This is a genomic window from Kribbella sp. NPDC004536, from assembly GCF_042873835.1.
GTDB lineage: Bacteria > Actinomycetota > Actinomycetes > Propionibacteriales > Kribbellaceae > Kribbella.
The window spans coordinates 899,802-955,725 of record NZ_JBIALY010000001.1 but is presented as its reverse complement, the minus strand read 5'-3'; the positions used below and the strand labels follow the sequence as shown (position 1 = coordinate 955,725).

The following is a 55,924-nucleotide window of genomic DNA, read 5'->3' as shown; positions in this document are numbered from 1 at the left end:
GTCTGCAGATCGGTGCCGCGGACCTCGACGGCGAGTGCGCCGGCGAGGACGTTCTCCAGTGCCTGGACGTGTTCCTGTACCGCAGCGGTACGTTGCGCCGCCTCGGCCGTGCGCCCGGGCGGTCGGTCGCTGCGGGCGTGACCTTCGAAAGATCGGCCCATCGCCTCACACCTCTCCGATCCAATGTAACGGTCCAACCACGCTCCGCGACCGAAGATGACGGAGAGTTGGTAAGGACATTGCTTGCCGGACACCCCCTGTTTCCTGCCGCACGTGCACTTGCAGGGGCATCTGACAAAGGTGACGATGACAACCATGAGCCTGCCGTCGTACGCGTCCGGGGTGTCCGAGGTGCCCTTGCTGGGCGAGACGATCGGCGCGAACCTCAGACGGACGATCGCGGCGTACGGCGACAACGAAGCGCTGGTGGAGGTCCAGACCGGAAGGCGCTGGACGTACGACGAGTTCGGCGCGGAGGTCGAACTCGTTGCCCGCGGCCTGATCGCGCGCGGGATCGCGAAGGGCGACCGGGTCGGGATCTGGGCGCCGAACCAGGCCGAGTGGACGATCACGCAGTACGCCACCGCGCTGATGGGCGCGATCCTGGTGAACATCAACCCCGCGTACCGCACCCACGAACTCGCCTACGCGCTGAACCAGTCCGGCGTCCGGCTGCTCGTCTCCGCGACCGAGTTCAAGACCAGCAACTACCGTGCGATGGTCGACGAGGTCCGCCCGCAGTGCGCTGCGCTCGAGGAGACGATCTACCTCGGCACCGGCGACTGGGACGCGCTCCGCGACGACGCCGCCCGGGTCAGCCTCGACGAACTGACCGCCCGCGAGGCGGAACTGTCCTTCGACGACCCGATCAACATCCAGTACACGAGCGGTACGACGGGATTCCCGAAGGGCGCGACGCTCAGCCACCACAACATCCTGAACAACGGCTTCTTCGTCACCGAGACGATCGCGTTCACCGCCGACGACCGGCTCTGCATCCCGGTGCCCTTCTACCACTGCTTCGGCATGGTGATGGGCAATCTCGGCTGCACGACGCACGGCGCGTGCATGGTGATTCCCGGGCCGGCGTTCGATCCCGCGGCGACGTTGCAGGCCGTGCAGGACGAGCGGTGCACCGGGCTGTACGGCGTACCGACCATGTTCATCGCCGAACTCGGACTGCCGGGCTTCGGCGAGTACGACCTCACGAGTTTGCGGACGGGCGTGATGGCCGGTTCGCCATGCCCGGTCGAGGTGATGAAGCGGTGCGTCGCGGACATGCACATGGCCGAGGTGGCGATCTGCTACGGCATGACCGAGACGTCGCCGGTGTCCACGCAGACCCGCCGCGACGACGACCTGGACCGCCGTACGTCCACCGTCGGCCGGGTGATGCCGCACGTCGAGGTGAAGCTGGTCGATCCGGCGACCGGCCTGGTCGTCGAAAGAGGTGAGCCGGGGGAGCTGTGCACCCGCGGGTACTCCGTGATGCTCGGCTACTGGGACGAACCGGAGAAGACCGCCGAGGCGATCGACCAGGCGCGCTGGATGCACACCGGCGACCTGGCGACGATGCGCGACGACGGGTACGTGAACATCGTCGGCCGGATCAAGGACATGGTGATCCGCGGCGGCGAGAACGTCTACCCGCGGGAGATCGAGGAGTTCCTGTACACGCATCCGTCGATCGCCGACGTCCAGGTCATTGGTGTACCCGACGAGAAGTACGGCGAGGAACTGTGCGCCTGGATCAAGCTGAAGCCGGGCGCGGAACCCCTGGACGCCGACGCCGTCCGCGCATTCGCGAACGGAAAGCTCGCGCACTTCAAGATCCCGCGGTACGTCGTCCTCGTCGACGACTTCCCGATGACCGTCACAGGCAAGATCCGCAAGGTCGAAATGCGCGAAAAGTCCGTCGAGCTGCTCGGACTGAGCTGACCACGGCGGCGATCCCGAACGCGGCGCCGAGGACGCAGACGCCGTTCCAGCCTGCCCGTTCGTACAGCGCCGTCGAGGCGATCGCGCCGGTCGCGCTGCCGAGCGAGTAGAACACCATGTACCCGCCGATCAACCGGGCGCCGGCGTCCGGCCGGTAGATCATGCTCTGGTTGGTCACGTGAATCGCCTGCACGGCGAGGTCGAGCAGGACCGCCCCGATCGCAAGCCCCACCAGGGGATGCGCCGTCACCAGCCAACTAGTTGCCAACAGCACCGAACCCGCGACGGTCACAACCGTCCCGCGCCCGCGATCGGCCAACCGCCCCGCCGGACCCGCGGCCAACGCTCCCGCGGCCCCGATCAACCCGAACGCCCCGATCTCGCTGTGCGACAGCCCACGTTCCGTCAACGGCAACGCAATCGAGGTCCACAACGTGCTGAACGAGGCGAAGATGAAGAACGCTCGCCCGGCACTCTCCCGAAACCCCTGCTCACCCCAAAGCCCAACAGTAGAACGCAAAAGCCCCACATAACCCGACGTCAGGCCGGCACCCGCCGAGCTGCGCTCGGCCCGGGTAGGACCTCCGCCGTCCCCCGCCTGCGGTGGTTTGCGCCGGAACTGTGTGGTGATTGCCAGACAGACAGTGCAGGAGATCAAGTAGACGGCTCGCCAGCCGAGTAGGTCGGTCAGGATGCCGGAGGTGGTTCGGGACAGCAGGATCCCCAGCACGACCCCCGTGGTGATGGTGCCGACCGTACGCCCGCGTACGGCCGGATCGCTCAGCGCGGCGCCGTACGCGACCAGGGACTGGGTGACGACAGCGAGCGCGCCGACCGCGGCCAGGCCGACGAAGAGCATGACGGCGTTCCGGGCGAGACCGGTGACCAGTAACGCAACGGCCAGCAGCGTGAACTGAAGCCGGATCAAGCGCCTCCGGTCGAGCAGATCGCCCAACGGCACGAGCAGGAACAGCCCCAGCCCGTAGCCGAGCTGCGTAACGGTCACGAGCGCGCCGATCGTATCCGGCCGAACTCCGAGGTCGGCGCCGATCGTGACCAGTAGCGGCTGCGCGGCGTACACGGTCGAGACCGCAACGCCGGCCGCGGCCGCGAGGAACACCGGCCCGCGGGCAGCCAACAATTTCGGTTGCATGTTGCTACCGTAAGAGAAGTTGGTAGCATTTTGCAACCAGGAGGTGTGGAATGGTCAAACGGACCAGGTTCGACGACGAGAGCTGCCCGGTCGCGCGTTCGGTGGACGTGGTCGGCGACTGGTGGTCGTTGCTGATCGTGCGGGACGCGTTCGACGGCAGCCACCGCTTCGGCGACTTCCAGCGCAGCCTCGGTGTCGCCAAGAACATCCTCAGCACCCGCCTGCGTGCCCTGGAGGACAACGGCATCCTCGAACACCACGGCCGCGACTACACCCTCACCGCCAAAGGTGAGGCGCTCTTCCCGGTCATCGTCGCCCTCCGCCAGTGGGGCGAGGCGTTCGCGTTCGAGCCCGGCGAGCCGCATTCGCAGTTGCTGGATCGCCGGCACCACCAGCCGCTCAAGCCCCTCGAAATCCACGCCGCCGACGGCCGCCGCGTCACTTCCGGCGACACCGAGGTACGCAAAGTCCCTTGATGCGTGGTTACCCACGCGAAACACCGGCCGCCGGTTTGGAAACCTGAGTTTGTTCCGGGGGCAACAGCGGGGCAACTGGGCGGTCCTTCACTGGAACACATCCAGGACCGACCGAGACCCCGGGAGCCGGCATGCAACTCACCGACGGTGCACACCATCCCGTCGTCGTGATCGGCGGCGGCCAGGCGGGTCTCGCGACCAGCTGGCAACTGCGGCAGCACGGCGTGGATCACGTTGTACTGGAGGCGGATCGGGTCGGCAGCGAGTGGCGCAACCGCCGCTGGGACTCGTTCTGCCTGGTAACACCGAACTGGCAGTGCAGGCTGCCCGGGTTCCCGTACGACGGCGCCGAGCCGGACGGTTTCATGGTCCGCGACGAGATCGTCGGCTACCTGGAGGACTACCGCCGGACGTTCGACGTACCGATCGTCGAGGGCGTCCGGGCGACCCGGCTCGATCCCGGCTTCCGCGTTACCACGACTGCCGGGACGATCACGGCCGGACAGGTAGTGGTCGCGACCGGTCCGTACCAGTCACCCCGGATCCCCCGGCTGGCCGAACGGCTCCAGCTGACACAGCTGCATTCCTCGCAGTACAAGAACTCCGGCCAGTTGCCGCCCGGCGAGGTCGTCGTGGTCGGCACCGGGCAGTCCGGCTGCCAGATCGCCGAGGACCTGCATCTGGCCGGCCGTACGGTCCATCTCGCGACCGGCAGTGCGCCACGCGTCGCGCGGTTCTACCGCGGTCTCGACGTGGTCACCTGGCTGGACCGGATGGGCTACTACCGCAAGGGAATCGACGAGTTCGACGACGCGGACGCCGTACGGCTGCGGGCCAACCACTACGTCACCGGTCGCGACGGCGGCCGCGACATCGACCTCAGGAAGTTCGCGCTGGAAGGGATGCGGCTGTACGGCCGGCTCGTCGACGCGGATCAGCAGGTACTGCGCTTCGCGGGCGACCTCGCCCAGAACCTCGACCACGCCGACGCCGTGTCCGACGGCATCAAGGACTCGATCGACGCCTATATTGTTGCTGAGGGCATCGACGCGCCCGCGGAGGCGCGGTACGAACCGGTCTGGCGACCGGATGGGGTACCGGAAACGCTTGCTCTGCAAGGGATCGCGGCGATCGTCTGGAGCACCGGCTTCCGGCGCGACGACGGCTGGATCCGGGTGCCGGTGTTCGACGGCCAGGGCTATCCGACCCACCGCCGAGGCGTCACGAACGTACCGGGCCTGTACTTCATCGGCCTGCCCTGGCAGCACACGTGGGGCTCGGGCCGGTTCGGTGGTGTCGCGGACGACGCACAGTACCTGGCCGAACGGATCGTCGAGCAGCGGGCCGGTGTGCACTGGATTGCCGGCGTGCATCGGACGGTGGCCTGAGATGCCTGTCTGCGACGCGCACCGCCATCTCGGCGTACTCCCGGCCTATCCCTTCTACGGTGGGCCTCCGGTGAACCCCGACATCACCGCGCGGGCGACGATCGACGAGCTGCTCGCCGACCTGGACGCCGAGCGGACCGACCGGGCGCTGGTGATCCCGAACTACGGCGTTCCCGACGTCGAGGTCTCGTTCGGCTTCAACGAGCTGGTCGTCGAGGCGGCGGCCCGGGACGACCGGATCCGCGCCGGCCTGTGGGTCTCGCCCCGGCCGCAGGACGCGGAGCTCACCACGAAGGCGCTGACGTTGGCGGCGGAGCCCGGCGTACGGGCGCTCAAGCTGAGTTTCCTGCTCGGCGGGCATCCGACCGACGACGCCGTACGCCCGCAACTGGACGAGATCTTCGCGACCGCGCAGACCCACGGGCTCGTCGTCCACGTCCACACCTCACCCGGCGCCGCATCCGACATCGACCACATCGGTCACCTCGTCGAGACGTACGCCGACCAGGTGCCGCTGCACCTGGTCCACTTCGGCGGCGGGATGAGTGGTCACATCAAGCTGGTCGGCTCCCGGTTCTTCGACTGGATCGAGGCCGGCAAGCAGGTCTACACCGATCTGTCCTGGGCGATCGGCTTCGCCCCGGGCTGGCTGGCCGCCGAGATCGAGCGCCGCGGTACCGGTCACGACCGGGTGCTCTTCGCCAGCGACCAGCCGTGGGGCGACCACGCCGGCGAACTCGCCCGGCTGCGCGCCGCGATGGGCGACGGCGAACTCGCCGGCCACGTGTTCCACCGCACCTTCTCCCACCTGTACGACTGATCCAAGGAGCGAAACGACATGCCCGAAACCGCCGAACTGACCGACCTCGAGACCAAGAGCCTGGAGGAGATCCCGCACCCGTCGCTGCCCCAGGGCTCCAGCATCTACGGCGGCACCAAGGTGTTCCCGGACTACCAGGCCGAGGACGGCGAGACCTACTTCACCCTGGTGCACGGCATCGCGCACGAGTCGTCGGTGAGCTTCGTCGCGATCCTGCAGGCCACCCGCGCGCAGCGGAAGGGGTTCGAGTCCGCGATCTACTTCTACGGACCCGGTTCGCTGAACTGCCTGGCCACCCGGGGTTTCCCGACCACCGGCAACTCGGCCTTCCCCGGTGAGCACAACATCAACGAGTCGCTGAAGACGTTCATCGCCGAGGGCGGCAAGGTGTACTGCTGCCGGTTCGGCCTGTCCCTGCACGGCGCCCGCGAGGAGGACCTGATCGAGGGCGTCATCCCGACCCACCCGCTGGACGTGCAGGACGCGCTGATCCACTACGCCCGCAAGGGCGCCATCATCAACTCGACCTACATGTTCTGAGGCGGTCCATCATGAGCGTAGGCGCCGAAGAGGCTCTGGCGGTCCGGTCCGAGATGGCCGTGTACGGCGTTCAGGTGGACGCACCCGTACGGCGCAGCAAGGGCGCGGGGCCGAGCGACGACGGGCACCTGGTCATCGACGGCGCCAACGCGACCCTTCCGATCGTTGCCGAGAGCCCCTACCAGGTGAAGGACGGTACGGTCTACCGGAACGGGCTCGGGCTCGGCCTGTCGGTCGAGCCGGTACACCGGCCGCGGTTCTACGACCTGACCACGGCCGACGGGATCCCGTACCGCCAGATCGCCTTGCTGCACGGCAAGGACGTGCTCGCGACGACGGTGGTCCAGACCTGCATCCGGTACGACGAATCGACCCGCTGCCGGTTCTGCTCGATCGAGGAGTCGCTGCGCGCCGGGGCGACGATCGCGGCGAAGACGCCCGCCCAGCTGGCCGAAGTCGCCGAGGCCGCGGTCCGGCTCGACGGGGTCACGCAGATGGTGATGACGACCGGTACGACGACCGGCCGGGACCGTGGCGCGAAGAACCTCGTCCGGTCGGTGAAGGCGGTGCTGGCCGCCGTACCGGGACTGCCGATCCAGGTGCAGATCGAGCCGCCGGGGGACCTGTCCGTACTGACCGAGCTACGCCACGCCGGGGCGACCTCGATCGGCATCCACATCGAGTCGCTCGACGACACCGTGCGGCGGAGGTGGATGCCCGGGAAGTCGACCGTGCCGCTGCGCGAGTACGAGGCGGCGTGGGACGAGGCCGTGCGGGTGTTCGGGCGGAACCGGGTGTCGACGTACCTGCTGATCGGCATGGGCGAGGACCCGGACGAGCTGGTCGCCGGGGCCGGGCGGTTGATCGAGCGCGGCGTGTACCCGTTCGTCGTACCGCTGCGGCCGATGCTCGGGACGTTGGCGCGCGCGGACGGGGTGACGGCGCCCGATCCGGCCGTGGTCCGGGACGTGACGTCCCGGGTCGCCGCGCTCCTCGCGGCGGCCGACATGCGCGGCGCAGACCAAGGCGCCGGCTGCGCGGCCTGCGGCGCCTGCAGCCTTCTGTCGGCGGCCGGCTCATGAGTACGACCGTGGTGCAGACGGCGGGTGTGATGCACGCGGGGGATGTCTGCGCGCTCCTCGGAGATCCGCCGCCGCCTTTCCTGATCGAGGAGGCGGATGCCGCGGGTCGCCGCGTCTACTACCACCTGCGGCACGAGGCTTTCGTGGAGCGCCAGGGACTGTTCGAGCGTACGGACCTGGACGACCGTGACGAGGACCCACGGACCGTCGTGCTGGTCGCGCGTGACCGTACCGGGACGGTGACAGGCGGCGTCCGGCTCGGCCCGGCGACTGCCGGCGCCGACATCGGCTGGTGGCAAGGCGGCCGTCTGGTCACCTCGGGAAGCAGGGTGGCTGGAGTGGGTGCCGCTCTGGTCCGGGCGGCTTGTGCCCGGGCTGAGGCTGCCGGGGCGCTGCGGTTCGACGCGACCGTGCAGCTCGGGACGCAGCGCTTCTTCCAGCGACTCGGCTGGGACACCGTCAGGCCGACGACCGTGGCGAACGCACCGCATGTGTTGATGCGATGGCCGATCGACCGGATCGCCCGGCTGGCGGCGGCGACCAAGAGTGAGCTGGGCCCTTTGCTGCAAGGGATCGGGCCGGCCGGATACGTCGGCGACGACGGTGCACCCGTACCGGGCAGCGATCTGGTGGCGGCCTGCGACGCGATCCTGCCCGCGATGGTGGAGCGGGACCCGGAATGGGCCGGCTGGTGCTCGGTCCTGGTGAACGTCAACGATCTCGCCGCGATGGGCGCCGTACCGGTCGGTCTGCTGGATGCGCTCGGCGCGCGCGATGCCATGAGCGCGGAACGTGTGCTCCGCGGGCTGAAGAAGGCGTCGGCGGCGTACGGCGTACCGATCCTCGGCGGCCACACCCAGCTCGGCGTACCGGCGGCGTTGAGCGTCACCGCACTCGGCCGGACCGCGCGTCCGGTGGCCGGTGGTGGTGGACGACCGGGCGAGCAGCTCCGTTTGACTGCCGACCTCGGCGGCGGCTGGCGACCCGGGTATGCAGGTCGCCAATGGGACTCGACGAGTCACCGCCGTCCGGCGGAGCTCCGCCGGATGACCGCCGCGGTCGGCCGCGCGCAACCGTCGGCGGCGAAGGACGTATCGATGGCTGGAGTCGTCGGCACCCTCGGGATGCTCGCTGAGGCCTCGGGTTGTGCGGCCGTGCTGGATGTGGCCGCCGTACCGAAGCCGGAGACGGCGTCGATGGGGGACTGGCTGACCTGTTTCCCCGGGTTCGGGATGCTGACGACCGGACCTCGGGAACTCGGCGCCGGACCAGCGGTCGGCGCCCTGTGCGGCGAGCTGACCACCGGGCACGGAGTCGTACTGCGCTGGCCCGACGGCGACGTCACCACCGCATTGACCGCCGGCGTGACCGGGATGGGAGCAGCATGACGCTCAGAATGGCGGCCGTGGCCGCGAACTTCGACCGCGACCTGGAGGCGGACTTCGCCCAGGTGGAGCGGCTGATCGGGCAGGCCCGCGAGGCCGGCGTACGGCTGCTCGCGCTGCCCGAAGGCACGCTCGGCGGCTACCTGCTCAGTCTCGACGGTACGGCCGAACCGCCGCCTGCCTTCACCCCGGACAGCCCCGAGATCCGGCGGCTCGCACAACTGGCCGGCGACCTCGTCGTAACCGCCGGGTACGCCGAAGCGGCCGGCGGACTGATCTACAACAGCGCGGTCTGTGTCAGCGGGGACGGCATCCTCGGACATCACCGGAAGGTGCACCAGCCGCTGCGGGAGGACGAGCACTACGCGGCCGGCGACCGGTTCGAGGCGTTCGACACACCGGTCGGCCGGCTCGGACTGATGATCTGTTACGACAAGGCGTTCCCGGAGGCGGCCCGCGCGCTCGCCCTGGACGGCGCGCAGATCATCGTCTGCATGTCCGCCTGGCCCGGCGCGCGGACCAACCCGGACCCGGATCTGGCCAACGACCGGTGGAAGCGGCGGTTCGATCTGTTCGACCGGGCCCGGGCGCTGGAGAACCAGGTGGTCTGGCTGTCCGCGAACCAGTCCGGCACGTTCGGTTCGCTGCGGTTCGTGGCGAGCGCCAAGATCGTCGACCCGGGTGGCGAGATCCTCGCGGACACCGGCGTCACCGAGGGGATGGCGATCGCCGAACTGGACGTCGAGCAGTCCCTGGAACTGGCCCGGCGCTCGATGGGGCATCTGCGCGACCGGCGGCCGGAGGCGTACGAACCGGCATGGGCCTGAAGATCGGTGCGGTGGCCGCGGGCTTCACCCGGGACCTCGAGTTCGACCTGTCCCGGGTCGAGGCGCTGATCCGGCACGGCCGCCGCGAGGAGGTCCAGCTGCTCGTACTGCCCGACGCCGCGCTCGGCGGGTACCTCGACGACCTGAGCAACCCGTCGCCCGGCAACCTGCCACCGGCGCTCACGCTCGACGATCCACTGATCGCGAAGGTGATCGCGATGGCGGGCGAGATGGTGGTCTGCTTCGGGTTCTGCGAGACCGACGGGACGGATCGGTACAACACGGCGCTGTGCGTCACCGGTGACGGCGTACTCGGCCGGCACCGGAAGGTGCACCAGCCGCCAGGCGAGCGCGCGATCTATGCCGCAGGCAACGAGTTCGCGGGCTTCGACACCCCGGTCGGCCGGATCGGCATGATGATCGACTACGACAAGACGTTCCCGGAAGCGGCCCGGGCATTGGCGGTCGACGGCGCCGAGCTGATTGCCTGCCTGTGCGCGTGGCCGACCAGCATCACCAACCGGGCGGCGCGGATGAACGAGGACCGCCAGTCCCGGCTCTTCGACCTGTACGACCGGTCCCGGGCCGCCGAGAACCAGGTCGTCCTGGTGTCGTCCAACCTGACCGGCTCGATCGGCGGCCTCCGCTTCCTCGGCCAGTCGAAGGTCGTCGGTCCCGGCGGCGACATCGTCGCCCGCACCTGGTCGAAGGCCGGGATCGCGATCGCGGAGGTCGACGTCCGCGCTGAGATCGAGACCGCGCGGCGGGTGCTGCACCACCTCGCCGAGCGCCGCCCGGAGGTCTACTGATGCGGATCGCGCTGCTCAGCTACTCGACCAAACCGCGGGGCGGCGTCGTGCACACGCTCTACCTGGCCGAGGCGCTCGCGGCTGCGGGTGCGGAGGTGATCGTTTGGTCGCTTGCGCGTGGTGGTGACGAGGGGTTCTTCCGAGCGGTCGACCCGCGGGTACGGGTGTCGCTGGTGCCGTTCCCGGACCAGCCTGGTGAAGGCGTCGGCGCGCGCATCCTGCGGTCCATCGCCGTACTGCGGGACGCGTTCGACGGATCGCGGTACGACATCGTGCACGCGCAGGACTGCATCAGCGCGAACGCGGCCGGCCGCTGCATCCGTACTGTGCATCACCTGGACCACTTCACCACGCCCGAGCTGGCCGCTTGCCACGAGCGCGCGATCGTCGAACCGTACGCGCAGGTCTGCGTGTCCACCGCGGTCGCCGGCGAACTGCTCGCCGGTTGGGGGCTCAAGGCAACAGTCATCCCGAACGGCGTCGACGCCGCCCGCTTCACCGCCGCCGCGTCCGGCGACCCGGCGGCGACTGCCCGCCGCGATCGGTGGCGCCGGCAACTGGGCCGCTACCTCCTCACCGTCGGTGGAATCGAACCCCGCAAAGGCTCCCTGGACCTCCTGGATGCCTACGCCCACCTCCGCTCGCGTGACGGGGCGCTCGCGTTGGTCGTCGCAGGTGGGGAAACGTTGTTCGACTACCGGGACTACCGAGCGGCGTGGGACGAGCGTGCGGGGCAGCTTGGTGTTGAGCCGGTTGTGCTCGGGACGGTTGCCGACGCGGAGTTGCCGAGTCTGGTTGCGGGGGCCGAGGTGTTTGCTTTCCCTTCCGCCAAAGAAGGTTTCGGTCTCGCACCCTTGGAAGCGCTGGCAGCCGGCGTCCCGCTGGTGGTTTCGGATCTCCCGGTGTTCCACGAGATCTTCGGCGACGCTGCGACGTACGCGACCGGCCCCGCCGCCCTGGCCGAAGCCCTGCGCACACCGGACCGCACCCGCATCGAGCTCGGCCGCAAGGTAGCCGACAGCTACACCTGGTCCGCCGCAGCCGCGGCGCACCTCGAGCTCTACTCGCGTCTCGGTTGACCGGACCGACGGACAGGTAGTGCACCGCCGAGACACCGTACGCGTCGAGCCGGCGACGCTCAGGTGCACTACCGTTTCGCCGGACACCTCCTGTCGTTAGGTCCGCAGCTGGTCGGCGAAGGTCTGGATGGCGGGGGTTTGCTCGTCGCGGCGCCAGATCAAGGCCAGGGCCGAGTCGGGGAGGCCGGTTACCGGGATCGTGGTGATGTCTTCGCGGTGGTTGGTGGCGGCGGTGGAGCGGCAGATGAGCATGGCGCCGCGGTCGGCGGCGATCAGCGACAGGCCTTCCTGGAGCGTGGCGACCTCGGGGCCGCGGTGGATGAGGGCGCCGTCCGGGGTTTGCGTGGGTGCTTGGGCCTGGCGCCAGTACCCGGGTGCCGGGCCGGAGTACGCGATCAGCGTCTCGCCGGACAGTTGCTCCGCGTCGATCGAGGTCCGCTCCGCCAGGCGGTGGCGCTTCGACACGGCGAGCGTCTGCGGGTGGCGGGAGAAAACCGGTCCGACGACCAGGTCGTCCTCGGCGACCGGCAGCAGTACGACGGCCGCGTCGATCATCCGCCGCCGGAGGCCTCCGAACGGATCGTTCAGCGGGAGTTCGCAGACGCTGATCAGGCAGTTCGGGTTCCGCGACTGGAACGCTGACACCGCGCGGAGGATCTCGTCGCTCGCCGCGCCCTGGAAGCCGATCCGGAGCGTGCCCTTGGCCGCGGCGGCGTACTCGCGGGCGTTCTCGACGACCCGCTCCAGTGCCGCGTACGCAGGGCGCAACGAGGTCAGGAACTCCTTGCCCAGCGGCGTCAATGCCACCCGGCGGCTCGTGCGGTCGAACAGCCGCCCGCCGATGCGGCGTTCCAGGGACTGCAGTAGTTGGCTGACCCTGCTTTGTGAGAGGTAGAGCCGTTCCGCGGTACGTCCGAAGTGCAGCTCGTCCGCGAGGACGAGGAAGCACTCCAGTTCGCGTACTTCGAGCGCCATGCCGGTGGCCTCCGATCGATTAGCCCTACTAATACAAGCATCACCAGATCGCCGTTGTTCCGCACCTGCTTGCGGCGGCTCACTGGTGACATGACAACAACGTGCGTCGAGGTACGTGGCTGGGCCGGGACTGTGACGATGGCCGGCACCGTGTTCACGGTAGTCACTGCCGAGATGCTTCCCGTCGGCCTGCTCACGCCGATGAGCGAATCCCTGCACGTGACAGAGGGCACCGCAGGCCTGGCACTGACAGCGACAGGTGTCACCTCAGCGGTTGCTGCACCTCTGCTCCCGTTGGTCTTGGGCCGCCGGGACCGCCGGGCAGTGCTGGGTGGACTGATGGTTCTGCTCGCTGCGTCGGCATTCGCGGCCGCCACCACGTCGAGCTTCCTCGTGCTGATGGTCGCGAGAGTGAGCATGGGCATCTCGATCGGCGGCGTCTGGCTGTTCACGGTCAGCCTCGCGCGTCGCGTCGTACCGGAGCACGCAGCGGGTCCCGCAACGAGCCTCATCTTCTCCGGCATCGGAGTCGCCTCGGTACTGGGCATCCCGGCCGGCGCCTACGTGGGCGAACTGGCCGGCTGGCGTTGGGCCTTCGTCGGCGTCGGTCTCATCGCACTCGCACTGGCAGTTGCCTTAAGCATCTACCTTCCAAGTCTCCCGCCAGAGCGCTCCGTCCAGCTGCACGACGTACGAGAAGTCCTCAAACTGACGCCGGTCCGCCAAGGACTGGTGCTCGTAGCACTGATCGTCACCGGCCACTTCGCCGCCTACACCTACGTGCGCCCGCTCCTCGAACCCCACGTCGCCCCATCGCTGATCGGCGCGTTCCTGCTCGCGTACGGCCTGGCCGGTGTCGTGGGCAACTTTCTCACCGGAGCTCTCCGCCCACACCGAGCCCTGACCGCGATCGCCGCAGGGATCGCCCTCACAGCATTGGCCATGCCCACAATCGGCGCCACCGCAGCGGGAGCCCTTGTAGTACTGGTGATCTGGGGTCTCGCCTACGGTGGTACGACGGTCAGCACGCAAGCCTGGACCCGTGAAGCGGCGCCCAGTGCCCCCGAATCATCGTCCGCGCTCCTGGTCGGAGTGTTCAACGGATCGATCGCACTGGGCGCCTTCACCGGTGGCCAGGTCGCCGACCACTTCGGTACGGCGACCGTCACCTGGCTCCCTGCAGTACTGGCTACCGCAGCTCTCGTCGTACTACTGGCGAACCGCAGCCAGCGCGGCTGAGTCCTCGTCGCCGAAGTCGTCCTCGAGCTTCTCCGGCGAGTAGTCGAGGTCGATACCGGCCACGTCCGCGCCGACCGCCGACTCGATCGCGCCGAGCCGTCGGGTCGCGCGGTCGCCGGCATACGTCATCAGCGCGGTCGGGTTGATCTCCGGCGGCAGCTCCGGCGAGTTGTCGAGCGCCCACTGGATCTGCGTCAGCGCGTGCGGGAGGAGTTCCTCCATCGTGTCGGTGACGACCTTCCAGTTCGACTCGTCGGCGGCGACGTGCCGGCGGCAGGTGAACGTACCCCACGCCATGTGCCGGCGTTCGTCGTCACCGATCCGGCGGATCAGCTCCTGCATGCCGGGCAGTACGCCGCGCGAGGTGCAGAGCAGGTTCCACGCGTGGTATCCGGTGAGCGCCAGCGTTCCTTCGACGACGTGGTTGTACGTGACCGAGGCGCGGACCTGGTTCGACGGCGACGGGTCGTCGGCCAGCGACTTCAGCGCGACCGGCAACGCCTCGTAGAAGATCGCCCGGTAGCCGGGGTTGTTCTCGACGTAGCGGTGCAGGTCCTCGGTGACACCGACCGCGTCCAGCCAGAGCCGGAAGACCGCGGTGTGCTTGGCCTCCTCGAAACAGAACTGGGTCAGGTACATCTCGTCGCCGAAGCGTCCCTCGGCCGCCATCGCCTGCAGGAACGGCTGCAGGTCCTCGGTCACCGCTTCCTCGCCCGCGATGAACTGCGAGCAGAGCATCAACGCGTTGTCCTTGTCGTTGTCGCTCAGCTCCTGCCAGTCCTTGGCGTCCTGGCTGAAGTCGATGTCGCGCGGGTTCCAGAACTTGCGGTTGCCCTTGTCGAACAGCCGCAACGGCAGCGCGTCCCAGTTGAAGCCGCCTGCTTTCAGTGAGCTGAAGCCCTGCCGGTACTGGTCGTTCATACGTGCACCCTCCGAGACTCGGCCAAGAACGGAGAGAGGACGCGAGCCAGCTGCGCCGCCACCACCGCGGGGGGAGGGCCCGGGGTGACGATGTGGCTGATGACGACGCGCAACGCGACGTCGACACAGCTGGTCGCGTCCTCTGCGGGAACCTCCGGCCAGTGCTCCCTGACATGGGCATCCAGCCGGAGGTGTGCCAGTTCCAGTACTTGCTGCCCCCGTGTCGTCAGCAGTTGACTGGCCTGGTCGGATCCCGGCCGGCTCAGCGCGGCCTTCACCAGCGGGTTCTCCCCGGCCAGTGTGAGCGCCCGCTCCACCGCGGCCCGGAGGCCGTCGATGGGGTCGGACTGCTCGGCGAGCGCTGCGTTCACATCCAGCAGGAACCGTTCGGTCTCGCGTCCCGCGACGGCTTCCAGTACGCCCCACTTGTCCCCGAACTCGTTGTAGACGGTCTGCCGGGACACCCCGGTCCGACGAGCGACCTCGGCCATCCGAAGCCCGTCGTACCCACCTGTTTCGATGGCGTCCTGTGCAGCGTCCAGCAACTCGTCACGAAGGCGGCGTTTGGTCCGGTCGGCAAACGAGTCCATGCCGATGAGGGTTTACAAAATGCCTCCGAATGTCAAGAGCTCGGACATCGTGTCGTCAGTTGTCAAGTGAAGAGTAGTGCGACGCGTCCCCGGTCCGGGGCGTACTGCGGACGCCGTCGACGCTCACCGGTACGTCCCCGGCGAGCGTGATCCGGTGCAGCCGCCGCGGCAGCTCGTCGTAGTCGGCGACGCCGTAGTGCTGGGTCGCGCGGTTGTCCCAGATCGCCAGGTCACCCGGCTGCCAGCGCCAGCGGACCGTGTTGTCCAGGTTGGTCACCCGGTTCTGCAGCAGGTTGAACAGCGCGGTCGTCTCCGCGGAGCTCAGGCCGACGAAGCGCCGGACGAAATGACCGAGCACGAGCGCGCGTTCGCCGGTCTCGGGGTGTATGCGCACCACCGGATGCTCGGTCTCGAACACCTTCGACACGAACTGCTTGCGGTGCTCCTCGGCCTTCACATCGACTCCGCCGATCCGGCCCTCGTCCGCGTGGCCGGCGTAGTCGTACTTGTTGCTGTGCACCGCCCACAGCCGATCCACCAGCGCCTGCAGTGCCTGCGGGAGGTTCGCGTACGCCGTCACGGTGTTCGCCCAGGTGGTGTCGCCCCCGTACGCCGGGATCGTCACCGCCCGGAGCAGGCTGATCGCGGGGATCCGGTCGACGAACGTGACGTCGGTGTGCCAGCTGTTCGCCTTGCTGTAGTCGGAGTCGATCGGCAGTACGTTCGCCGCGCCGTCGAGGCTCTTCGAGGTCGGGTGCGCGAGCGTCGGCGTACCGAGCAACTTCGCGAACGCGAGCTGCCCCGCGTCGTCCAGGTGGTGCTGTTCGCGGAAGAAGATCACCTTGTGGTCGAGCAGGGCCTGGCGGATCGCGGCGACGGTCTCCGGCGCCAGCTCGCCGCCCAGCCGGACGTTGCCGATCACCGCCCCGATCGCGCCGCCGGCCTTGCTGACGGTGATCTCCGGTGCTTGCAGTTGCGCTGTCATGACTGCTCCTTCACGGTCGGTTAACTCCTATAATCCGACTGAATTAGTAGACTTTGGAGTTGTTTCGGGATGCGAGACCGGCCGCCGCGCGGGTCACGTAGGGTTGGGGACGTGTCAACCGCCGCTCTTGAACCCGCCCCCGATACCGCCGACGTGCCGGAGCTGGTGGTCGGGTTCGACCTGGACATGACGCTGATCGACTCCCGGCCGGGGATCCAGGCAGTGTGGGACCTGCTGGCCGCGGAGACCGGCGTACCGATCGACTCCGAGCTGGTCGTCAGCCGGCTCGGGCCGCCGCTGACCTGGGAGATGGCGAACTGGTTCCCGCCCGAGCAGGTCGACGCGATGGTCGCGCGGTACCGTGAGCACTATCCGGAGCACGCGATCTCCGGCAGTCTGCCGCTGCCGGGCGTGGCCGAGTCGCTGGCCGCGATCCGGGCGCTGCGCGGGCGGACCATGGTCGTGTCCGCGAAGTACACGCCGTCGGTCCGGCTGCACCTCGAGCACCTCGGCCTGGACGTCGACGAACCCGTCGGTGACCTGCACGGAGCCGAGAAGGGTACGGCGCTGCGCGAGCACCACGCGACGGTCTACGTCGGCGACCACACCGCGGACATCGACGGCGCGCACGCCGCGGGCGCGATCGCGGTATCGGTCGCCACCGGTCCGTTCACCGCGGACGAGTTGCGGGCGTACGGCGCCGACGTCGTACTGAACGACCTGACCGAGTTCCCGACCTGGCTCGAGGAGTACGTGCTCGAACAGCGGCTCGAGGCGCTCATGCGGCGGCTGTCGTCGTACGACAAGATGGTCGTCGCGTTCAGCGGCGGCGCCGACTCGGCGTTCCTGCTCGCGGCGGCGGCGCGGGCGATCGGACCGGCGAACGTGATCGCGGCGACCGCGGTCTCGCCGTCGCTGCCGGCGGCCGAGCTGGAGCCGGCGGCGCGGTTCGCGGATAGTCTCGGCGTACGGCACGTCACCCCGCACACGCACGAGATGGAGCGCGAGGGGTACCAGGCCAACTCGGGCGCCCGGTGCTACTTCTGCAAGGCCGAGCTGATCGAGACGCTGCAGCCGATCGCCGACGAGTTCGGCATCACCGCGATCGCCACCGGGACCAACGCCGACGACGCGATTGCCGGCTTCCGCCCCGGCATCCGGGCGGCCCACGAGCGCGGTGCGCTGACGCCGCTGAAGGACGCCCGGTTGACCAAGGCGCAGATCCGTACGGCCTCGCGCAGTTGGGGGCTGGAGACGTCGGACAAGCCTGCCGCGGCGTGCCTGTCGAGCCGGATCGCGTACGGCATCCGGATCACCCCGAACCTGCTCGCCCGGGTCGACCGCGCCGAGCAGGCGGTGCGCGCGAAGCTGGCGTCGTACGACGTCGAGAACGTCCGCGTCCGCGACCTGGGCGACAGCGCCTCGATCGAGATCGACGCCGCGCTGCTCGATCGCGTCGACCAGCGGGAACTGGTCGCGGCGGTCGTCGCGGAAGGGTTCGCGACCGCCCAGGTCGATCCGCGCGGTTTCCGCTCCGGCTCGATGAACGAACGGCTACCGGAACCCGAAAAGTATCGGAATCTTTGAGGGGTGCGGTGATCCTGCCGGATCAGGTAGTTTCCCGGAGGCGCGGTTGCGCCGGTTCACGTACGCTTGGTTTTCGATTCCGCACGATTGACGACTGAAGAGGTTTCCCGTGCCCGTTGGCAAGGTGAAGTGGTATGACTCCGACAAGGGGTTCGGATTCCTCAGCAAGGAGGAGGGCGGGGACGTCTACGTCCGCGCCGAGGCCCTGCCGTCGGGCGTGACCAACCTGAAGCCGGGCCAGAAGGTCGAGTTCGGCGTCGTCGAGGGCCGCAAGGGCGAACAGGCCCTGCAGGTCCGGCTGATCGACCCGCCGCCCTCGGTGGCGAAGGCGATGCGGCCGAAGCCCGAGGAGATGCAGGTCGTGATCGAGGACCTGATCAAACTCCTCGACCGGCTCGGCGAGAACTACCGCCGCGGCCGCCAGCCCGACAACAAGTCCGCCCGCCAGGTCGCCACCGTCCTCCGCGGCGTCGCCGACAAACTCGACGTCTGAGGTCAGGTTCCCAGTCGGTCGATCCGGGACTGGATGCCGTCCAGGACGGTGTCCAGGCCGAAGCCGAACTCGGCGGCGTCGAAGTCGCCGGCGTAGGTCTCGTCCTCGGGGTGCTCGAGGGTCGCCGCGATGCCGGGGAAACGGTCCGGGGTCGCGAGCATCGTCAGGCGCTCGGTGTACAGCCGGTCGCCCTCGCGGGCCTCGTCCGGTTCCGTCCGCATGTTCGCGGTGAGTTGCGCCGTACCCCGGATGTAGATGTTCACCAGCAGCATCGCGGACAGCTTGTCCTGCGGGCTCAGTGGCGTGCCGTCGAAGACCGCCAGCCCGGCCTCCATCCACGCCAGCTGGTTCGGTGACAGCGGCGGGTCGACGACCGGGATCTGCAGGATCCACGGGTGCGCGCGGAGCCCGTCGCGGAACGCCGTCGCCCAGGCTGTGACCTGCTCGCGCCAGCCCTGCTCCGGGTCGAGCACCGGCGGTTCGGCGAAGGCGTGTTCGAGCATCACGACGTACAGGTCGTCCTTGGCGTCGACGTACCGGTAGAGCGACATCGTGGTGAAGCCGAGCTCGGCGGCCACCTTGCTCATCGAGACGGCCGCCAGCCCACCCGCGTCCGCGAGTTTGATCGCGGCCCGGGCGATGTCGCTGATGTGGAACGCCGGCTTCGGCCCCGGTCGGCTCCGCCCTTCGAAACCCCAGAGCTGCTGCAGGACCCTCGGTAGCTCTTCCATGGAGATCACTCTATCTGTTTACAGCATAGACAGTCATGTGTATGGTCTGTGTATGGCGCACACAGTGTGCGTCGTAGACAGATAAACCGGAGGGGTCGTCATGGGTACGAACGAACGGGCGGGACGCAAGGAGTGGATCGCGCTCGGCGTGCTCGCGCTGCCGCTGCTGCTGGTCTCGATGGACGTGTCGGTGCTGTACTTCGCGGTCCCGTTCATCAGCGCGGACCTCGGCGTGAGCGCGACCCAGCAGCTGTGGATCTTCGACATCTACGGGTTCGTCCTCGCCGGTCTGCTGATCACGATGGGTTCGCTCGGTGACCGGATCGGCCGCCGCCGGCTGCTGCTGTTCGGCGCGATCGGGTTCGGGCTCGCGTCCGTCGCCGCGGCGTACGCGCAGAACCCGGAGCAGCTGATCGCCGCCCGGGCCGTGCTCGGGATCGGCGGCGCGACCCTGATGCCGTCGACGCTGGCGCTGATCCGGAACATGTTCCACGACCCGAAGCAGCGGTCGAAGGCGATCGCGTTCTGGAGCGCGGTCATGATGGGCGGGATCACCCTCGGGCCGGTGCTCGGCGGGTTCCTGCTGGAGCACTTCTGGTGGGGTTCGGTGTTCCTGATCAACACCCCGGCGATGGTGTTGCTGGTCGTACTCGCGCCGGCACTGCTGCCGGAGTTCAAGGCGCCGGTGCGCGGGCGGTTCGATCTGCTGGGTTCGGTGCTGTCGCTGGCCGCTGTGCTTCCCGCCATCTGGGGCGTGAAGGAGATGGCTGCTCATGGGGTGTCGGTGCTGCCCGTCGTCGCGATGGTGGCCGGGCTGGTGTTCGGGGTGCTGTTCGTACAACGGCAGCGGACCGCGGAGCACCCGATGGTGGACCTGTCGATGTTCCGGAACCGCGCCTTCAGCGGGTCGCTGGCGGCGAACACGATCGGTACGTTGGCGCTGGTCGGCAACGCGGTGTTCCTCACCCAGTACCTGCAGTTGGTCCACGGGCTGTCGCCGCTCAAGGCTGCGCTCTGGTCGCTCGCTCCGTCGGTGCTCGTCGGTGGGGCCGCGCCGCTGGCAACCGCGCTGGCGGGGAAGTTCGATCGCGCTTACGTGATCGGTGGGGCGTTCGTACTGGCGGCTTCCGGGTACGGCGTACTCACCCAGGTGCGGGTCGACTCGTCGCTGGCCGTACCGCTGGCCGGAGCCGGGCTGCTCGCCGCCGGTCTCGTGATGGTGATGACGCTGGTGACCGAGGCGGTCGTCGGCTCGGTGGCACCGGAGCGGGCCGGGTCCGCGTCCGCGGTGATGGAGACCTGCTCCGAATTCGGCGGGGCCCTCGGAATCGCCGTACTGGGCTCGATCGGCACCGCCGTCTACCGCTCCGACCTCCCGGCCGACGCTGCGACCCCCGTCCGCGAAGGCCTCCCCGCAGCCACCGCGGCGGCCGCCCACCTGCCCGCCCAAGCTGCCGACGCCATCCTCACCACCGCCCGCCACGCCTTCACCAACAGCATGAACGCAGTAGCCCTGGTAGGCGCAATCCTCCTACTCACCACCGCGGTAGCCACCACCCTCACCCTCCGCGGCACCAAGCCGACCACCCCGCAGCCAACCGCCACCGAGCCAACCCCAGAGGAGGCGGACTTAGTCCCCGCAGCCTGATCCAACCAAGCGGCGGTCGGTGGAGCACCCACCGCCCGCCGCTTCCTGCTGCCCCGCGCCCCATGCGCCGCCCTCCCGCGTGCCGCGTGCCGCCCTCCCGCGTGCCGCGCGCGCAGCGCGTGGTGCGGTTCGGTTCAGCGGGGTGGGCGGCGGGGGTTGTTGGGGCGGCGTTTGAAGGGGGACGGGTTGCGTTCTTCCGTTGGCTCTTCGGACCAGGGGGCCGGTTCTTCGGTGGTGTTCTCGTCGTCCTCGGTTTGACCGCTCCACCAGCGACCGGCAGGTTGCTGGGGAGGTTCCGCGGAGCGCCACTCGACGGTCGGCTCGTCCTGGGTGTGGGAGCGGCTCGCCCGGTTGGCGCGTTGTTCGGCGACGCTGAGGATCGTCCGCGTGGTGCTCTCCGAGTGCGGGTCGTACGACGGCGCGTGGTCCGGCTCGTCGGCGTGGTGCGGGCGTGGGTGCTGTCCGCCGGCGCGCGGCCCACCCAGCCCGCCGGGACGGAGCGGTCCGTCGGTAGGACGTGGAGCCGGACGCATCCGCAGTACCAGAAAGACCACGATCAGCAACACAGCGGCGAGGAAGCCGAAGCCCAGGCGCGGGATCAGCGGCAGTACGATCCCGCAGCCGCCGCCGAGCACCCACGCGAGCTGCAGCACCGTCTCCGAACGGGCGAACACCGACGTACGGACAGACTCCGGAACGTCGCGCTGGATCATCGCGTCCAGCGACAGCTTCCCGAGCGAACTGCACAACCCGGCCACCAGACCGAGCGCGACAAGTATCGGCAGCCCGTACAGCACCGCGACGGCGACCGCGACCGCGGCGTCGGCGAGTAGTACGACCAGCACGACCCCTTCCGGTTTACGTGCCTTGAGCAACGATCCGAGCAGGGTGCCGAGGCTGTTGCCGATGCCGGCCGCGGCGACCACCGCACCGGCCGCGACCGCGCCCTTCACGCCGCTGACCGGCTGATCCCGCAGCAGGAACGCCAGGTACATGGTGAGGAAGCCGGACACGAACCGCAGCCCGAGGTTGCAACGGATGCCGCGCGAGACGGCGGCCGTGATCGCCCGGCGGCGCGCGTCGCGTCCCGCCGTACCGGTGACTTCTTCGTCGGCGGGGGAGTCGACCGCGCTCGGCAGCCGGATCGCGAGGACCAGGCCGACGATGTACACGACCGCGGCCCAGCGCAGCGACCACTGCGGGCCGATCGCGGCGAACGCACCCGCGATGCCGGCGCCGATCGTCGCGCCGGCGACGCCCGCGAGCGAGATCCGCGAGTTGGCGGTGACGAGCGTGATCTGTCGGGGGAGCAGTCGTGGTACGGCGGACGCGCGGGTGACGCCGTACGCCTTGGAGGCCACGAGGCAGCCGAGCGCCGCCGGATAGAGCCAGACGGAATTGTGGGTGGTGACGGACGACGCCAGCGCCCAGACGAGGAACGCGCGGGCGCCCAGCGTCGCGCCGATCGCCCAGCGGCGGCCGTGCCGGAAGCGGTCGAGGACCGGGCCGATCAGCGGCGCCATCAACGCGAACGGCGCCATCGTCAGCAGCAGGAACAGCGCGACCCGGTCCCGCGCCTGGCCGCTCGGAACGGTGAAGAAGACCGTGCCGGCCAGCGAGACGGCGAACGCGGTGTCGCCGGCGGCGTTCACCGCGCCGAGCTCGATCAGCCGCGACAGACCCGACTCGCGGGCGCCCTGCGCGCCGGTGAGCCCGCGGATCCGCCGGCCGGTCGCCCGCCCGAACCTCCCACCGACCACCGCCGCCTTCCGCGAAGCCGACGCAACCCCTTCGGCACCGACCTTCGAGGCGTGCCCGACCTTCTTGCCGGCGCTACCGACCTTCTTCCCCGCACTCCCGACCCGCTCCCGAGCCTCCCCGAACCGATCCCCGCCCAACTTCCCGCTCCCCGCCGGTCCAGTCGCCGACCGCCCGTCGCGATCCCCGCTCCGCGGTCCGTCGGCCGAAGGATCGCCAGGCCCGCGCCGCCCACCACGAGCCGCCTGCTCAGAACCACCCGCCTGCCCGCCAGCCGTCTGACCGCCGCTGGGCGGGCCGTTGCGGCGTGCGTTGTTGTCCCCCATGTCACCACCTGGCCGTCCGCCCCGAGCCGTGCCGTTCCCCGGCTCCGGTCCACGACTGCGCGCTCCGCGGTCCTCGCGGGCGTTCGGGTCGTTCGGGTCGGGGGAGTGCATGCAACCATCCTGCCTCCTACCGGGGACAGAGCGCAGGCACCGCGCGTACGAAGAGGGGGTCCGGGGCGGTTCTGCGTACGCGCAAAGGCGTGCGAGAATGGGCGATTGTGACTCCCGTCAAAGCACCGGAACCGGTCCGCGCGAAGCCCGACGCCGTCTGCGTCGCGGCGGTCGAACCGGCGCGGGAGGCCGCGATCGCCGAGGCCGGCGCCGCTCAGGTCGGCGAGCACCTCGGTCACCTGGTCGAGGGCGAGCGCCTCGTCACCCACTACTTCGCGTCCACCCACCCCGGGTACCGCGGCTGGCGCTGGGCGGTCACGCTGACCCGCGCCTCCCGGGCGAAGACCGTCACGGTCAACGAGGTCGTGATGCTGCCCGGCGACGACGCGGTCGTCGCGCCGGAGTGGGTCCCGTGGTCGGAGCGCGTCCAGCCCGGCGACCTGCGCCCGGGTGACCTGTTCCCGACGCATCCGGACGACCCGCGCCTGGAGCCCGGCTTCACCGACACCACGGACGCCCCCGAGGACGTACTCACGGTCGTCGAGGAGCTCGGCCTCGGCCGCGAGCGGGTGCTGTCGCCGTTCGGGCGCGAGGAGGCGGCCGAACGCTGGTACGCCGGCGAGTTCGGCCCGTCGTCCCCGATCGCCCAGGCCGTCCCGTACAAGTGTCACTCCTGCGGCTACTGGATCCGCCTCGCGGACAGCCTCGGCCAGGCGTTCGGCGTCTGCGCCAACGAGATGGCCCCCGGCGAGGCACGCGTCGTCGCGTACGACTACGGCTGCGGCGCCCACTCCGACGCCACCATCGAAATCACCGACCACCCCACCCCCGAACACGCCTTCGACACCACCGGCTACGACAACCTCGAGCTGACCCAACCCGAGGCCTGACCCCGGAGCGCTCGGACTGGGCGGAGGATCAGTCCTCGGTGGCGGGGCGGTGGCCGGCTTGGATGGCGGTCCAGCGGCGTTTGCAGTACCAGAGGCCGATCAGGCCGAGGCCGAAGCCGGCGACCGGGACCCACAGCCACCAGTCGAGGCCGTCGGCGGAGAGGCGGCCGCGGAAGAAGAACAGGACCACCCCGGCGACCACCCAGAGCACGATGCCGGTGATCACGCTCGGGATCCCGGACAGGTCGAGCGGCTTGACCTCCGCATGCACCAGCTCACCACGCGCCAACTGGCTCGTCGGGTCACTGCGCTTGCGCGATACCCCCTGCTCCTCGGTCACGCCCCCAGCTTAACCGCAACGGTTTGACGTAAGTGCTCGCAACTGGCGGGTAGGAACTGGCACTATGCGGGTCATGAGCTCGTCCCAGGCCGCTCCGGCCCGCTCCCTGCACGGTCCCCTGGACTCGTTCTTCAAGATCACCGAACGCGGATCGACCATCGGCCGCGAGATCCGCGGCGGCCTCGTGACGTTCTTCACGATGGCGTACATCGTCGTGCTGAACCCGCTGATCATCGGCACCGTCAAGGACGGCGCCGGTCAGTTCGTCGGCGGTGGCACCGACCCGGCCGCCGCGATCGCGAAGATCGCCGTGGCGACCGCGCTGGTGGCCGGCGTGGTGACGATCCTGATGGGCGTGGTCGCGAACTTCCCGCTCGCGCTGGCCACCGGCCTCGGCCTGAACGCGTTCCTGGCGTTCTCGGTCGCGACCAAGATGACCTGGGCGGACGCGATGGGCCTGGTGGTGCTCGAGGGCCTGATCATCCTGGTCCTGGTGCTGACCGGTTTCCGGAAGGCGGTGTTCGAGGCCGTACCGCTGCAGCTGAAGGTCGCGATCAGCGTCGGCATCGGCCTGTTCATCGCGTTCATCGGGGTGATCGACGCGGGTTTCGTACGCCGGCCCGCCGCGCTCAGCGGCCCGCCGGTCGAACTCGGTGTCGGCGGCAACCTCCGCGGCTGGCCGGTCCTGGTGTTCGTGTTCGGCCTGGTCCTGATCGCGATCCTGTACGCCCGCAAGGTGAAGGGCTCGATCCTGATCGGCATCCTCGCCGCGACCGTGGTGGCGATCGTGATCGAGGCGATCGGCAACATCGGTGCCCGGTCCGACAAGAACCCGGGCGGCTGGGGCCTGAGCGTGCCGAAGCTGCCCGACCACTGGTTCACGAAACCGAACCTGGACACGATCGGCGAGTTCAACCTGTTCGGCTCGTTCGGCAAGGTCGGCGTGGTGTCCGCGCTGCTGCTGATCTTCACGCTGATGCTCGCGGACTTCTTCGACACGATGGGTACGATGACCGCGATCGGCGCCGAGGCCGGCCTGAACGACGAGGACGGCATCCCGCCGAACTCGCAGCGGATCCTGATCGTCGACAGCCTCGCGGCCGCGGCCGGTGGCGCCGCATCGGTGTCCAGCAACACGTCGTACATCGAGTCCGCGTCCGGCGTCGGTGAAGGCGCGCGGACCGGTCTGGCCAGTGTGGTGACCGGGATCTGCTTCCTGATCTCGATGGTGGTCGCGCCGCTGGTCACGCTGGTGCCGTACGAGGCGGCGACGCCGGCCCTGATCCTGGTCGGCTTCCTGATGATGACGCAGGTGAAGGGGATCGACTTCGACGACATCGAGGTCGCGTTCCCGGCGTTCCTGACGATCGTGCTGATGCCGTTCACGTACTCGATCTCGGCCGGGATCGGCGCCGGGTTCGTCTCGTTCGTGATCCTGAAACTGGTCCGCGGCAAGGCCCGCCAGGTGCACCCGCTGATGTGGGTGGTCTCGGCGCTGTTCGTGGTGTACTTCGCGATCGGCCCGCTGACCGACTGGCTAACCTGAGCAGAGTGGACCTGATCGAGGACTTTCCGGCCCAATCCGCCCGCACCGGCCGTTTCACCCACGGCCTGCCCAAAGCCTTCACGCTCGGCACCGAACACGTCCTGTTCCTCCGGACCACCGGCCCGGAGGACGGTACAAGTTGCCTGTGGCAACTCACTGCGACCGGCGAGGAACAGCTCGTGGTGGCCCCGGAGGACCTCGACGCCGGGGGTCCGCTGCCCGAGGCGGAGCGGGTACGCCGGGAACGCGGGCGCGAGCGTACGTCGGGAATCGTTGCCTACTCGACCGATCGTTCCGCCCGCCAGATCGTGTTCGCACTCCAGGGCGTGCTGTACCACCTCGACGGTCCGGAGGCGCTCCCGCGCGAGGTCTGGACCGCCGGCCGGGTGGTCGACCCGCGGATCGACCCGACCGGCCGCCGGGTCGCGTACGTCACCGGCCGGCAGCTGCACGTGGTCGACCTTGCCACCGGCAACAACCGGGCCGTGGCCGGCGACGACGATCCCGAGGTCAGTTGGGGTCTCGCCGAGCACGAGGCCGCCGAGTCGATGGGCCGGACCCGCGGGCACTGGTGGTCCCCGGACGGTACCCGGCTGCTCGCCGCCCGGGTCGACCAGACCCCGGTGCAGCGCTGGTGGATCGCCGACCCCGCGAACCCGGAGCGCCCGCCCCGCGAGGTCGCGTACCCGGTTGCCGGTACTGCGAACGCGATCGTCACGCTGCACGCGTTCGACCTCGACGGCGGCGCGGTCGAGCTCCGTTGGGACCGCCCGGCGTACGAGTACCTGACGGCGGCGACGTGGGACGCGCACGGCCCGCTGTTCGCCGTAGAGTCCCGTGACCAGGGCACTCTCCTCGTGCTCGCGGGCGATCCTGACACCGGAGAGACGAAGCTCCTCCACGAGCAGCGCGACGCCAAGTGGGTCGAGCTGATCCCCGGCACCCCGGCGCGGACGGCGTCCGGCAGGCTCGTACATACCGCCGACGCGGGCGAGACCCGGCACCTGACGATCGACGACGTACCGGTCACGCCCGCGGGTCTGCAGGTCCGCGGCGTACTGCAGGTCGACGGCGAGGCGATCCTGTTCGAGGCGAGCGACGAGCCGACCGAGAATCACCTGTGGTTGTACGACGGTGAGCTCCGCCGCCTGTCCGACGGACCGGGCACGCACACCGGGTCCCGCACCGGCGACACGCTCCTCCTGGAGTCGAACACCGAGACCGGCCGGTCGTTCGTCGTACGCCGAACGGGTCAACCGGATCGCACCGTCGAGTCCCGGGCTGCCGAGCCGATCGTCACGCCGCGGATCACCTGGCTGCGCGCGGGCAAGCTCGAACTGCGGACCGCCGTACTCCTGCCGTCCTGGTACGAAGGCGGCCAACTCCCGGTGCTGATGTCACCGTACGGAGGCCCCGCGGCACAGCTCGTGCTCCGGCGGTCGAGTGGTGCGTTCGCGACCGCGCAGTGGTTCGCGGAGCAGGGGTTCGCGGTGGTGATCGCGGACGGCCGCGGTACGCCGGGACGCGGGCCGGCGTGGGAGAAGGCCGTCTACCTCGACACGCTGACGGCGCCGCTTGAGGACCAGGTGACCGCGCTGCACGCCGCCGCCGAGCAGACCGGTGCGCTCGACCTGACCCGGGTCGGAATCCGCGGCTGGAGCTACGGCGGCCTGCTCGCCGCGGCTGCCGTCATGCTCCGACCGGACGACTTCCACGTCGCCGTCGCGGGCGCCGCACCCGCCGATCAGCGGCTGTACGACACGCACTGGCGCGAGCGCTTCCTCGGCCATCCCCGCGACAACCCTGAGGTCTACGACCGCCTGTCGCTGATGACGTACGCCGCCGACCTACGCCGGCCGCTCCTCCTGGTGCACGGCCTCGCCGACGACAACGTGTTCGCCGCCCACACCCTCAGGCTTTCCGCGGCACTGACCGCGGCCGGTCGTCCGCACCAGGTGCTTCCGCTGTCGAACGTCACTCACATGGCCGACACGGCAAGCCTCACGCACTACGAGTTGGGCTTTCTGTCAGCCCACTTGAGTCCCGCAAGGCCAGGTACTCCGTCCGGGCAGTGAAGAGGTCGCGGAGTTCCGCGCTGACGTTGTCGAGGAAGTCGGTGCGGAACGTCGAGTCCGTGAGCAGCGCGATCGAGTAGTACAGGCCGGTGAAGTTCGCGATCCCGACGGCGACCTTGACCAGCGACGCGCTGATCAGCAGCGGGTGGTGCATCAGCGTGATGTCGTACGACCAGGAGCCAGGCGTGACGCCCCACTGGTCGTAGACGTGCTTGCTGATCGCGAGCATGCCGAAGCCGACGAAGAACAGGCCGACGCCGGCGCTCACGACCAGGACCTGCATCCACTGGCGGATCACGAGGCTGATGCTCAGGTTCATCCGCTGGCTGCGGCGCAGGGGCGGCCCGGAGCCGGCGTCCCGCTCGATCGCGTCGACCTCGTGCGGCAGCCGGATCAGCAGGAACAGCGTGCTCAGCGCGGTGAACGCGACCATCAGCAGCACGATGAACGCGGTCGGCATGCCGCCGAAGACCTGCCACATGTCCGCGGTCACGAACAGGACCAGGGAGAAGACCAGCAGCAGCGGGAGGGCGCGGACCAGGCTGGCGAACGAGTTGCCGAGCTCGCTCGCGAGCCGGCGCAGACCCCAGTACGTCGTGGCGATCAGGCCGTAGCCGATCACCACGTACGCGATCCCGACCAGCACCAGGTTGGCGATCGCGATGCCGAAGAACTGCCGCACCTGCTCCTGGGTGACCACCGGCAGTAGCGCGGGCAGGAACACGAACACCGCCAGCTCCGGGATGCCGAACCGGGTCGGCAGCGACCAGAACGGCCGCCCGCGGAACCTGTTCAGCAGCCCGAAGCCGGCGATCAGGACGACCAGCCCGCCGAGCGCGGCCAGCAGGTTCTGCCACCAGTGCCAGTCGAGCGAGGTCGCGCCGAGCATCTCGATCAGGAACACGACCACGAGCAGCGGCGCGGCTCGCGTGAAGATGTCGTGCGTCGGCGAGAAGTCCTCGATGAACAGCGGCAGCCCCGCCCGCCGGAACCGCTGCTCGTACCGCTCCAGCTGAGCACTCATGGCGGGAACCCTAGCCCGTCGCGTACCGAAGAACGGGTAGTGGTCGCGTCCAGCGCCGCCCGCCGCGCCTGCGCCCGCGGAGCGTAGTCCGCTCCAGCGGACCACTACCCGTTCTCCGGTTCGGGAATACCAGCTCGTGGTCGTGGGTTTTAGTTAGCAAAGGTAATGAGTTAAGGTAAAGACATGCCCGAAGTCGTAGCCCAGCAGGTGAAGAGTGACGTCGGGCTGGCGAGCGCACTGCGGTCGTCGACCCTGCGGCTGTCCCGGCAGATCCGGCGGCAGCGTGAACCCGGTCACGACCTGACCGCGAACCAGCTCAGCGTGCTCGGCGCGCTGTCCAAGCACGAGGCGATGACGATCGGCGAGCTGGCCGCCCACGAGCAGGTCAAGCCACCGTCGATGACGCGGATCGTGACGAACATGGAGGAGGCGGGCCTGGTGGTCCGCCGCCCGCATCCGACCGACAAGCGGCAGATCGTCGTCGAACTGACCGACCGCGCCGACGACCTGATCCTGGCCAACCGGCGGCGCCGCGACGAGTGGCTGCAGACCAAACTGAAGCAACTGACCCCCGAGGAGCGCGACATCCTGCGCAAGGCAGCACCTGTTCTCGAACGACTGGCGGCTCGATGAGCCCCACCTTCCGCGCGTTCAAGGTCCGTAACTTCCGGCTCTACGCCTCCGGTGCGATCGTCTCGAACGTCGGCACCTGGATGCAGCGGGTCGCCCAGGACTGGCTGGTCCTGGAGCTCACCCACTCCGGGACGGCGCTCGGCATCGTCACCGGTCTGCAGTTCCTGCCCGCACTCCTGCTCGGTCCGTACGCCGGCCTGGTCGCCGATCGCTTCCCGAAGCGTCAGGTGCTGACGATGACCCAGATCGCGATGGCCTCGGTCGCGCTGACTCTGGGGGGTCTGACGATCGCCGGTGTGGTCCAGCCGTGGCACGTGTACCTGCTGGCCCTGCTGTTCGGCGTCGGCACCGCGTTCGACGCACCGACCCGGCAGGCCTTCGTGGTCGAGATGGTCGGTCGTGACGAATTGTCCAACGCGGTCGGCCTCAACTCCGCGTCGTTCAACGCGGCCCGCCTGCTCGGCCCGGCCCTGGCCGGTCTGCTGATCAACTGGATCGGCACCGGTCCGGTGATCCTGATCAACGGCTTCACCTACGCCGCCGTGATCGTCTCACTGCGGATGATGCGGGTCGCGGAGCTGCATACCCCGAAACCGGCGGCCCGCGACAAGGGCATGATCCGCGACGGTATCCGCTACTTGTGGCGCCGGCCGGAGCTGATGATGGTGCTGGTCGCGGTGTTCTTCGCAGGCACCTTCGGGCTGAACTTCCAGCTCACCTCGGCGCTGATGGCGACCCAGGTCTTCCACAAGGGCGCGGGCGAGTACGGCATCCTCGGCTCGGTGCTCGCGATCGGCTCGCTGGCCGGTGCGCTGCTGGCCGCTCGCCGGGTCCGGATCCGCGCCCGGCTGGTGATCGGCGCGGCGCTGGCCTTCGGCGTCGCCGAGGTGGTCAGCGCGCTGATGCCGAGCTATCTGGGCTTCGCGCTGGTGCTGCCGATCGTCGGGCTGGCCTCGCTGACCATGCTGACGTCCGCGAACGCGACCATGCAGCTGAGCATCGAGCCGACCATGCGCGGCCGGGTGATGGCGCTGTACATGACGGTCCTGATGGGCGGTACGCCGATCGGATCGCCGTTCATCGGCTGGGTCGGGCAGGAGCTCGGCGCCCGCTACTCGCTGGTCGTCGGTGGCGGGCTGACCGTCCTCGGCACGGTTGCTTCGGTGCTGTACTTCTCGCGCCGGCGCGGCCTCGCGATCCGCCCGCGGCTGCTGCCGCGCCCGCACCTCGAAGTACTGCCCCAAACCGAACTGCTCGCCGACAAGGCGGTCGTCGATGCCGCCCCCGCGGACACCGAGCTCGGACCCCGGGTCGCGTAGCCGGCGGCTGGGAAACAAAGTTGCGCCAGGCGGCGAAAAGTTTCCCAGCCCGCCTAAGGCCGGATCCGGGTCAGTAGCCGCGCGGCGAAGAACAGTACGTCGAGGTCGGCGTCGCGGGTGCTGACCATCGCGGCCGGGTCGTGCTTCGGCTTCGGGCGGTCGAGCGGCGTCCGGTCGGTACCGATCCGCAGGTAGCCGCGGCCGCCGAGCCCACCTCGGTGCGGGCTCCACTCCACCTCGAGGATCGTGCCCAGCGGCACCGACCACGGGTTGCCGTTCGCCTTCTTCCGGCGCCCGGCGCGGAGTTCGTACGTGAACGTGAGCTGTCCGTTCGCCACCGACAGCGTCGCGTCCCGACCGGCGATCCGGTCCGGAGCGGGTGGCGGCGCGACCAGCCAGCGTGCGGCGGCCGCCGGTACGTCACGGCGGGCGAGCGTACGGCGGATGTCGCCCGCGACCTGCTCCGCGACCGCCGGGTCGACGTCCGGGAAGTCGTACAGGTCGCCCATGACCTCGACGCCACTGACCGCCTGCAACGGGTCGGCCCCGTCCCGGAGCACCAGCCGCAGGCCGCCGTCGTACACCTCGACCGACTGCAACGCCTCGACCGGCAGCACCCGTCCACCCAAGCGCGCGAACAACGAGCCGGCCATCGGCTCGAGCCCGGTCAGCGTCCGGTCGTACCGGATCCGTAGGGTCCCGACGCCGTCCCAGACGACCGTGCCGTTCATGCTCACCAGCTCACCACCTGCCACCCACCCATCCTCCCTGCCCGACGGGTCCTTTGCAGGTAACGCGCACAATGGGGTGTGACCAATTACGACCTCGTCGTCATCGGGACCGGCTCCGGGAACACGATCGTGAACCGGCGGTTCGCGGACCGGAAGGTGGCGATCGTCGAGCGCGGGACGTTCGGCGGCACCTGCCTGAACTTCGGCTGCATCCCGACCAAGATGTTCGTGCACGCCGCCGACGTCGCCGCCACCCCGTCGGTGAGTTCGCGGTACGGCGTCGACGAGCAGCTGCTCGGCGTCCGCTGGACCGACGTCCGGGACCGGATCTTCGGCCGGATCGACCCGATCTCGGCGGGCGGCTCGGAGTACCGGCACCACAACGCGGAGAACGCCAACGTGCACATGTACGACGGCACCGGACGGTTCACCGGGTTCAAGGAACTCACGGTGGACAGCAAGGACGGCTCGACCAGCGTGTTCAGCGCCGAGCAGTTCGTGATCGCCACCGGCAGCCGGCCGATCGTGCCGCCGATCCCGGGCCTCGAGGAGACCGGGTTCCACACCTCGAACACGATCATGCGGCTCGACGAGCTGCCGCGCCGGATCGCGATCATCGGCAGCGGGTTCGTCGCGGCCGAGTTCGCACACGTGTTCGCCGCGTTCGGGGTCGAGGTGACGATCGTGGCCCGCTCGAAGGAGCTGCTCCGGCCCGAGGACGGCGCGATCGCCGCCCGGTACACCGAGATCGCGCAGGCGAAGTACGACGTACGCCTCGAGCACGAGACCGTCCGCGTAGCTCGTCGCGACGACGGCACGATCCTGCTCAGCATGCTGCACCCGGAAGGCTCCGACGAGCTGATCGTGGACGAACTCCTGGTTGCCGTCGGCCGCGAGCCGAACTCCGGCCTGCTGAACCTGGCCGCCACCGGGGTAGAGGTCGACCGGGAGGGACGCGTGGTCGTGGACGCGTACCAGCAGACCAGCGTCGACGGGATCTACGCGCTCGGCGACGTGACCAACCCGCACCAGCTCAAGCACGTCGCGAATCACGAGGCCCGGGTGGTGAAGCACAACCTGCTGAACCCGGACGACCGGATCGAGGCCGACCACCGCTTCGTCCCGCACGCGGTCTTCAGCTCGCCGCAGATCGCCTCCGTCGGCCTCACCGAGGAGCAGGCGCGGGAACGCGGGATCCCTTACGTGGCAGCGGTTCAGCGGTACGCCGACATCGCGTACGGGTGGGCGATGGAGGACACCACCGGGTTCGCGAAGGTCCTCGCGGATCCGGAGACCGGGCAGATCATCGGCTGCCACATCATCGGGCCGCAGGCGCCGACCGTGATCCAGCCGGTGATCCAGGCGATGAGCTTCGGCCTCGACGCGTACACGATGGCGCGCGGCCAGTACTGGATCCACCCGGCGATGCCCGAACTGATCGAGAACGCGCTACTGAAGCTGGATCTGCCCGGCTAGTACCGCTGTGCGTACCAGGCGGGTGGCTCGCCGAACATGCTCTTGAAGTCGCGGATGAAGTGGCCTTGGTCGGCGTAGCCGAGGTCCGCCGCCAGTGCGGCCCAGTCGATCGTCCCGCCGGCGGCCATCCGCTCGGTCACCTCGTGCAGGCGGTACCGGCGGATCACCCATTTAGGCCCGATGCCGACGTACTCCGCGAACAGTCGTTGGATCCCGCGCGTACTCAGTCCCAGCTCACCGGCGAGGCGCTCGACCCTGGTCACGGCCTTGTCCTCGGCGATCAGTTCGACCGCCGCGACCGCCTCGCGCACCCGGGTGTCATCGTCCGGCAGGTGTTTCAGCAGGAACGCCTCCACGGCCGGCACGTCGAGCGTCGTGGGCAGGTCCGGGCCGAACACCTCGGTCGCCGGGACGACGTGATCGGTGATCGTCGAGACGGAGGCACCGAGGAACGGACGGAAGCCGCCCGGCCGGAACGCGACGCCGAAGACCTGTCCGCGGCCCTCGAGAACCTTGACCTGGTAGCCGCTGGACACGCCGTTGACGTCCGCGCGGCCGCCGCCGAACGACAGGTGCACGTTCGGGTACGGCACGATCTTCTGCCGGTAGGGCTCGGCATAGTCCCAGCGAGCCTCCCAGTAACGCTCCACCCATGGCGCGAGCGCCGGCGACGGGCTGTGGAACGCGTGGCGCTGGTACGTGCTCCACGCACTCGCCAGCTCACGAACGTCCCGCTCCACCGTGCCGAGTCTATGTCGCCTTTGTTCAATACCCAGCGGGCCGGCGCTGCCTAGCATCGCCGCCATGTCATACGTTTCCAACGCTGCCGAAACCATGGCTGCGGTCGCCCGCGCCGTCACCGATGACCAGCTCACCAACAGGACTCCGTGCACGGAGTACGACGTACGGGCCTTGGTCAACCATCTGCTGTTCTGGGGCCCGTCGCTTGCCGGCGCGGGCCGCAAGGAGTCTGTTCCGCAGCCGGCCGCCGCCGAGTCCGAGGTGGACCTGACGGCCGGCGACTGGCGCGGTCGCTTGCTCGCGCTGCTGGACGACATGAAGTCGTCGTGGGCGCCCACGAGCGCCTGGGCCGGCGAGACCAGCATGGGTACGCCGCAGCTGCTGCCCGCGCCCGTCATGGGTGACATGATCGTCGGCGAGCTCGTCGTACACGGCTGGGATCTCGCGGTCGCGACCGGGCAACGGCTGGAACTGCCCGCCGACCTGCTGGCGCATGTGCACGACGCGATGCTCGCCGGCGTGGAGCAGGGGCGCGAGCTCGGCATGTACGGACCGCGGATCCCCGTACCGGCCGACGCGCCTACGTTCGACCGCATCCTCGGCCTGACCGGGCGTGATCCCGCGGGGCTACTGACGGAACGCTGAGATCACCTGGCCCACTGTCTCCAGGGTGTCCAGGTCGGGGAGGGCGAGCATCACCTCGCTGACCCCGGCCTCGGACAGTTCGCGGAATCTCCCGATCTGGTCGTCGACTGTTCCTGCGTTGACTGCTGCCGCGTACTTTTCTGGGTTGGCGTTCCGCGGGCGGAGGGTGCGAATCAGCTGGTCGAGCTGATTGCGGTCCTTTCCTACCAGCGTTGTAGAGAGGTGTGTCAGATCGATCGCGTTTGTCAGGTGGGTTGCTCGTTCGCGCACCGCGGCTACGTCGCCGAAGACGTTCACCGCATCGGCGTAACGGCTTGCCAGGCGTAGGGTCCTTGGCCCGCTGCCACCAACCAGCAAAGGCAGATGCTCTTGCAGAGGACGGGGATAGCAAGTGGTGTCCGGTATGTCCAGGACCTTCCCGTGGAACGGTTTGTTGCCTGGTCCCCATAAAACGGGCAGCAGTTGCAGGGCGTCCTCCAGCAGCGCGTAGCGTTCGTTCACCGAGGGAAACGGCCACCCGTACGCCTTGTGCTCGGCCTCGAACCACGCCAGCCCGACGCCACACACGGCCCGCCCACCACTCAACACGTCAAGCGTCGCCGCGATCTTTCCCAGATGCGCGACGTTGCGGTACGTGATTCCCGAAACCAGCGTGCCCAACCGCACCCGCGTCGTACACGCAGCCAGATACCCAAGCGTCGTCCAGCTCTCCAGAAAGTCCTCCCAGGCCCGCCCCACCTGCGGAATCTGCCGGAAGTGGTCCATCACGTAGATCGCATCGAACCCAGCCGCCTCAGCCCGCCCCGCCACCTCCCGCACCCAAGCGCCGAGCCCCGCCCGCCCCGCCGGCTGCGTATAACTCCCCACCTGCAACCCGAACCGCAACCCCACCGGTGCTTCGGATTGCCGGGCCTGCGCCGCAGTCGACTCGACAAACGCATTCGGCACCACCCGAGCAGCAGCAGGCTCGAGTACGTCGTCGTACCCCTCGCCCACCAACTCCTCCCGAACCCGCCGCCAGGCCTTGAGCTGAGCCGTCAGCACCTCAGCCGGAATCCGCTTCTCCGCCCGCTCCCGATTCCGCCGCCGACACTCCTCAGCCGCCGTATCGAACCCCACCGCGACACACGCCATCCCGGCCCCCCGAGCCGCCGCCAACCACCGAACCCGCCGCTCCCGATCCAGTCCCAGGGTGTCGATGACAGTGGTCAACCGACGCCCGATTCGCTGCTCCACCACGACATCCAGCAACGCAAAGGCATCCGTACTCGCCGCGATGTCGTCCTCCCCAGCACCGACAAGCGCCCGCAACCGATCACTCGAAACGACCAGCTCCGCCGCGAAGTGCTCCGCGGCCCACGTCGACTTCCCCGACGCCCCCGGCCCGACCAGGATCACGACGCACGGCGACGGCAGCTTGAGTTCCACGAAATGCAGTCTGACTCAATCGAAGACCGAAGGCACCCGCCGAACGGCCGCCATCAGCGCCGCCGCCAGCCCGACCGCGAGCGGTGGCAGCGCGAACGCGAGCACCGGCCCACCCCGATCGACCAGCACGCCGCCGATCGACGACCCGAGTGCCGTACCGATCGCCAGCCCGGTCGACTGCCACGCGAACGCCTCGGTCCGGTTGCCGAGCGGCGTGGCCCGCTGGATCAACAGGTACGCAGACGTCGCCAGCGGTGTCGCCAGCAACCCCGTACCGGCCAGCGTGAGCCCCAGCCCGACCAGCCCGACCAGCCCTACCGCCGACGCGAGCGTCGCGAACAACGCCAGCGGAACCAGGCAGCACGCGAACATCGCGAGCAGCCGTTGATACCTCGCCGGTCGGTGGAACATGCTGCCGATCACCCCACCCAACGTCAGTGCCGCCTGCACGACTCCGGCCGCGGCCGGCGCACCGGCCCGGGTCGCCGCGGCCGCCAGTGCGATCGGGAGTACGCCGTACGTCAGGCTCTGCAGCAACGTCGTCGTGCACAGCACCCGGACTGCGGGGATTCGTAGCGCACCGCGTCCGCCACGTCCGCGCCGGGAGCCTCGTACCGGCCCGGCCGCGACCACGAACCAAAGGGTGCCCGCAGCAACTAATAGCGCCGCCAGTACGGCCGCTGGAGCGGGTCCGGCCAATGCGATCAGGCTGGTTGCGAGTACTGGCCCGACGAGGAAGAAGCTCTGCTGCAGCAAGGCTTCCATCGCGAACGCGGCCGGCATCCGTTCCTCCGGGACGAGTTCGGCCAGCAGTGCCTTCATCGCCCCCGAGACGGGCGGTACGCCGAGCCCGCTGACCGCGGCGAGTACGCAGAGCACCGCGGCGGACCGCGTCGTCACCACCCCGATCGTGGCCGCGACATGTACGACGGCGATCGGAATCAGCACGCGTGCGTACCCGAACCGGTCGACCAGTCGCCCCTGCCAAGGAGCGGTCACCGCGTCGCCGAGCGAGAACAGCGCGGTCACAGTACCGGCGAGCGCGTACGACCCGGTCTGCCGGCTGACGAGCAGTACCAGGGTCAACGGCATCATGCCCTTCGGCAACCGGGCGAGCAGCGAGCTCAGCGCCAGTCCGCGGACGCGGGGCACGGCGAGGACGGAGCGAAATCCGGAAACAGCACGGAACACGGGGCATCACCTCGGGCGTTCGACGGCACGGTCAAGTGCGCCGACGTCGCCCTACCAGGCTTTTGCCCCTTCAGATGCCCACCGTCGCGGTGGGTCGTGGCGCTCGGACCAGCCCGCCCGCAGGCGGCGGAACCCTAGCCACGTCCAGTCGATCAACGCCAAATTAGCACGCGGCCTGTCCCTGGCACGCTCTAATCTCGAGGGATGCGATTGTTCGTGGCCGTGGTGCCACCAACCGAAGTTGTGGAGGACCTGAGCAAGTTCGTCGAGCCGCGCCGGGAGCATCCGGACGACGACATCCGCTGGGCGGCGGACGACCACTGGCATCTCACGCTGGCGTTCCTCGGCGACGTACCGGACTGGAAGACCGAGGACCTCGAGGAGCGGCTGGAGCGGGCCGCGAAGCGACAGAAACCGTTCGAACTGCAACTGTCCGGAGCGGGCGCGTTCCCCGGCGTGCCGGCCGCCCGGGTGCTGTACGCCGGCGTCCGCGACGACACGGAATCACTCAAACACCTGTCGATGACGACCCGCGCAGCCGCCAACCGGGCCGGGATCGAGGTCGAGGGACGCAAGTTCACGCCGCACCTGACGCTGGCGCGGTTGCGCCGGCAGTTGGACGTCACCAAGTGGGTGCGGATCTTCGAGAACTACCAGAGCCCGGTCTGGACCGCGGGCAGTCTGCAGCTGATCGAGTCCCGGCTGGGGGAGGGCCCGGGCCACAGTGCGGCGTACGTCACGGTAGGCGAATGGGACTTCTTAGGCTAACCTCATCAAGGTTAGCCGTACCTAAGAAGACGAAAGTGTCCCCGCCATGCTCGCGAACTATCTGATCGGACTCCGTGAAGGACTCGAGGCATCGCTGGTGGTCAGCATCCTCGCGACGTTCCTGGTCAAGTCCGGGCATCGGGATCGGCTCAAACTGGTCTGGATCGGCGTTGCCACGGCCCTCGCCGTGGCGGCCGCCGCCTGGGGTCTGCTGCAGTTCGTCACCGCGCTGACCGCGAAGTCGTTCACCACCCAGGAGACCGTCGGCGGCGTGATGTCGATCCTCGCGGTCGGCTTCGTGACCTGGATGATCTTCTGGATGCGCAAGGCGTCCCGCAGCATCGCCAAGGAACTGCGCGAGCGGATGGGCCAGGCGCTCGAGGTCGGGTCCCGCGCGGTGGTGATCCTGGCGTTCCTCGCCGTGTTCCGGGAGAGCATCGAGACCGCGTTCATCGTGTACGCGTCCGCGGCGACGGCGACCACCGCCGTACCGCTCATCGGCGTACTGCTCGGGCTTGCCACCTCGGTGCTGCTCGGTGTCGCAATCTACAAGGGCGCGGTGAAGATCAACCTCGCGGTGTTCTTCAAGTGGACCGGCGCGGTACTCGTACTGGTCGCGGCGGGCATCTTCGCGTACGGCTTCCACGACCTGCAGGAGGCCGGCATCCTGCCCGGGATCGGCCACCTCGCGTTCGACATCTCGCAGGTGATCCCGCCGGCCAGCTGGTACGGCGTACTGCTCAAGGGCATCTTCAACTTCAACCCGGCACCGACCGTGCTGGAGGCGACCGCCTGGGTCGTCTACCTCGTCCCGGTGATGTTCCTGTACTTCCGCCCGGTGAAGAGTTCCACCCCGCCTGCCGTGCCGGCGACGACCGCTCACAAAGCGGCCTGAACCCCTGGAGAAACATGTCTGCGTCATTCGGCCGCAAGGCCTCAATCGTTGGTGCCGTCATCGGTCTGGCCGCACTGTCCGCGTGTGCGAAGGATCAGCCGGCCGCGAAGGACGACGGCACCGGGCCGGTGTCGGTGAAGGCGACCGACTCCGGGTGCGACCTGAGCCGGCGGGACGTGAAGTCCGGTACGAGTACGTTCTCGGTGTCGAACGGTGGCAGCAAGGTCACCGAGTTCTATGTGTACGCAGACGGTGACCGGGTGATGGGTGAGGTCGAGAACATCGGGCCCGGCCTGAAGCGCGACCTGATCGTGGAGCTGCCGACGGGCAAATACCAGGCGGTCTGCAAGCCGGGCATGGTCGGCGACGGGATCCGTGGTGAGCTGAACGTCACCGGCGACGCGCCGTCGCAGGTCTCCGAGGACGCGCTGCTGAAGCAGGCGACCGAGAGCTACCAGCGGTACGTGAACTCGCAGGCGGTCGCGCTGGAGCAGAAGACCACCGAGTTCGTCGCCGCGGTGAAGGCCGGCGACGTCGTGAAGGCGAAGGCGCTGTACCCGGTGTCGCGGACGTACTGGGAACGGATCGAGCCGGTCGCGGAGTCGTTCGGCGACCTCGACCCGAAGATCGACGCCCGGGTGAACGATGTCGAGGCCGGTACCGAGTGGACCGGGTACCACCGGATCGAGCAGGCGCTCTGGGTCTCCAACACCACCAAGGGCATGGAGAAGTACGCCGACCAGCTGCTCATCGATGTGAAGACGGTCGTGGCGAAGGCAAAGGTCGTGAAGCTGACGCCGCTGCAGCTGGCGAACGGCGCGAAGGAGCTGCTGGACGAGGTCGCCACCGGCAAGGTCACCGGCGAGGAGGACCGCTACTCGCACACCGACCTGTGGGACTTCGAAGCAAACGTCGAAGGCTCCCAGGCCGCCATCCAGGCCCTCCGCCCCGCCCTCCAAACCCGCAACCCCGCCCTCGTCACCACCCTCGACACCCAGTTCAAAACAGTCTTCACCGCCCTGGACAAGTACCGAGCAGGCGACGGCTTCAAGCCCTACACCGCCACCGAGGCAGAGAAAAAGACCCTCGGCTCAGCAGTAGACGGCCTAGCCGAACCGGTCAGCCAGGTAGCAGGAGTAATCGCAAAGAAATGACGGAACGTAAAGGAATCTCGCGCCGGGGTCTGTTCGGGGCTGCAGGTGCTGCTGTTGCCACTGGAGTCGCCGGGTACGCCGCACACTCGGCTTTGGCAAGTGAGCCGACGCAGGCGGCGGACAACAACGGGCCTGTGGAGTTTCATGGGGCTCATCAGGCTGGGATTACTACGCCGGTGCAGGACCGTCTGCACTTTGCGGCGTTTGATGTGACTACGACGAAGCGTGAAGAACTGGTCGGGTTGTTGAAGGAGTGGACGGCTGCGGCTGCGCTTCTTACGGGCGGGCGGGACATCGGGCAGTACGGTGCGGTGAACGGACCGGACGAGGCGCCGCCGGAGGACACCGGTGAGGCGGTGGGGTTGCCGCCGGCGCGGTTGACGATCACCGTGGGCTTCGGGCCGAGCCTGTTCGACGGACGGTTCGGTCTGGCGGCGAACCGCCCCAAGGCGCTCGTGGACCTGCCGCACTTCATCGGCGACGACCTCGAGGAAGCCCGCTCGTACGGTGACATCGCCGTACAGGCCTGCTCCGACGACCCCCAGGTCGCCGTCCACGCGATCCGCAACCTGGCGCGGATCGGCTTCGGCCGGGTCGCCGTACGGTACTCCCAGCTCGGCTTCGGTCGTACGTCCTCCACCTCGCGCGCCCAGGCCACCCCACGGAACCTGTTCGGCTTCAAGGACGGTACGAACAACCTCAAGCTCGAGGATGCCGCCAAGCTCGAACAGCAGCTGTGGGTACAGCCCGAGGACGGCCCGGACTGGATGGTCGGCGGCTCGTACCTGGTGTCGCGCCGGATCCGGATGAACATCGAGATCTGGGACCGTACGTCGCTGGGCGAGCAGGAGGGCATCATCGGCCGCGGCAAGGGCACCGGCGCCCCGCTCGGCAAGGCGGACGAGTTCGACGCGATCGACTTCGCCGCGAAGAACTCCGACGGCGAACCGAAGGTCCCGGCCGACTCGCACGTCCGGCTCGCGCACCCCCAGTTCAACAACGGCGCCGAGCTACTCCGTCGCGGTTACAACTTCGTCGACGGCTCGGACGGCCTCGGCCGCCTGGACGCCGGCCTGTTCTTCCTTGCCTACCAACGCGACCCGCGCAAACAGTTCATCCCGATCCAGACCCAACTCGCCAAGAACGACAAGCTGAACGAGTACATCCACCACGTAGGCTCCGCCATCTTCGCCTGCCCACCCGGCGTAACCCCCGGCTCCTACTGGGGCGAAAAACTCTTCAACTGAACAGGGTCTGGGGTACCGCTCGACAGGTAGTGCACCAGCGAGACGGTGTACGCGCGTCTCCAATCACGCTCAGGTGCACTACCCGCTGTAGACACCTCCTGTCGAAGGTGCCCGGCGAAGGTGATGACGGCGGTCTGGGTCGACGGTGATCGTGGCCGGGTGCTCGACGCGAGCACCCGGCGTGTAGCCCTCGAAGTACATGCGTCCTATTTGACCGCGCCGGCGGTTACGCCGGCGACGAAGTGTCGTTGTGCCAGGAGGAAGCCGATGACGACCGGGACGCTGACCACCAGTGCGGCGGCCATGATCTGGTTCCAGTAGATGTTGGTCTGGGTGGAGTACTGGCGTAGCCCGACCGAGAGCGTCCGGTTGGCCTCAGTTGTCATGACAGAGGCGAACAGCACCTCACCCCACGCGGTCATGAACGAGTAGATCGCGACCGCGATCACCCCGGGACGTGCAGCAGGCAGTACTACCCGCCACAGCGCACCCATCGGACCACACCCGTCCACGAGCGCGGCCTCGTCCAGCTCACGCGGGATGCTGTCGAAGTACCCGGCCAGCATCCAGATCGAGAACGGCAGGCTGAACGTCAGGTACGTGATGATCAACCCGAGCCGCGTCCCGACCAGCTGCAACCCGAACGAGTTGTTGATGTTCACGAAGATCAGGAACAACGGCAGCAGGAACAGCACACCGGGAAACATCTGCGTCGACAGAACGGTCGTGGTGAACACGGTCCGCCCACGGAACCGGAACCGCGACACCGCGAACGCGGCGAGAATCGCGATCGCCACCGAGAATACCGTCGCGGACACGGACACGATCGTGGAGTTCACGAAGTACTTCGCCAGCGGCACGGTCTTCCACATGTCCACGAACGGCGCCAGTGTCAGGTTCGACGGCCACCAAGTGAACGCACCTTGCACGTCCTTCAACGGTTTCAGCGACGACGTCGCCATCACATACAAGGGGATCAAAACGAACAGCCCGAGCACGACCAGCACGACACCGCGGTAGATCTTGAAACCTCGGGTCTCACGCACGACGCGACCTCCTTCCGGTGACGAGCAGGTACGCGCCCGTGACGATCATGAGGAAGATCAGCAGCAGTACGGACATCGCCGCACCGGTGCCGAAGTTCCAGGTCAGGAACGACGCGTTGTAGATGTGGAACGTGATCAGGTCACCGGCCGGTGGCTGCGCCGTACCGAACAGCACGTACGGCGTGTTGAAGTCGCTGAACGTCCACAGGAACAGCACAAGCACCAATACGAGGTTCACCGGACGCAGTGACGGCAGGGTGATGTTGCGCCACTGCCGGATGTTGCCGGCGCCGTCCACCGACGCGGCCTCGTACAGGTCCCGCGGAATGCTCTGCATACCGGCCATGAGTGTGAGGAACGCGAACGTCCACAGCTTCCACCCGGCCACCGTGATCAGCGAGATCAGCGCGTTGCCACCGATCAGCCAGAACGTCTTGCCGTCGCTGAGGTGCAGCTGGTTCAGCACGTGGTTCACCGCGCCGGTGTCGCGCTGCAGCATGAAGTTCCACGTCAGGATGCCCGCGTACGCCGGGAGTGCGTACGGCACCAGGAACAGCGTCCGTACGATGCCACGCCCGCGGAACTCTGGCTGCAACGCGACCGCCGCGGCCATCCCCAGGACCCACGAGAAGGCCACCGTGATCAGCGAGAACGCGACGGTGACTCCGAAGGACTTCAGCAGTCCCTGCCCGACCGCATTGTCGAAGTCGAGCGCGACCTTGTAGTTGTTCAGCCCCGCGCCGGGCGCGGCGGACCAGTTCGCGATGAAGAACTTGGTCAGTTTCACGAAGCTCATCCAGATCCCGACCAGCATCGGGATGATGTGGATGAGCAGTTCCAGCAGTACCGCCGGGGCCAGCAGTGCGTACGGCAACCACCGGTTCAGCCCGGGCCGGTGCTCGGGGCGGCCCCGGCGCTTGGTCTGCGCCGGAGCCGCGGTTTCGGTTGCGACGGCCATCGTCAGCTGCTCGCCGCCACCTGGTCTTCAGCGGTCTTGAGGGCCGCCTTCACGTCGTCGGCGGTCACCGTGCCGCCGGTCGCGATCTTGGCGAACATCGAGTTCATCGCCTTGCCGACGGTGCTCTCGAACTGGTCCTCGGCCGGTACCAGCGGCAGCGGCTTGGACTTGGTGTTGTAGACGTCCTGGAAGGTCGCGGCCTCGGCGGCGTCGGTGGTGAAGTTCGGCTTCGCGTCCTTCAGTACCGGCAGCGCGGCGAACGGCTTGTCCAGCGTGCTCTGCGTGGTCGCATCGGTCATGTACTTGACGAACTTGAGCGCCGCGTCCTTGTGCTTGGTGTTCTTGAACACCGACAGGTTGATGCCCGCGACGTGGCTGGCGACCTGCTCGCCGCCGGCCGGTGCCGGGAACGGTACGACGCCGTACTCGCCGGCCTTCATGCCGTTGGCGACGATCGAGGAGTCGGCGTTGTTCTGGTTGATCACCATCGCGACCTTCTTCGTCGCGAAGTCGTTCACCGACTTGGTGCCGTTGTCGTACTGCGCGTTCGACGGGTTCGCGACCTTGTCCTTCTGCATCAGGTCGAGGTACCGCAGGACGCCCTGCACGTTGCCGTCACCGGTGAAGGTCGGCTTGCCTTCGCCGTTGAACCAGTCGGCCTTGTTCTGCGCGGCGTTGATGAACGCGAAGTGCACGTTCTCGGTGTAGCTGCCGGCTGCCAGCGCCATGCCCCACTGCTTGCCCGGGACGGTCAGCTTCTTCGCGTCGGTGACCATCTCCTCCCAGGTCTTCGGCGGCTGCAGGCCGGCCGCGGCGAACATCGCCTTGTTGTAGTACAGGCCGTACGCCAGACCGTAGAGCGGGACCGAGGTCGGGTCGGTACCTTCCTTGCCGCCGGTCGCCAGAGCCGTCGGCACGAACTTGTCCTTGCCGCCGATCGCGGTCATCGCGTCGCCGTCGAACGGCAGGAACGCGTCGGTGGCCTGCAGCGAGGCCGCCCAGGTGTTGCCGATGTTGACCACGTCCGGCGCCTGGCCGGAGGTGATCGCGGTCTGGATCCGGGTCTGCAGGTCGTTCCAGCCGATCACCTCGAGGTTGACCTTGATCCCGGTCTCGTCGGTGAACTTCTTCAGGACCGGGGTCAGCACCTCCTTGTCGTTGTCGAGGCTGGTGCCCTGGTTGCTGGCCCAGTAGGTCAGCGTCTGGTCCCCGGAACTGCCGCCGGAGGTGTCGTTCTTGTCGCCACCACCACAGGCGGCGAGGCTGATTCCCATGGCGGTCGCAGCCACCGCGGCTACAAGCGAACGCAGTCTCACGTCGGACTCCTCGTCCCGTCTCGAGCCCCCGCGGACCTGCGGGGGCGGATCGGGCCCATCCTGACCTAACCGGTTAAGTTTCGAAACCCTAACCGGTTCAGTAGAACCCCCTTCGTTACGAGGATGTGATCTGGGGTTAGCGTCGTGCAGTCCCGCAGAACTCCCGCATCCGGAGCTCGTCCACCCCGCCCCCGCCCCGGGTGAAGTTCGCGCACCCGAACCGCGCCCCGGGCGGAGTCGCCCGCCCCGAATCCCGCTCCCGCTCCGGGTGGAGTTCGCGCACCCCGAACCGCGCCGCGGGCGGAGCCGCCCACCCGAATCCCGCCCCCGCGCCGGGTGGAGTTCGCGCACCCTGAACCGCGCCGCGGCGGAGTCGCCCACCCCGAATCCCGCTCCCGCGCCGGGTGGAGTTCGCGCACCCCGAACCGCGCCGCGGCGGAGTCGCCCACCCCGAATCCCGCCCCTGCGCCGGGTGGAGTTCGCGCACCCCGAACCGCGCCGCGGCGGAGTCGCCCGCCCCCCAACCCGCCCCGAGCGGAGCGAGGGGCGGGGGTTTTCAGCTTCTGGCGGGGCCGGAGGACTCTCGGGTGCGGAGTTCGCCTGGGGGTGCTTCTTCGTGCGGGGCGGTGTTGCCGGTGACGATCCGGAGCAGCAGGTCGGCGGCCGCGCGGCCGCGTTCCATCGTCTTCTGGTCGACCGCGGTGATCCCGGGACGGGCGAGCTCGCACAGCGGCGAGTCGTCCCACGCCAGCACCGACACCTCGCCCGGCACCGCCGTACCGAGTTCCGTCGCGACCCGCAGCGCCGCGACCGCCATCAGGTCGTTCCCGAGCACGATCGCGGTCGGCGGGTTCGGCCCGGTCAGCAGCCGGCGGGTCAGCTCGGCGCCGTCGTCGTACCGGTAGCTGCCTTCGACGTGCCGTACGGCGATCCCGCGCCGCCGGGCGTACTCGCGCAGTGTCTGGACCCGCAGCCGCTCGTGGATGAACGTGAACGGCCCGCTGACGTGCGCGATGTCCGTGTGCCCGAGTTCGAGCAGGTGGTCGAGCAGCAGTTCGACCGTCTCGGTCGGGGAGCTGATCAGCCGTCCGACCGTGTCGTCCGGTTCGTTCGAGCTGACCACCACACACGGGATCCCGAGCTCCTTCAGCAGCGGGATCCGCTGGTCGTCCTCGAGCTCGTCGAACAGGATGAACCCGTCGACGCGACCTTGACGTGACCAGCGCCGCAGTACGTCGAGGTCCTCGCCGTGCTCGCCGGTCAGCCGCAGCAGCAGCGAGGAGTCGACCTCGTTCAAGTACTGCTCGATGCCGACCAGCGTGCGCATGTAGAACGCCTCGGTGGAGATCAGCGTCGGGTCCCGCGCGATCACGATCCCGATCGTGCGGGTGCGGCTCGCGGACAGCGCGACGGCCGCGGAGTTCGGGTGGAAACCCAGCTCCTCAGCCAGGTCCAGGACCCGTTGGCGGGTCTCCTCGCTGACCCCGGCGCGACCGTTCAGGGCGTACGAGACCGAAGCCTTCGAGATGTGCAGCCGGCGGGCGAGGTCGCTGATCGTGACCCGATGGGTGCGGCGCGTACTGCCGGCCGGACCGTCGTCGTCCGGCACCGATCCGCTCGTGGTCATCGCCCGGCCACCCCTCGCGCAGACGGAAAAGTGTTCATGTCAGACGGGAGGTTAGCAGCGGCTTTCCGGGACTAGCCTGAGCGACAGGATTTGGATAGCGTTTTCCCATGCCTTCTCACGAGCCGTTGCGGCTGGATTTCCTGCCCTGGGAGTACAAGCGGACGGCGTCCAGGGCCGAACGCGAGCGGCAGGCCGAACGGCAGGCGCGCCTCGGCGGGTCGGTCGAGCTCGCGGACGACGTGTACGTCGCCGAGTCGGCCGCGGTGTACTGCGACGAGCTCCGGATGGGGGAGCGTTCGTACATCGCCGCGCACGCCTACGTCACCGGCCGGATCAGCCTCGGCGCCGACTCCACGATCAACCCGTTCTCCGCGGTCCGGGGTGAGGTGACGATCGGCGACGGCGTCCGGATCGGCGCGCACACGTCGCTGCTCGCGTTCAACCACGGCACCGCGCCGGGTGAGCCGATCTTCAAGCAGCCGCACACCTCGCTCGGCATCACGATCGGCGACGACGTCTGGATCGGCTCGAACGTCACGATCCTCGACGGCGTGACGGTCGGCCCACACACGATCATCGGCGCGGGTGCGGTCGTCACGAAGGACATCCCGGCGAACTCGGTGGCGGCCGGCAACCCCGCGCGTATTCTCCGCTCACGGACAGGAGCATCCATGTCAGGTGACCTCAGCACGGCGCTGGCCGAGTTCGCGGCGAAGGCCCGCGGCCAGGTGGACGACATACTCGCACGCTGCTGGGACGGCTCGCGTTTCGTCGATCGGCCCGGCCTCGAGCACGCGCCGGAGATCCGGCCGTGGTGCGACGCGATCGAGATCGCGGACCTGCTGGTACGCCGTACGCCGGCCGGTCATTCCCGCGACGACCTCGTCCGCGTCCTGCGCTCTGAGGCAGGCGAAATCACTGTGCTGGAAGGCCCTACGAGCTATCACGTACTGTGTGTCGGCTACGCGTTGCAGTTGCTCGACAGCAGCTTCGCCTCGCCGATCGACACCTCGTTCGAGCTGGCCGAGCTCGACAAGTTGCCCTGGGCAAGAAGAGCCTGGTCGGCCGGGTCCGGGATCGATGCGCTCGGTACGGCGCTCGCCCTGCAGGATGGCGGTGATCCGGGGCAACTCGAGCTGCTGATGGGCTGGTTGCTCACGCGGGTCGATCCGGCGACCGGGATGTGGGGTACGCCGCATCCGGACGACGGGTTGCTGCAGGTCGTGAACGGCTTCTACCGCCTGACCCGCGGTACGTACGCCCAGTTCGGCCTGCCGCTGCCGTACCCGGAACAGGCCGTCGCCACAGTGCTTGCCCACAGCAACGACAAGCGGATGTTCAGCGGCGACAACTACAACGCCTGCAACGTTCTCGACGTCATCCATCCACTCTGGTTGGCCCGCAAGCAGACGTCGCACGGCGAGGCCGAAGGGCGCCGTTGGGCCGAGCAGCAACTGCGCGCGATCCTGCCCCGCTGGGTCGACGGGGAGGGGTTCGCGTTCGCGCCGGACGGTACCGACGACCGCGCGATCCCCGGCCTGCAAGGCACGGAGATGTGGCTGGCGATCATCTGGCTGCTGTCCGACTACCTGGGCGTGTCCGACGCGCTCGGGTACCGCCCGCGCGGCGTACACCGGCCGGAGCCGCTGGTCAGCCTTCGCTGAACCATCCGTCCGCACCGACGTCCTGGCCGAGCCGCCCCGCGTAGTGGTCGAAGAACAGCCGTGACGTCAGCTCACCGCGTGACGACACACCCACCTTGTCGAACACGGCTTTGACATGGTCCTGCACGGTGTACGGAGACAGGTGCAGGCGCCGTGCGATCTCGTTCGTGCCGGCGCCGCTCAGTACCTGCTGTACGACGGTCTGCTCGCGCTCGGTCAGTCCGTACGCTGCGACGATCAGCGGGATCACCGCGGCCACACCAGCCGGTTCGATCGTCACGGCGATGTCCTGCTTGAGGCCGTGCGGCCCACGGACCTGTGCGGCGTGAACAGTCAGCCACTGCCCGGATCGGCTACGCAGGCGCATTCGCGGTACCTGCGTGGCCAATCCAGGTACGCCGCGGGCAGCCGACACCACGATGGCGACTGCCACGGGCAGCCGGTCCCAGACCGCGCCGCCAAGGTCGGCGATCCGTTCCTCGGCAGCCGGTGTCGCCGACACGATCCGGTCGGCAGCGTCGACGATCACCACGGCCGCACCGCTGTCCTGCCGCTCGACTTCCGCGGTGATCAGCCCGCGTCGCAGTCCGCGGGTCAGTACAGGCTCCAGCCGGTGCATGAACCCTGCCTCGGCCGGTGAGAACCCGGTCCGGCCCAGCTCGCGGTAGATCGTGTAGAAGCCCCACATCCGGCCGTTCGACCGCATCGTGCCGCGCATCTCGTGGCGCAGACCGGCGTTCGCCACCATGTCGCGGTGCCGGGCACTGAGCTCCGGCCGGCCGCCGGTGGCCTCGTCCAGGATGCTGACGCCGATGTCGCGCTGCGCGAGCTCCGAGAACCTGTTGATGTCCGGTGCGCCGTACTCGTGCTGTACGAACGCGACCTCGTCCGCGCCGTGCAGACCGGTCTTGACCCGGCCGGTGAGCAGACTGGTCGCAGGGTCGGCCGGTCCGAGACAGATGCCGTCGTTGGGGATGGCCCGCTCCAGCAGTTCGATCGCTGTCAGGCCGAAGTCCTCCCAGGACAGGCCGGCCGCCGCGGCCGCCTCGATCCCGGCCCGCGCGGACTCCGCGTGGTAGGTCTTCACCTTGCCAGTGTGGCCCTGCTGCGGGTCTGTCGGGCATCCCTGAAACCAGGGGTACCGGTACGGGCCGGTTTGGCAGGATGGTGGTGACCATGCTCGAAGACTTGCGGCAGGTACTGACCGGACGGCTCGTGACACCGGAGGACCCGGACTGGGAACACGTCCGGCGTGGGTGGAACCTCTCGGTCGACCAGCAACCGTCAGCGGTAGTGGTGGCAGCAGGGCCGAGCGACGTGGAGCACACGGTGGCGTACGCCGGTGCGCACGGGTTGAAGGTGGCGCCGCAGGCAGGTGGTCACGGTGCGACCCGGGCGTTGGACGGGACGATCGTCGTACGCACAGACGCGCTGGACGACATCTGGATCGACTCGGAGGCCCAGGTGGCGCGTCTTGGCGCCGGTGTGCGCTGGGGCGCGGTGCAGACGGCGCTTGACGGTACGGGACTCACCGGACTGCCTGGTTCTACCGGGAACGTCTCCGTGGCCGGGTTCTGTACAAGTGGCGGGTTCTCCTGGTTCTCCCGGCCCTACGGGAGCGGTGCGGCGAGCCTGCGGGCCGCGGAGATCGTCGACGCGACCGGGGAGCGTCGATGGATCGACGACACGTCCGACGCCGACCTCATGTGGGCGCTGCGTGGCGGCGGTGGGAACTTCGGCGTGGTGACTGCGCTGGAGATCGATCTGCATCCGGCGCCGGCGATCAGCGGGGCGCGGTTGATGTTCCCGATCGAACAGGCCGAGTCCGTTTTGACGGCGTACGCGAAGGCCACGCAGGAGGCGGCGGCGCAGGTGACGTTGTGGGCGTACCTGATCCACTTGCCCGACGGGTCGTACTGCATGATCGACGGGATGGCGCCGTACCAGCCGGAAGCGTTGGAAGCGGCCCTGTCGACCATCAGGGCAGCTGGCACACCGGTGAGCGACACCGTGCAGTCACTGCAGCCCAGTGGCGTAGGAGAGCTCAACTCGGTGCCGGCGCCACCACAGGCACTGTCGCTGATCACCAGCACGTTCGACGAGCTCACACCGGATCTGATCTGCACCTTGCTCGAGTACTGCGGTCAGCCGTCGTTGATCTTCCAGGTGCAGATACGTCACCTGAGGGCTAGTACTGACGCCGCACGTCCTGGTGTGGCGTCGGCTGACCCGGCAGCGCAGTACATGCTGCTGGCTGTGTCTCTCGTGCAAGGGCCGGAGGCGACCGCCGCGCTGCAGAAGTTCCAGGAGGCCCTGACTCCGTGGCACGCCGGTGACATGCCGTCGACTGGCCTGTCTGCTTGGGGCTCGTTGGAGGACTGCTACAGCCCGGCGGACCTGGCTCGGTTGCGGGAGATCAAGCAGCGGGTGGACCCCGATGACACGTTCGTGGGGAACTTCCGCCTACCCTGACCACGTGGACCCCCGCACGCGCCGACTGGTGACCTCCCTCGTACTGGCTGCCCTGGTCGTCATCGTCGTCGTGGCAGCCTTCCTCCGGTAACGTCCGCGTATGACCACCTCCGCCGGTGAACGTTCGTCGTACCTGATGCGGGCCGGGATGGTCCGGAACGTGCGGTCCGGGGAGCACCTGACGACGTTCGTGGTGTCCGGGGTGGCGACCGTACTGATCACCCGGCTGGTCCTAAGCCTGAGCGGGTACCCGCAGATCGGTGGCAAGGGCCTGCACATCGCGCATGTGCTGCCGGGCGGTCTGCTGATGTTCATCGCGATCTCGCTGCTGCTCGGGTACGTCGGCCCAGTGGTGCGGCCGGCTGCCGCGACGATCGGCGGGATCGGGTTCGGGCTGTTCATCGACGAGGTGGGGAAGTTCGTCACCTCGGACAACAACTACTTCTACAAGCCGACCGCAGCGATCGTGTACATCGTCTTCGTACTGATCGTGCTGGGCTTCCGCTTCCTCACGACCAGGCGTCCGATCGATCCGCGGGAGGAGCTGGCCAACGTCATCGACCACGCCGTCGAGGGCGTCGCGGGCGGACTGTCGCGCCGGCGCCGGGCGGAGGCGTCGGAGCTGCTGCGCACCGTACCGCGGGAGGTGGAGGGACGGCGCGAGACCGCCGACCTACTGGCCGCCTGCCCGCCGGACGAGGTCGAGCTGGCCGCGCCGGTGGACGCGGCGTGGCAGGCGATCCAGCGCGGGTTCGAACGGCTCGCCACGCACCCGAAGGCGCCGACGGTCGCGGTCGGCGTACTGGCCGTTCAGGTGGTGGGTGAGCTCGTCATCGCCGCCGTCCTGGGCGACGGGCTGAACCACCTCCCGGTGCTCGGCGTGACCGCGGGGAGCTTGCTGTCGGCAACCTTCACGGTGCGCGGCGCACTGGCGCTGCGGAAGGGCAACCGCGCCCGGGCGGTCCGGCTGTTCGAGCTGGCGGTACTGGTGTCGTTGCTGATGACCCAGGTCTTCCAGTTCGCCGCCACGCAGTTCGCGGCGGCCGGTGGCATGCTGCTGGACCTGGTGATGCTGGGGCTGCTACGGGCGGAGCGGGAGCGCATGCGTACCGCGCTGGACGCTGCCGCGAAGGCTAAGACGCGCCCACTGCCTCCCGAGCCGGAGCTGTTTCCTGAGGACCCGTCGGATCCGGTGTAGCTTTCCAGTTCTCGTGACGGCCGATCAGCACTGGTGACATGGTCGCGATCAGGTAGATGGCGCCACCTGCCAGCAGTGCCGGCGCCAGACCGATGCCTGTGATGGCCGCACCGGCGACAACACCTCCCAGCGGTACGCCGGTCCAGCAGGCCGCGTTCGACAACGAGTTGACCCGGCCGAGCAGGTGGCTGGGGATCCGCTCGACGCGGATCGCTCCGAGTACGGGGTTGATGAAGCCCGCGCCGATGCCGCCGACGGCGTACACCGCCATCAGCGCCCAGACCGGCGCGTCGGTCGCCATCGCGATGAACCGCGGCGCCCCTGCGATCAGGAACGCGACGGTGAAGACGAGCTTGCGCGGGATGCGGTCGCCGATCGCCGACGCAAGCAGGGCGAACGCGGTAGCGGTCACACCGAAGGACGTGAGGATCAGGCTCGTGTGGCCGGGGCCGTAGCCGTGTTCCCTGATCCAGACTGGCAGCAGTACGGTGCTGGTCGCCGCGTCGAGCAGGTTGGTGACGGCGATCATCGCTACCAGTGGCAGCAGCAGGCGGTCCGTGCGGAGGAAGTTCCACCCTTCCAGCAGCCTGCGGCCGTACGGGTCCTCGTTGCTGGCTGTCTGTTTCTCTTGCTTAGGGATCCAGCGGGCGATCAGTACGGCGCAGACGCCGAACGACGCAGCGTCGATCCAGAGCGCGTTGACCGATCCGACCAGGGTGATCAGTCCGCCGGCGATCGCGTACGCAAAGAACCCGGCCAGGCGCTCGGTCGTACTCTCCAGCCCTGTCACCCGTTCGAGCGGGACCCTGGCCGCTCGGGCGATGTCGGGGATCAAGGTTTCCTTGGCGGAATCACCCGGTCCTCGGAGCGAGCCGGCGATCGCCACCAGCACCAGCAGCGTTGGGAAGTGCAATAGGCCGAGGGTGTGCAGGAGCGGTACGAGCGCGACGACGCCGGTGCTGGCGGTGTCGGCCAGGACGCTGATCCGTCGTGCGCCGACCTTGTCGATGAGTGGGCCGCCTACGGCCTTCACGATGACCAGCGGCGCCATCTCGGCGAGTGCGACGAGGCCTGTCTTTACAGGGGATCCAGTGGTGATCAGTACGAACCAGGGGATGGCAATCGCGCTGACCTTGGTGCCGCAGATCGACACCACGTTCGCTACCAGGAACGCGACCAGCGGGGCGCGGTTCTTGTTTTCCTTTGCGGCTGTCATCGTCCTGGCCGGGTTTCGCGCGGGAAGGCCTGGATCTGCACGGTGACCTGCTCGGCGCCCTCCGGCAGGGGAGCGGTCAGGTCGTCCGTCTTGTACTTCTCGAGCACCGCCATGACCTCATGCATCATCGCGTCCAGCTGATCGGCCCGCAGATGGAAGAAGTAGTCCGACAGCACACTGGCGTCCCGCCAGTCCTCAGGCATCGTCTGCATCGCGTCGATGAACCCGAAGATGTTCTGCGCGTACGTCTGCCCGACCCCGTGCAAGAACCCCAGCGCCAACTCGGGCTCCTGCTCCAGCAGCTCCGCCTTGTTGAACTCGGTCCCCTGATGCGCCGACTTCCACCACCGGTCGCGAGCGTTCCCCCGGCTGTCGTCCTCAACAACCAGCCCCGCCTCCGCCAACTGCCGCAGGTGATAACTGGTCGCCCCGGTATTCACCCCGAGCCGGTCCGCCAGCGAGGTCGCCGTCTGCGGCCCGTACACCCGCAGCAACCCCAGGATCCGATTCCGCATCGGATGCGCCAACGCCCGCACCAACTCCCGATCCAACCGAACCGTACGCGCCCGCTCCCCGCCCTCATCGCTCATGCCCCCAACCATAAAACCCCAAAGCCTCTTTGCAAAGACTTTTTGCAAACAAGTTCTGCGATCGGTTGTCCACAGATCCGAACAGCCGTCGCGGAAGAGGGCCGAACCGGGCATCTTCTCTGTCGACCACAGGTCCGTACCGATGAAAGTGAGAACCCGAAGATGATGCGAGTGATGCTCGACGAGGCCGACTACTGCGACGTCCCCGCCGACCTGATGACCTTCGACGACGGCGCAGTGATCTTCTGGCAGAAGGGCGAAGAAGTAGGCCGCCACCGCCAGTCCCGAATCCGCTCCCTGGAACCCATCAACCCCAACTCGATGACCCGCCGAATCCAGAAGGCCCGCCGAACCGCCCCCAACGCCTTCCGCCGCTGGACCCCCGAAGACGAACAAACCCTCATCGAGGGCTTCCACAACGGCACCCCCTACCTAGACCTGGCCGAAACCCTCGGCCGCCAGGAAGGCGGCATCATCAGCCGCCTGAGAGACCTAGGCTTCCTGGACGAAGACGCCAACCCAACCACCCCCGACCCAGAAGAAGACCCCACCGACCCACCCCAAACCTGACCCACCCAGAAAGGCCGCCGCCTCGTCCGCCGGTCTTCGTACAAGCCAGCGTGGTTGCCGGGCTATGGGAGCGGCGACTGTTCTGTTGGCCGCCTTCGGCGGCGCGCGGCAAGGTGCTGATACGTGCAGGCGCTGGCGAAGCAGATGCTCACCCCGTGGGAGCTGCTGGAAAGGCCGCCGCCTCGTGCACTGGTTGTTCGTGAACGTCCGGTGGTCGCCGGGCTGATGGGGCGGCGACTGTCTATTGGCCGCCTTCGGCGGCACGCGGGAGGTAGTCCGGGTGGTGGCGCTGGCGAAGCCGAAGGTCGTTCGAGGCGCGGGTGGAGAGGCTGCCTCGTGCGCATGTCTGTCGTAGACGTGAGGTTGCTTGCGGTGGCGCGAACGAATGTGTGGCCAGCTGTCTCGACAGCGCGACGTAGGTGCCTCTGAGACGCAGCACGTGGACGACCACCATCAAGAAGGGGCCGAAGCCTCGCTGCTGGAAATACAGACGGTGAACGACAGGCATCCAGTGTTCAACGGCGTGCCGCAGCTACAGGAGTCAGGGAGCGTTACAGATTTCCGGAGATTTGCAGGTTGTTGCAGTTTGGTGGCGGCGATGGATTGGTGGTTGATACATTCCCGTCGGCGCGGATGCACCCCTGAGATCGATCCGCCGGTTCCGTCGGAGATCAGCGATCCCGTGGATGTCGGGCATGCGGGGATCCACCAGTTCCCTGAGATTTCAGCCGGCAAGAGCGAGTTCTTTGGCGACGTAAATCTCGGCGCGCTCTCCAGAACGGAAGGTGTAGAGGGCGTCCTGCAGGGCAATGGTAATTTCCGCTATGTATTGCGGGGCACAGGCGACATTGGTGTTGACCGAACGACAGGACTTCCGACGGACATCTATACTGTGATACGGCGTCCCAATGGATCGGTGGTCACCATGTTCCCCGGCACCAGCCCGAGGAGTTGATCGCGATGGCTGTCAGGATCGAGCTTTGGATCGAAGGTCGCCTTGTCAACGGGGCTGAGCAGTGGTGGGACGACATCGAGGCCTCCCTCCCGGACGTCGAATGGAAAGCACGGTTCCCGATGCTCAGCCGCGTGGATCCCTATGGCGTCGTGTCGTTCGAGCGAAAGGAGATGGACGCTCTAGGGGCCGACGTTCGGCGGTTCTTGCCCCAAGCTCCGGAGCGCGTTCGACCCTTCTTGCAGAGGCTCGCGGACCTGTGCGACGAAGGCCGCCTTGGCAAGGTATCGGAGCTGCGCTTTCTGGGCGACTGAGCTCACCACCGCTTGGTCGCCAGATGATGGCCATCTGCACCAGGCACACCGCCGTGCTTCTCGAAGGGGGCCCAGCCCTGTCATGAGAGTCTCATGAAGCAGGCGCCCCATGCGTTCACCATCAATGGTCGGGTTCATGGTGAAGTGAAAGATGCGGTGATGTCTCCGGGGCGAGTTGGTTCGGCAGCGGTTGGGGTTGCTTGATGGGGTGGTGCGGTACTCGTTGAGCCTTTGGAGGCTGCCTGAGGCGTCGGGTTGGGGGCACTACGTCGTGGGGCGGGCGGGCGGTGGGACGGAGAGGCCGCCGGTTGAGGTTGTCATTCCGTGGGATCGCTATGAGGTGCGGGTGTCGTCGTTCGAGGTGTTCTCGGCGGTGGAGGCCGCCGAGGTGTTCGGGGAGTACTACGAGACCGGCTGGGTTTCTGGGGCCTTTAACCTGCGGCCGCTCGACCTGTGAACTGTGCGGTCACAGTCAGGTCTGGTCGATGAGGTCGCGGTCTGTCGTCCAGTCAGTGTCGGGGTGGGGCCGTAGAGCGGTGGCTACTTCGTCGAAGGGTCGCCAAGGGCCCGGCTTCACCGGGCCGAGGGTGGCTGCTGGGCGGCCGGCGATGGTGATGGTCAGCTGCTCGCCGGCCTCGGCGCGGCGGAGTAGCTCGCAGGTGCGTTGCTGGAGTTCGCGGACGTCCACGGTGGCCATGCCCTAAGGGTCGCAGGTGTTGTCGAGCTCGGGATCCACGTCCGGCGAGGCAGGCGGACCGGGCCGGGCCGGGCTGCGCGTTTCGGCCCGGGCTCGGAGCAGTCCGCGTCGCGCTGGGGTCTGGCAGCTCCGCGTCTGCACGGGTCTGGGAGCTTCGTCCCGGGGGCTGGCGGTCGCGCCCCGGCGCAGGATCAGGGACTGCTGGTTCTGCTCGGGGTGGCGGTGCGTCGGGCTGGTCGGCACGGAGTCCGGGAGCTGCGTGACGGCAAGGGTTCCGGGAGCTGCCTGTCCGCGCGGGGTCTGGGAGCTGTACTCCGCCGGGGTATCTCGAAGCTTCGCC

54 protein-coding genes (1 of these 54 running past the window's edge) are annotated in these 55,924 nt (G+C 68.5%); 32 read left to right on the top strand and 22 right to left on the bottom strand.

The genetic code is table 11. The features are described from left to right. Positions 1-161: the 5' portion of a restriction endonuclease gene (locus ACFYRU_RS04650; protein ID WP_387652935.1), read on the bottom strand. The gene continues 1,297 nt to the left of window position 1, outside the view; the window shows 161 of its 1,458 coding nt (coding positions 1-161); its start codon is at positions 159-161; the stop codon falls past the left edge of the window. 145 nt (positions 162-306) lie between these two features. On the opposite strand from ACFYRU_RS04650, the gene ACFYRU_RS04645 reads away from it, so the two are divergent. Then, positions 307-1,938: an AMP-binding protein gene (locus ACFYRU_RS04645; RefSeq protein WP_387652933.1), complete on the top strand. Its 1,632-nt coding sequence runs from the start codon at positions 307-309 to the stop codon at positions 1,936-1,938. Here ACFYRU_RS04645 and ACFYRU_RS04640 read toward each other — a convergent pair. Continuing rightward, a complete protein-coding gene (locus ACFYRU_RS04640; protein ID WP_387652931.1) occupies positions 1,874-3,091 on the bottom strand; it encodes an MFS transporter in 1,218 nt (405 codons plus the stop codon). The two genes, ACFYRU_RS04645 and ACFYRU_RS04640, sit on opposite strands and share 65 nt — an antisense overlap. 50 nt (positions 3,092-3,141) lie before the next feature. Here ACFYRU_RS04640 and ACFYRU_RS04635 point away from each other — a divergent pair, with 50 nt between their 5' ends. From ACFYRU_RS04635 to ACFYRU_RS04595, 9 genes are all read left to right on the top strand, one after another. Beyond that, a complete protein-coding gene (locus ACFYRU_RS04635) occupies positions 3,142-3,567 on the top strand; it encodes a winged helix-turn-helix transcriptional regulator (protein WP_387652929.1) in 426 nt (141 codons plus the stop codon). Positions 3,568-3,698: 131 nt separating this feature from the next. Next, positions 3,699-4,955, top strand: coding sequence for an MSMEG_0569 family flavin-dependent oxidoreductase (locus tag ACFYRU_RS04630; protein WP_387652927.1), 1,257 nt, complete (start codon positions 3,699-3,701; stop codon positions 4,953-4,955). Between the two features lies 1 nt (position 4,956). Continuing rightward, positions 4,957-5,775, top strand: coding sequence for an amidohydrolase family protein (locus ACFYRU_RS04625; RefSeq protein WP_387652925.1), 819 nt, complete (start codon positions 4,957-4,959; stop codon positions 5,773-5,775). Between the two features lie 18 nt (positions 5,776-5,793). After that, positions 5,794-6,315 carry an MSMEG_0572/Sll0783 family nitrogen starvation response protein gene (locus ACFYRU_RS04620; RefSeq protein WP_360379116.1) on the top strand — a complete coding sequence of 174 codons (522 nt, stop codon included), beginning with the start codon at positions 5,794-5,796 and terminating at the stop codon, positions 6,313-6,315. An 11-nt stretch (positions 6,316-6,326) separates the two neighbouring features. Further along, a complete protein-coding gene (locus tag ACFYRU_RS04615) occupies positions 6,327-7,397 on the top strand; it encodes an MSMEG_0568 family radical SAM protein (RefSeq protein WP_387652923.1) in 1,071 nt (356 codons plus the stop codon). Further along, positions 7,394-8,785, top strand: a complete 1,392-nt coding sequence (locus ACFYRU_RS04610; RefSeq protein WP_387652921.1) for an MSMEG_0567/sll0787 family protein — start codon at positions 7,394-7,396, stop codon at positions 8,783-8,785. Before ACFYRU_RS04615 ends, ACFYRU_RS04610 begins: the two co-directional genes overlap by 4 nt. Next, on the top strand, positions 8,782-9,609 hold the full coding sequence (locus ACFYRU_RS04605) for a carbon-nitrogen hydrolase family protein (protein WP_387652919.1): 828 nt from the start codon (positions 8,782-8,784) through the stop codon (positions 9,607-9,609). Before ACFYRU_RS04610 ends, ACFYRU_RS04605 begins: the two co-directional genes overlap by 4 nt. Further along, positions 9,600-10,418 carry a carbon-nitrogen hydrolase family protein gene (locus ACFYRU_RS04600; RefSeq protein WP_387652917.1) on the top strand — a complete coding sequence of 273 codons (819 nt, stop codon included), beginning with the start codon at positions 9,600-9,602 and terminating at the stop codon, positions 10,416-10,418. The genes ACFYRU_RS04605 and ACFYRU_RS04600 overlap by 10 nt, the downstream gene beginning before the upstream one ends. Then, the gene (locus tag ACFYRU_RS04595) at positions 10,418-11,497 is read left to right on the top strand and encodes an MSMEG_0565 family glycosyltransferase (protein WP_387652915.1); all 1,080 of its coding nucleotides are present in this window, start codon (positions 10,418-10,420) and stop codon (positions 11,495-11,497) included. Before ACFYRU_RS04600 ends, ACFYRU_RS04595 begins: the two co-directional genes overlap by 1 nt. A 96-nt stretch (positions 11,498-11,593) precedes the next feature. Here the strand turns inward: ACFYRU_RS04595 and ACFYRU_RS04590 are convergent, their stop codons facing one another. Beyond that, positions 11,594-12,472 (bottom strand): LysR family transcriptional regulator, encoded by an 879-nt coding sequence (locus ACFYRU_RS04590; protein WP_387652913.1) that lies wholly within the window; start codon positions 12,470-12,472, stop codon positions 11,594-11,596. Between the two features lie 90 nt (positions 12,473-12,562). On the opposite strand from ACFYRU_RS04590, the gene ACFYRU_RS04585 reads away from it, so the two are divergent. Continuing rightward, positions 12,563-13,711: an MFS transporter gene (locus tag ACFYRU_RS04585; protein ID WP_387652911.1), complete on the top strand. Its 1,149-nt coding sequence runs from the start codon at positions 12,563-12,565 to the stop codon at positions 13,709-13,711. Here the strand turns inward: ACFYRU_RS04585 and ACFYRU_RS04580 are convergent. The 3 genes from ACFYRU_RS04580 to ACFYRU_RS04570 are packed head-to-tail and all read right to left on the bottom strand — an operon-like array spanning position 13,682 to position 16,207. Then, positions 13,682-14,632 carry a R2-like ligand-binding oxidase gene (locus tag ACFYRU_RS04580; RefSeq protein WP_387652909.1) on the bottom strand — a complete coding sequence of 317 codons (951 nt, stop codon included), beginning with the start codon at positions 14,630-14,632 and terminating at the stop codon, positions 13,682-13,684. The genes ACFYRU_RS04585 and ACFYRU_RS04580 overlap by 30 nt on opposite strands. Further along, positions 14,629-15,222, bottom strand: coding sequence for a TetR family transcriptional regulator (locus tag ACFYRU_RS04575; RefSeq protein ID WP_387652907.1), 594 nt, complete (start codon positions 15,220-15,222; stop codon positions 14,629-14,631). Before ACFYRU_RS04575 ends, ACFYRU_RS04580 begins: the two co-directional genes overlap by 4 nt. Positions 15,223-15,277: 55 nt before the next feature. After that, a complete protein-coding gene (locus ACFYRU_RS04570) occupies positions 15,278-16,207 on the bottom strand; it encodes a TauD/TfdA dioxygenase family protein (protein WP_387652905.1) in 930 nt (309 codons plus the stop codon). Between the two features lie 111 nt (positions 16,208-16,318). Between ACFYRU_RS04570 and larE the strand changes: the two genes are divergently transcribed. Both larE and ACFYRU_RS04560 read left to right on the top strand, forming a co-directional pair. After that, complete coding sequence (gene larE, locus ACFYRU_RS04565; RefSeq protein WP_387652903.1) at positions 16,319-17,794, top strand: ATP-dependent sacrificial sulfur transferase LarE; 1,476 nt, start codon at positions 16,319-16,321, stop codon at positions 17,792-17,794. A gap of 109 nt (positions 17,795-17,903) precedes the next feature. Next, on the top strand, positions 17,904-18,287 hold the full coding sequence (locus ACFYRU_RS04560; protein ID WP_387652901.1) for a cold-shock protein: 384 nt from the start codon (positions 17,904-17,906) through the stop codon (positions 18,285-18,287). A gap of 2 nt (positions 18,288-18,289) precedes the next feature. Here the strand turns inward: ACFYRU_RS04560 and ACFYRU_RS04555 are convergent, their stop codons facing one another. Beyond that, positions 18,290-19,018 carry a TetR/AcrR family transcriptional regulator gene (locus ACFYRU_RS04555; RefSeq protein ID WP_387652899.1) on the bottom strand — a complete coding sequence of 243 codons (729 nt, stop codon included), beginning with the start codon at positions 19,016-19,018 and terminating at the stop codon, positions 18,290-18,292. Positions 19,019-19,118: 100 nt separating this feature from the next. Between ACFYRU_RS04555 and ACFYRU_RS04550 the strand changes: the two genes are divergently transcribed. Beyond that, complete coding sequence (locus tag ACFYRU_RS04550; RefSeq protein ID WP_387652897.1) at positions 19,119-20,666, top strand: MFS transporter; 1,548 nt, start codon at positions 19,119-19,121, stop codon at positions 20,664-20,666. A gap of 134 nt (positions 20,667-20,800) precedes the next feature. Here the strand turns inward: ACFYRU_RS04550 and ACFYRU_RS04545 are convergent, their stop codons facing one another. Next, positions 20,801-22,861 (bottom strand): MFS transporter, encoded by a 2,061-nt coding sequence (locus tag ACFYRU_RS04545; RefSeq protein ID WP_387652895.1) that lies wholly within the window; start codon positions 22,859-22,861, stop codon positions 20,801-20,803. A 107-nt stretch (positions 22,862-22,968) separates the two neighbouring features. On the opposite strand from ACFYRU_RS04545, the gene ACFYRU_RS04540 reads away from it, so the two are divergent. Continuing rightward, positions 22,969-23,751, top strand: a complete 783-nt coding sequence (locus ACFYRU_RS04540) for a DUF3027 domain-containing protein (protein ID WP_387652893.1) — start codon at positions 22,969-22,971, stop codon at positions 23,749-23,751. 28 nt (positions 23,752-23,779) lie between these two features. Here ACFYRU_RS04540 and ACFYRU_RS04535 read toward each other — a convergent pair whose 3' ends face one another. Beyond that, entirely contained in the window at positions 23,780-24,091 is a 312-nt protein-coding gene (locus ACFYRU_RS04535; protein ID WP_387652891.1) for a DUF2530 domain-containing protein, read from the bottom strand. 73 nt (positions 24,092-24,164) lie between these two features. On the opposite strand from ACFYRU_RS04535, the gene ACFYRU_RS04530 reads away from it, so the two are divergent. Further along, the gene (locus ACFYRU_RS04530; RefSeq protein WP_387652889.1) at positions 24,165-25,637 is read left to right on the top strand and encodes an NCS2 family permease; all 1,473 of its coding nucleotides are present in this window, start codon (positions 24,165-24,167) and stop codon (positions 25,635-25,637) included. Positions 25,638-25,642: 5 nt separating this feature from the next. Continuing rightward, on the top strand, positions 25,643-27,712 hold the full coding sequence (locus tag ACFYRU_RS04525) for a prolyl oligopeptidase family serine peptidase (protein WP_387652887.1): 2,070 nt from the start codon (positions 25,643-25,645) through the stop codon (positions 27,710-27,712). Here the strand turns inward: ACFYRU_RS04525 and ACFYRU_RS04520 are convergent. Beyond that, a complete protein-coding gene (locus ACFYRU_RS04520; protein ID WP_387652885.1) occupies positions 27,639-28,736 on the bottom strand; it encodes a hypothetical protein in 1,098 nt (365 codons plus the stop codon). The two genes, ACFYRU_RS04525 and ACFYRU_RS04520, sit on opposite strands and share 74 nt — an antisense overlap. A gap of 183 nt (positions 28,737-28,919) precedes the next feature. Here ACFYRU_RS04520 and ACFYRU_RS04515 point away from each other — a divergent pair, with 183 nt between their 5' ends. Both ACFYRU_RS04515 and ACFYRU_RS04510 read left to right on the top strand, forming a co-directional pair. Next, the gene (locus ACFYRU_RS04515; protein WP_387652883.1) at positions 28,920-29,369 is read left to right on the top strand and encodes a MarR family winged helix-turn-helix transcriptional regulator; all 450 of its coding nucleotides are present in this window, start codon (positions 28,920-28,922) and stop codon (positions 29,367-29,369) included. Continuing rightward, positions 29,366-30,688, top strand: a complete 1,323-nt coding sequence (locus ACFYRU_RS04510; RefSeq protein ID WP_387652881.1) for an MFS transporter — start codon at positions 29,366-29,368, stop codon at positions 30,686-30,688. The genes ACFYRU_RS04515 and ACFYRU_RS04510 overlap by 4 nt, the downstream gene beginning before the upstream one ends. A gap of 53 nt (positions 30,689-30,741) precedes the next feature. Here the strand turns inward: ACFYRU_RS04510 and ACFYRU_RS04505 are convergent, their stop codons facing one another. Further along, positions 30,742-31,443 carry a DUF4429 domain-containing protein gene (locus ACFYRU_RS04505; protein ID WP_387652879.1) on the bottom strand — a complete coding sequence of 234 codons (702 nt, stop codon included), beginning with the start codon at positions 31,441-31,443 and terminating at the stop codon, positions 30,742-30,744. Positions 31,444-31,497: 54 nt separating this feature from the next. Here ACFYRU_RS04505 and ACFYRU_RS04500 point away from each other — a divergent pair, with 54 nt between their 5' ends. Then, positions 31,498-32,895, top strand: coding sequence for a mycothione reductase (locus ACFYRU_RS04500; protein WP_387652877.1), 1,398 nt, complete (start codon positions 31,498-31,500; stop codon positions 32,893-32,895). Here the strand turns inward: ACFYRU_RS04500 and ACFYRU_RS04495 are convergent. Beyond that, positions 32,892-33,635, bottom strand: a complete 744-nt coding sequence (locus tag ACFYRU_RS04495) for a DUF6597 domain-containing transcriptional factor (protein ID WP_387652876.1) — start codon at positions 33,633-33,635, stop codon at positions 32,892-32,894. The two genes, ACFYRU_RS04500 and ACFYRU_RS04495, sit on opposite strands and share 4 nt — an antisense overlap. Positions 33,636-33,699: 64 nt before the next feature. On the opposite strand from ACFYRU_RS04495, the gene ACFYRU_RS04490 reads away from it, so the two are divergent. After that, positions 33,700-34,281 carry a TIGR03086 family metal-binding protein gene (locus tag ACFYRU_RS04490; RefSeq protein ID WP_387652874.1) on the top strand — a complete coding sequence of 194 codons (582 nt, stop codon included), beginning with the start codon at positions 33,700-33,702 and terminating at the stop codon, positions 34,279-34,281. Here ACFYRU_RS04490 and ACFYRU_RS04485 read toward each other — a convergent pair. Together ACFYRU_RS04485 and ACFYRU_RS04480 are read right to left on the bottom strand one after the other, a co-directional pair. Beyond that, positions 34,264-35,709: an LLM class flavin-dependent oxidoreductase gene (locus ACFYRU_RS04485; RefSeq protein ID WP_387652873.1), complete on the bottom strand. Its 1,446-nt coding sequence runs from the start codon at positions 35,707-35,709 to the stop codon at positions 34,264-34,266. The genes ACFYRU_RS04490 and ACFYRU_RS04485 overlap by 18 nt on opposite strands. 15 nt (positions 35,710-35,724) lie before the next feature. Then, positions 35,725-36,900 (bottom strand): MFS transporter, encoded by a 1,176-nt coding sequence (locus tag ACFYRU_RS04480; RefSeq protein ID WP_387652871.1) that lies wholly within the window; start codon positions 36,898-36,900, stop codon positions 35,725-35,727. Between the two features lie 204 nt (positions 36,901-37,104). Here ACFYRU_RS04480 and thpR point away from each other — a divergent pair, with 204 nt between their 5' ends. The 4 genes from thpR to efeB are packed head-to-tail and all read left to right on the top strand — an operon-like array spanning position 37,105 to position 40,964. Continuing rightward, on the top strand, positions 37,105-37,668 hold the full coding sequence (gene thpR, locus ACFYRU_RS04475) for an RNA 2',3'-cyclic phosphodiesterase (protein WP_387652869.1): 564 nt from the start codon (positions 37,105-37,107) through the stop codon (positions 37,666-37,668). Between the two features lie 46 nt (positions 37,669-37,714). Then, positions 37,715-38,563, top strand: coding sequence for an iron uptake transporter permease EfeU (gene efeU, locus ACFYRU_RS04470; RefSeq protein WP_387652867.1), 849 nt, complete (start codon positions 37,715-37,717; stop codon positions 38,561-38,563). 14 nt (positions 38,564-38,577) lie between these two features. Next, positions 38,578-39,717 (top strand): iron uptake system protein EfeO, encoded by a 1,140-nt coding sequence (gene efeO / locus ACFYRU_RS04465; protein ID WP_387652865.1) that lies wholly within the window; start codon positions 38,578-38,580, stop codon positions 39,715-39,717. Beyond that, positions 39,714-40,964 carry an iron uptake transporter deferrochelatase/peroxidase subunit gene (gene efeB / locus ACFYRU_RS04460; protein WP_387652863.1) on the top strand — a complete coding sequence of 417 codons (1,251 nt, stop codon included), beginning with the start codon at positions 39,714-39,716 and terminating at the stop codon, positions 40,962-40,964. Before efeO ends, efeB begins: the two co-directional genes overlap by 4 nt. A 206-nt stretch (positions 40,965-41,170) precedes the next feature. On the opposite strand, the gene ACFYRU_RS04455 is transcribed toward efeB, so the two are convergent. The 4 genes from ACFYRU_RS04455 to ACFYRU_RS04440 all read right to left on the bottom strand — a co-directional run bounded on the left by ACFYRU_RS04455 (position 41,171) and on the right by ACFYRU_RS04440 (position 45,911). Further along, on the bottom strand, positions 41,171-42,010 hold the full coding sequence (locus ACFYRU_RS04455; protein ID WP_387652861.1) for a carbohydrate ABC transporter permease: 840 nt from the start codon (positions 42,008-42,010) through the stop codon (positions 41,171-41,173). Further along, the gene (locus tag ACFYRU_RS04450) at positions 42,003-42,968 is read right to left on the bottom strand and encodes a carbohydrate ABC transporter permease (RefSeq protein ID WP_387652859.1); all 966 of its coding nucleotides are present in this window, start codon (positions 42,966-42,968) and stop codon (positions 42,003-42,005) included. Before ACFYRU_RS04450 ends, ACFYRU_RS04455 begins: the two co-directional genes overlap by 8 nt. A gap of 2 nt (positions 42,969-42,970) precedes the next feature. Beyond that, positions 42,971-44,284 carry an ABC transporter substrate-binding protein gene (locus tag ACFYRU_RS04445; protein ID WP_387652857.1) on the bottom strand — a complete coding sequence of 438 codons (1,314 nt, stop codon included), beginning with the start codon at positions 44,282-44,284 and terminating at the stop codon, positions 42,971-42,973. A 556-nt stretch (positions 44,285-44,840) separates the two neighbouring features. Next, entirely contained in the window at positions 44,841-45,911 is a 1,071-nt protein-coding gene (locus tag ACFYRU_RS04440) for a LacI family DNA-binding transcriptional regulator (protein ID WP_387652855.1), read from the bottom strand. Between the two features lie 107 nt (positions 45,912-46,018). Between ACFYRU_RS04440 and ACFYRU_RS04435 the strand changes: the two genes are divergently transcribed. Then, positions 46,019-47,575: an acyltransferase gene (locus ACFYRU_RS04435; RefSeq protein WP_387652853.1), complete on the top strand. Its 1,557-nt coding sequence runs from the start codon at positions 46,019-46,021 to the stop codon at positions 47,573-47,575. Here ACFYRU_RS04435 and ACFYRU_RS04430 read toward each other — a convergent pair. Further along, positions 47,562-48,662, bottom strand: a complete 1,101-nt coding sequence (locus tag ACFYRU_RS04430; RefSeq protein WP_387652851.1) for a response regulator transcription factor — start codon at positions 48,660-48,662, stop codon at positions 47,562-47,564. The two genes, ACFYRU_RS04435 and ACFYRU_RS04430, sit on opposite strands and share 14 nt — an antisense overlap. Positions 48,663-48,751: 89 nt before the next feature. Between ACFYRU_RS04430 and ACFYRU_RS04425 the strand changes: the two genes are divergently transcribed. Next, positions 48,752-50,047, top strand: a complete 1,296-nt coding sequence (locus ACFYRU_RS04425) for an FAD-binding oxidoreductase (protein ID WP_387652849.1) — start codon at positions 48,752-48,754, stop codon at positions 50,045-50,047. Between the two features lie 100 nt (positions 50,048-50,147). Beyond that, a complete protein-coding gene (locus ACFYRU_RS04420) occupies positions 50,148-51,245 on the top strand; it encodes a hypothetical protein (protein WP_387652847.1) in 1,098 nt (365 codons plus the stop codon). Here the strand turns inward: ACFYRU_RS04420 and ACFYRU_RS04415 are convergent. After that, positions 51,181-52,461, bottom strand: coding sequence for an MFS transporter (locus ACFYRU_RS04415; protein WP_387652845.1), 1,281 nt, complete (start codon positions 52,459-52,461; stop codon positions 51,181-51,183). The genes ACFYRU_RS04420 and ACFYRU_RS04415 overlap by 65 nt on opposite strands. Continuing rightward, a complete protein-coding gene (locus ACFYRU_RS04410) occupies positions 52,458-53,051 on the bottom strand; it encodes an ArsR/SmtB family transcription factor (RefSeq protein WP_387652843.1) in 594 nt (197 codons plus the stop codon). Before ACFYRU_RS04410 ends, ACFYRU_RS04415 begins: the two co-directional genes overlap by 4 nt. A 162-nt stretch (positions 53,052-53,213) precedes the next feature. Between ACFYRU_RS04410 and ACFYRU_RS04405 the strand changes: the two genes are divergently transcribed. The 4 genes from ACFYRU_RS04405 (at position 53,214) to ACFYRU_RS04390 (ending at position 55,344) form a co-directional block, all read left to right on the top strand. Then, positions 53,214-53,621, top strand: a complete 408-nt coding sequence (locus tag ACFYRU_RS04405) for a hypothetical protein (protein ID WP_387652842.1) — start codon at positions 53,214-53,216, stop codon at positions 53,619-53,621. A 439-nt stretch (positions 53,622-54,060) separates the two neighbouring features. Further along, complete coding sequence (locus tag ACFYRU_RS04400; protein WP_387652840.1) at positions 54,061-54,576, top strand: hypothetical protein; 516 nt, start codon at positions 54,061-54,063, stop codon at positions 54,574-54,576. 5 nt (positions 54,577-54,581) lie between these two features. Beyond that, positions 54,582-54,887 carry a hypothetical protein gene (locus tag ACFYRU_RS04395; RefSeq protein WP_387652839.1) on the top strand — a complete coding sequence of 102 codons (306 nt, stop codon included), beginning with the start codon at positions 54,582-54,584 and terminating at the stop codon, positions 54,885-54,887. Between the two features lie 211 nt (positions 54,888-55,098). Next, positions 55,099-55,344, top strand: a complete 246-nt coding sequence (locus ACFYRU_RS04390) for a hypothetical protein (RefSeq protein ID WP_387652838.1) — start codon at positions 55,099-55,101, stop codon at positions 55,342-55,344. Between the two features lie 15 nt (positions 55,345-55,359). On the opposite strand, the gene ACFYRU_RS04385 is transcribed toward ACFYRU_RS04390, so the two are convergent. Then, positions 55,360-55,584 carry a type II toxin-antitoxin system Phd/YefM family antitoxin gene (locus tag ACFYRU_RS04385; protein WP_387652837.1) on the bottom strand — a complete coding sequence of 75 codons (225 nt, stop codon included), beginning with the start codon at positions 55,582-55,584 and terminating at the stop codon, positions 55,360-55,362. Positions 55,585-55,924 lie beyond the last annotated feature (340 nt).

Excerpts from the sequence above, each read along its gene's own strand:
- efeB (WP_387652863.1), top strand. The coding sequence starts at position 39,714 with ATGACGGAACGTAAAGGAATCTCGCGCCGGGGTCTGTTCGGGGCTGCA.
- ACFYRU_RS04385 (WP_387652837.1), bottom strand. The coding sequence starts at position 55,584 with ATGGCCACCGTGGACGTCCGCGAACTCCAGCAACGCACCTGCGAGCTA.
- ACFYRU_RS04395 (WP_387652839.1), top strand. The coding sequence starts at position 54,582 with ATGGCTGTCAGGATCGAGCTTTGGATCGAAGGTCGCCTTGTCAACGGG.
- ACFYRU_RS04425 (WP_387652849.1), top strand. The coding sequence starts at position 48,752 with ATGCTCGAAGACTTGCGGCAGGTACTGACCGGACGGCTCGTGACACCG.
- ACFYRU_RS04595 (WP_387652915.1), top strand. The coding sequence starts at position 10,418 with ATGCGGATCGCGCTGCTCAGCTACTCGACCAAACCGCGGGGCGGCGTC.
- ACFYRU_RS04490 (WP_387652874.1), top strand. The coding sequence starts at position 33,700 with ATGTCATACGTTTCCAACGCTGCCGAAACCATGGCTGCGGTCGCCCGC.
- ACFYRU_RS04635 (WP_387652929.1), top strand. The coding sequence starts at position 3,142 with ATGGTCAAACGGACCAGGTTCGACGACGAGAGCTGCCCGGTCGCGCGT.
- ACFYRU_RS04415 (WP_387652845.1), bottom strand. The coding sequence starts at position 52,461 with ATGACAGCCGCAAAGGAAAACAAGAACCGCGCCCCGCTGGTCGCGTTC.
- ACFYRU_RS04610 (WP_387652921.1), top strand. The coding sequence starts at position 7,394 with ATGAGTACGACCGTGGTGCAGACGGCGGGTGTGATGCACGCGGGGGAT.
- ACFYRU_RS04645 (WP_387652933.1), top strand. The coding sequence starts at position 307 with ATGACAACCATGAGCCTGCCGTCGTACGCGTCCGGGGTGTCCGAGGTG.
- ACFYRU_RS04590 (WP_387652913.1), bottom strand. The coding sequence starts at position 12,472 with ATGGCGCTCGAAGTACGCGAACTGGAGTGCTTCCTCGTCCTCGCGGAC.
- efeU (WP_387652867.1), top strand. The coding sequence starts at position 37,715 with ATGCTCGCGAACTATCTGATCGGACTCCGTGAAGGACTCGAGGCATCG.
- thpR (WP_387652869.1), top strand. The coding sequence starts at position 37,105 with ATGCGATTGTTCGTGGCCGTGGTGCCACCAACCGAAGTTGTGGAGGAC.
- ACFYRU_RS04580 (WP_387652909.1), bottom strand. The coding sequence starts at position 14,632 with ATGAACGACCAGTACCGGCAGGGCTTCAGCTCACTGAAAGCAGGCGGC.
- ACFYRU_RS04450 (WP_387652859.1), bottom strand. The coding sequence starts at position 42,968 with ATGGCCGTCGCAACCGAAACCGCGGCTCCGGCGCAGACCAAGCGCCGG.
- ACFYRU_RS04620 (WP_360379116.1), top strand. The coding sequence starts at position 5,794 with ATGCCCGAAACCGCCGAACTGACCGACCTCGAGACCAAGAGCCTGGAG.
- ACFYRU_RS04520 (WP_387652885.1), bottom strand. The coding sequence starts at position 28,736 with ATGAGTGCTCAGCTGGAGCGGTACGAGCAGCGGTTCCGGCGGGCGGGG.
- ACFYRU_RS04440 (WP_387652855.1), bottom strand. The coding sequence starts at position 45,911 with ATGACCACGAGCGGATCGGTGCCGGACGACGACGGTCCGGCCGGCAGT.
- ACFYRU_RS04605 (WP_387652919.1), top strand. The coding sequence starts at position 8,782 with ATGACGCTCAGAATGGCGGCCGTGGCCGCGAACTTCGACCGCGACCTG.
- ACFYRU_RS04510 (WP_387652881.1), top strand. The coding sequence starts at position 29,366 with ATGAGCCCCACCTTCCGCGCGTTCAAGGTCCGTAACTTCCGGCTCTAC.
- ACFYRU_RS04600 (WP_387652917.1), top strand. The coding sequence starts at position 9,600 with ATGGGCCTGAAGATCGGTGCGGTGGCCGCGGGCTTCACCCGGGACCTC.
- ACFYRU_RS04575 (WP_387652907.1), bottom strand. The coding sequence starts at position 15,222 with ATGGACTCGTTTGCCGACCGGACCAAACGCCGCCTTCGTGACGAGTTG.
- ACFYRU_RS04550 (WP_387652897.1), top strand. The coding sequence starts at position 19,119 with ATGGGTACGAACGAACGGGCGGGACGCAAGGAGTGGATCGCGCTCGGC.
- ACFYRU_RS04570 (WP_387652905.1), bottom strand. The coding sequence starts at position 16,207 with ATGACAGCGCAACTGCAAGCACCGGAGATCACCGTCAGCAAGGCCGGC.
- ACFYRU_RS04625 (WP_387652925.1), top strand. The coding sequence starts at position 4,957 with ATGCCTGTCTGCGACGCGCACCGCCATCTCGGCGTACTCCCGGCCTAT.
- ACFYRU_RS04555 (WP_387652899.1), bottom strand. The coding sequence starts at position 19,018 with ATGGAAGAGCTACCGAGGGTCCTGCAGCAGCTCTGGGGTTTCGAAGGG.
- efeO (WP_387652865.1), top strand. The coding sequence starts at position 38,578 with ATGTCTGCGTCATTCGGCCGCAAGGCCTCAATCGTTGGTGCCGTCATC.
- ACFYRU_RS04435 (WP_387652853.1), top strand. The coding sequence starts at position 46,019 with ATGCCTTCTCACGAGCCGTTGCGGCTGGATTTCCTGCCCTGGGAGTAC.
- ACFYRU_RS04515 (WP_387652883.1), top strand. The coding sequence starts at position 28,920 with ATGCCCGAAGTCGTAGCCCAGCAGGTGAAGAGTGACGTCGGGCTGGCG.
- ACFYRU_RS04545 (WP_387652895.1), bottom strand. The coding sequence starts at position 22,861 with ATGCACTCCCCCGACCCGAACGACCCGAACGCCCGCGAGGACCGCGGA.
- ACFYRU_RS04410 (WP_387652843.1), bottom strand. The coding sequence starts at position 53,051 with ATGAGCGATGAGGGCGGGGAGCGGGCGCGTACGGTTCGGTTGGATCGG.
- ACFYRU_RS04420 (WP_387652847.1), top strand. The coding sequence starts at position 50,148 with ATGACCACCTCCGCCGGTGAACGTTCGTCGTACCTGATGCGGGCCGGG.
- ACFYRU_RS04530 (WP_387652889.1), top strand. The coding sequence starts at position 24,165 with ATGAGCTCGTCCCAGGCCGCTCCGGCCCGCTCCCTGCACGGTCCCCTG.
- ACFYRU_RS04640 (WP_387652931.1), bottom strand. The coding sequence starts at position 3,091 with ATGCAACCGAAATTGTTGGCTGCCCGCGGGCCGGTGTTCCTCGCGGCC.
- ACFYRU_RS04630 (WP_387652927.1), top strand. The coding sequence starts at position 3,699 with ATGCAACTCACCGACGGTGCACACCATCCCGTCGTCGTGATCGGCGGC.
- ACFYRU_RS04585 (WP_387652911.1), top strand. The coding sequence starts at position 12,563 with ATGACAACAACGTGCGTCGAGGTACGTGGCTGGGCCGGGACTGTGACG.
- ACFYRU_RS04615 (WP_387652923.1), top strand. The coding sequence starts at position 6,327 with ATGAGCGTAGGCGCCGAAGAGGCTCTGGCGGTCCGGTCCGAGATGGCC.
- ACFYRU_RS04405 (WP_387652842.1), top strand. The coding sequence starts at position 53,214 with ATGATGCGAGTGATGCTCGACGAGGCCGACTACTGCGACGTCCCCGCC.